Source organism: uncultured Eubacterium sp. (assembly GCF_937958975.1).
In the GTDB taxonomy this organism is placed as follows: domain Bacteria; phylum Bacillota; class Clostridia; order Lachnospirales; family Lachnospiraceae; genus Eubacterium_G.
Genome location: NZ_CALGRE010000033.1, coordinates 1 through 49397 on the forward strand (window position 1 = coordinate 1; position 49397 = coordinate 49397).

Genomic DNA, 49397 nt, shown 5'->3' on the forward strand with positions numbered 1-49397 from the left:
GCGACCACCGAGATCTACACTCTTTCCCTACACGACGCTCTTCCGATCTCATGCCTGGTCGTCCTGGCGCTGTAATCTCCAGCTGCCATCATCTGTGTTGTATGAGATAATTCAACAATCGGCTTGGTGATTTTTCTGGATAAAACATAAGATAAAAGAACAGATACTATCAACGTCCCAATCAACATCAGTTGATACTGGCTATATATAGTATCTCTGTCTTCATAAATATATTGAATATTTCTAATACTACTGACATAAAATTTCTTATTATAAACCTTTATGGTGGACATTATCTCTAAATACATTTGCCCGTCATCTTCTCTTTTTATAATAAAAGCAGTGTACTTCTTTCCTAATTCCGACAACGAAATAGAACCGTTTGCCAGCCCGTCACTGTACAATTGTTTTCCTCTAGAATTATATAATCTTATACTATATCGATTTTGTCCAAGGCTGTTTTTTACAGATTCCGTTGCATTTACTATGTTTTCCTCAATATCCTCATCCTTATCTACAGAAACACCAATAGAAGTTTTCAGCATATTCATAAACATTTTATTTTCACTGGTTTCCCTTTGAATTTCTCTATCTAAAGAATTTGTAAATGACATATAAAGTAATGCACCTCCAAAAATAAGGTACATTAACGTTACAATACTAAATATTGACAAAAATATTTTCCAGAAAAATTTCATTATTCTATCCTATCCCTTTAGCCTATAACCCACTTTATAAACTGACTCAATTTTTCGCTCCCAACCAAGTTTTTTTCGTACCCTCTGTATGTGGAGGTCAACCGTCCTGCTATCTCCCATATAATCATTTCCCCAGACATTCTCATAAATCACTTCCCGATACAATGCCACATTTTTATTTCTAACTAAAAGCACCAGCAAATTAAATTCTTTTAATGTAAGTACAATCTGCTTTCCATCCTTCTGTACCTGCATAGAACTCATATCAATCACAATATCATCTTCCACAATGATATCTTCGGTCTTTTTATACCGTCTCAGCACGCTTTCTACCCTGGCTAGAAGCTCTACGACTTCAAAAGGTTTTGCAATATAATCATCTGCGCCTAACCTCAGTCCCTTCACTTTATTATCTGTCGTTCCCATTGCAGTAATAAATATCACAGGATAATCCATCGTCTTGGCATATTCTAACAGCTCATATCCATCAATCTCCGGTAACATTATATCGAAAAGGCATAGGTCAAAACGAATCACATCCATCATCTTCGCTGCATCTTTTCCATTATATGCGCATGTACATGAATAGCCTGCCTTCATTAAATTTACTTTAATTAAATTTGCAATAATCTCATCATCTTCCGCAATTAAAATTTCAATCATTGGCGTTCCCCTGTCCTAAAATTAAATTATTTTTTACACGGATATTTTGTATCATACTTGTATCATTATTGTATCTTATCACAACGGTTCAAAAAGTGTCAAAAAAGCTGCTTAAGTTTATGCCATAAATGTATAAACTCAAACAGCTTTCAATATTACTTATTTTTCTTCTCTTTTTTTATCTTATCAATTTCCGGCTGGAACCGTTCAACCTCTTTTGCAATAACTCCGCTTAATGCGAGCATACAAATCAAATTCGGAATTGCCATAAGTGCATTCGCTATATCTGAAAAGTTCCAAACAATATCCAGAGCCGTTGTTGCTCCCACAAAGACAATCAATGAGAAAAATATTCTGTAAAGCATATTGTACTTATGTGTATTGAAAATATATTCAAATGCCTTTTCCCCATGATATTCCCATCCGAGAATCGTAGAAAATGCAAATAATGCAATACCTATTGTCACAAGATATCCTCCTATTTTTCCAAGGGCTGAAGAAAATGCGGCAATTGTCAGAGCGGCGCCTTTTACCACTTCATTATATTCATACTTGCCATTCTCAAATATATATTCATTACCGGAAGCATCATTCCATGTTCCTTCTATTGTAGAAGGTGCTTTCTGCTTATCTGCATATGACAACTCAACTGTCTGCTTTTCCTTTTGGTCATCTACATATGTTAATATCAGATTCTCCCCCTCTAATTCGTATGTATAATCTGCACTGACTTTTTTATTTTCACTATCCTGTGCCACCACTATGATGTTATTCGCTACAACATCATACGTTCCCTTTACCGCCGTATCTGTCATGCCAAGAACACCTGAGGAAGCAATACACAGTCCGGTAATTGTGCAGACAACAATTGTGTCCCAAAAAGTACCTGTCATATTAATGTAACCCTGCCGAACCGGGTCATCCGTTGTAGCAGCCGCAGCTGTGATTGCAGCGGAACCCATACCTGCCTCATTAGAAAATACTCCTCGGGCAACACCATAACGCATAGCATTCATCATAGCTGCCGTAATTGCACCGCAAAGGCCACCGCCCACTGCGTCAAAGCTGAATGCCATCTTAAAAATCATTGCCATACCTGCCGGTACATTTTGAATATTTATTACAATAACAACCAATCCGGCAATGATATAAAAAACAGCCATAAGAGGAACAACCACTGACGACACCTTTGAAATCGTCTTAATTCCACCTACAATAATTACTAATGCCAGAACCGTAAGAACAATACCCACAACTGTCGGTGAAAAACCAAACGTACTATTCAATGACTCTGAAATCGAGTTTGCCTGAGTCATATTTCCGATACCAAAAGATGCTATCACGGCAAAGACAGCAAACAGCATACCGAGAAAGGCTCCCAATTTCTTGTTTTTAAACCCTTTCTTCATTGTATACATAGGTCCGCCGGACATTTCTCCCTTTTCATTCACTTCGCGATATTTTATCGCAAGCATACATTCGCTGAACTTTGACGTGAGACCAAAGCAGGCTGAAATCCACATCCACACAAGAGCTCCCGGACCACCGGCCACCATAGCCGTAGCAACACCCACGATGTTTCCTGTACCAATGGTAGCTGCCAATGCTGTAGTCAACGCAGAAAAAGGCGATACATCTCCCGTTCCCCTGCTCGTTGTTCTTGCCTCTTTACTAAGTGTACTCTTAAGTGCATACCCAAGATTTCTCCAAGGTCTGAATTTCAGTCTTATTGTAAGAAATATTCCCGTCCCCACAAGTAAGACTAACATAACCGGTCCCCAGACAAAATCATCAATTGCCGAAATAATTTCTGCAAAACTCATATTCTTTCTCTCCCTTACCTTTATTCCATAAACGATATTCCCCTTTTTCCTATTATCAGACAAAAACAAAACATGAATTATCTGCTCACAAAAGAAAAAAGGGGTAGTTAAAAAACTACCGCCCTTGGTAACTAATATTATAATAATGAACCTGTTTTATCATGTCAAGTTTTATTCCATAATTTCTCTATTACAATACTATTTTACATTTAAATTATTAAGAAAATCCTCTATTATCATTCTTGGCTTTTTGGACTTTATCCAAACAACCGCAATTACAACAATAAGCAATGCAGCAACGATTCCACACAAAATAATATTATTCGTTTGATTTTTCCACACAGACCACACAAACCTGACAACGATTAATACAATTGCAAAAATAACAAGTGAATATAAATAAAAGCCATATGTAAATCTTCCCATAAGAGAACAGTTCCCATTATCTTCTTTAATTTTTCCTTTGAAAACAACCGGAATGGCCTCCTCTCCATTGTGAAATTTTCCGTTTTCAAGACAAATCTCAACTCTGTCCTCATCAGATTTCATTTTAAGATTTTTCTTCGCTGCCTTACTCTTCATCACATTCAGCAGAGTCGCCTTATCTCTGTTAAACTGAAACTCCATAATTTTCCCTTTCTATCACAGTGTATTATCTGCTGCATTTAAACATAAGGTCTTCCCATCTTCTATCAACCTCTTTTTGATATTTCTCAATTAAGTGTTCATTATTCGGTTGAAACAAATGTTTAAATCTTCCCTGTGTCTTGAGAAACTCTTCAATTGGCAATCTCTTCTTCGGCTCATAATTTAAAACCCATTTTCCTTCAATTACTTCATAAAGAGGCCAATAGTTAGTCTCAACTGCCAATCTACAGATTTCCATAATCTCGTCTGTCTTATATTTCCAGCCCGTCGGACATGGTGCACATACATTCAGAAATGCCGGTCCATCCGTGTAAATTGCTTTCTCCGACTTTGTATGTAAATCTTTAAAACCATTAAAAAACGTAGTCTGTGCAGCATAAGGAATATCATGTGCTGCCAAAATTGCTGCCAAATCCTTTCTATACTGCTCCTTACCATTGCACTGACTTCCAACAGGTGTTGTTGTCGTGTCTGCGTACATTGGCGTTGCTGAAGAACGCTGAGTACCTGTATTCATATACGCCCCATTATCATAGCACACATATGTATAATTTGTTCCGCGTTCCATTGCTCCCGACAATGACTGGATTCCGATATCATATGTTCCACCGTCACCACCAAAACAGATGAATTTATAGTCTTCTTTTACTTTTCCTTTTCTCTTTAACGCTTTGTACGCTCCTTCCACGCCACTCATCGTTGAGCTGGCATTTTCAAAAGCACTGTGAATATAACTGTCCTCCCATGCCACATATGGATACTGAAAAGATGATACATTTAAACATCCTGTTGCACAGCCGATAACTGCCTTATCTCCCTCATGTAAACCACGAAGCACGTTTCTGGCACAGATTGTCGCGCCACAACCTGCACACATTCTATGACCGGGAGCAAAACGTTCCGGTTTATTCATTGTTTCTTTAAAATTGTAACCCATTAGTTTTCCTCCTTATCGCGAAGTCCCATATATCTGTATGTAGGACCGGTCTCGCCTGTCTCTGCAATATTCTTTAATGTCTCATAAACATTAATCATATCTTCCACTCTGACATCTCTTCCACCAATACCATACATAATATCAATTGTAAGTGCGCTACACTTTTCTGTGTACATTGCCTGCATTGTCTCAGCGCCAAGCGGACCACCATTGGTTGAAAAAGCCTCACTCCTATCCATGATTGCCACTGCCTTGCACTTTTTCAGAGACTGAGCAATTTCCTTTCCCGGGAAAGGTCTGAAAGAACGAACCTTGATAAGCCCTACTTTGTCACCATCTGCCCTCATCTTGTCAATGGCATCCTTTGTTGTTCCCGCTGCGGAACCGATAATGACAACCGCATATTCCGCATCATCCATTCGATATTCTTCAATCAGTCCATATTTACGTCCTGAAATCTTTTCAAAATCTCTTGCGACATCCAAAATAACCTGTTTTGCATTTTCCATTGCGTGAGCCTGTGCTTTTCTTGACTCCATATAATAATCAGATACCGCATAAGGTCCCACTGCAAATGTCTCATCAGGATTGAGCAGATACTCTGAAGGTTCTCTTTCTCCCACAAACGCCTTTACAGTCTCATCATCTAATAATTCCATATTCATCATTGCATGGCTGGTAATAAAACCATCCTGGCAAATCATAATCGGCAACATTACATCCTTATGCTCTGCAATATTAAACGCCATTACCATATTATCATAAGCTTCCTGATTATCTTCTGCATACAATTGTATCCATCCGGAATCTCTCGCTCCCATCGTATCAGAATGGTCACAGTTAATATTCAATGGACCTGTAAGAGCCCTACAAACTGCTGCCAATGCTACCGGAAGACGGCTCGAAGCCGCAACACCCAAAACCTCCCACATAAAAGCCAGTCCCGCTGATGATGTGGCAGTCAGTGCTCTTGCCCCGGCAGCGGAAGCTCCCATGGCCGCACTCATAGAACTGTGCTCCGATTCTACTGTAATAAATTCTGTATCCACCAATCCATTAGATACATAATTTGAGAAATATTGCGGTATTTCTGTGGACGGTGTGATAGGAAATGCCGGAAATACATCCGGATTAATCTGTCTTAATGCAGTTGCTACAGCTTCATTTCCCGACATTAATACTCTCTTTGGCATATCTATTTCACCTCCATTTTGATTGCATGGAACGGACATGCCTTTACACATATACCACATCCCTTACAATGATCATAATCTATGTTCTGTCTCTTATAATCCTTCACAGGAATAGCACTGTCCGGACAAACCGGCACACATAAAAGACACTGTTTACACTTTTCTTCATCAATAACAGGTGCAATGTTTGTCCAGTCACCGGTTATAAATTCCTTCGTTGTTCCACAACCGACAATTGTGTTACCTCTGGTCACATCCTGCCATGCGACATCCTGACCCAGTTTTGTAATATCTGATTTTGCCATTTATCTTACCTCCCTCAAAGCCATTCTCAACGCTTCCATATTTCCCTCGATGACTTCAGGTTTCTTCGCAAACTTATGCCGGAAAGACCCTTCCATCTCATTCAAAAACGTCTCATCATCAATAACTCCCGTTATTTTGACAATAGCCGCAAGCATCGGTGTATTGGGGAAGTTTTTACCCAGCGTATCCAAAGCAATCTGTCTTGCATCAATCGTATACACTTTTCCTTGATATCCTTTGAGATGTGGAATAATTTCTTCTTTTGTCTTGGATGTATTGATTAGAATTGCTCCATCTTCCCTAAGCCCTGCAGTAACATCGACAATTTCAATCAATGTTTCATCTACTACCACAACAAACTGCGGGTCATATATATTAGAGTGAACCCTAATTGGCTCGTCGCTGATTCTGTCATAAGCAGTAATCGGAGCTCCCATTCTCTCAGGTCCATATTCCGGAAATCCCTGAGCATTTTTTCCTGTTTTAAATGCAACTTCCGCCAAAAGAAGTGCCGCTGTTTTTGCACCCTGGCCTCCGCGTCCATGCCATCTGATTTCAAGAGTGTTCTTCATCTTTTTATTCCTTCTTTATCTAAAAATTTTAAATCTCGTATATATGCCATAAAATGACACAACAAATTTAATTATATAAAAAAACGATATACTTTTCAACTAATTTACTTTTACAGACAAAATAACCCTTTTACTATTTGTAATGCTTTGCCTGTGTATTATACATATTTGCATAAAATCCGTTCTGAATTGTCATCAATTCATCATGTGTTCCATCTTCAATGATTCTTCCATTATGGAAAACAATAATTCTATCACAGAATCTGCATGAAGATAGTCGATGTGAAATATATACTGCAGTTTTTCCTCCAACTAAACTGTCAAAATGCTTATAAATTTCATATTCTGAAATTGGGTCGAGTGCCGCTGTTGGTTCGTCGAGAATTACTATTGGAGAATCCTTATAGAGAGCCCTTACAATTGCCAGCTTTTGTGCCTGTCCACCAGATGGTTCAATACCGGATTCATCAAACATCTTATACATAATTGTATCCATTTTTTTGTCCGTACTTTTTACCCATTCACTAATACCTCCCAATTCACAGAGTTTAAATAATTGCTCATCACTCACATCATTATCACCTAATGTAATATTATCTCTGATTGAAAAAGCCAGTAATCGATAATCCTGAAATACTACAGCCAAAATTTTCACATAATCCTGAAATGCAAACAAGTTAATATTTCTTCCATTAATTAAAATTTCTCCCTCTGTCACATCATAAAGTCTGCACAAAAGCTTAATAAATGTAGTTTTTCCCGCCCCATTAAATCCAACAATAGACAAGTGCTCTCCATGATGAATTGTGGTATTTACGTTTTTTAATACATATAATTCAGTTCCCGGATATCGAAAACTCACATTTCTAAATTCAATTGTGATTTGAGACAAATCGATATCAAAAGATATCGAAGAATCTATTTCATTTTCTTCATATTTGTCAATTGTCTCGATAAAGTCAATATAATATTTCAGAATAGATGCTGTATACTCAATACCAAAATAACCGGATACAATTCCTGTGATAGAATCTGTGAATTGCTTTGTCGCCTGAATTAAGCTACTAAAATCACCCAGATTAATATTTTTTTGTAACACTTTTATTCCTAAAATAATATAAATCATACTATTACAACAATTCGAAACTATCTTTTCAAATCGTTCATTGTGCCATACTTTCCTCCAATTCGTCAAGGCTGCATTATAAATTTGATACCCAAGCCCCAACTGATTTTCTAAAACCATATTCCCCGCATCATATAATCTGACATCTTTTGCATATCTGCTGTCCGCCATTTCTTCATCATAGTAGCTAAAACCGCGTTCTAAAGTTTCAACATCAGAAAAATACTTTTCCCTTTGATTATTGGTTCTCATATTGGCAAAACTACTTACAATAAAACTCAACACAATTGGTACTAATAATACAGGAGAAGCAGAAACAACAAGATAAATCACTCCGGACAATACAAAAATATTCGAAATGATTCCTATAATTCCGTTCGTAATCCCTTGAATCTGCCCGGTTTCATCCAATCCACGTTCAGCATTTTTTATTTTATCCAGCATATCTGAATTTTCAGTATATTGAAATTTCATTTTAATTGCCCGCATGCTCAGTTCAGTTTCCAGTAAAGTTCTAAAGCCGTCCCCTATCGTAAACTGTTTTTCATTTGTAATCTTCGTCAAAACTTTATAAATAAAAGCTCCCAGACAAATAAAGATAATCCAGAATGTAACCTTTTTAATATCCCGATTGCTCTCATATGCAATTTCATTAATTAAATATTTCGTTCCAATAATTGTAATAAATGGTCCGAGAGATTGAACAATAATTGAGCTTACAACATAGAAAAAATAAATGGGCTGCTTTTTCCATGCATAAGTCATAAAAAACACAATACACCTTTTAATGCTTTTTAACTGTGTAAAAAACGTTCTTATCACCTTCATTTGTTCACCCCCTCACTACAAACCGTATATTCCACCTCTCGATTATTGTACATATTTTCTGTCACTTGCTTATCATTCTTATCTCTATAATACTGCGCCTGAACATTGTACATTTCTGCATATTTTCCATTTTGTTCAATCAATTCATCATGAGTGCCAAACTCTATAATCTTACCTTTATCGAACATTGCTATTTTGTCACAAAACCGCGTACTTGATAATCTATGTGAAATAAATATTGAAGTCTTATTCTCCACCATCTTGTTAAATTCCTGATACATTTTATCCTCTGCCACCGCATCCAATGCCGCCGTTGGTTCATCAAGAACAATCACACTTCCATTTTTATATAAGGCTCTTGCCATCGCAAGTCTCTGTTTTTCTCCACCGGACAAATCAACACCATCTCTATGAAAAATTTTCAACATTTGTGTATCTATCCCTTTTTCATAATGTGACAGTTTCCTGTCAAGTCCACTTATTTTGATGCATTGTTGTACTTTATCCATATCAGTATGTGCCTCATCCCGCAGTGATACATTTTGCCATATAGGAACGGCAAAACATTCTATATTTTGAAATACCGGAGAAAAAATCTGATAATATATATTTCTATCATATCGCTTTACATCAATTCCATTTAAAAGAATCCTTCCCTCTGTAGGTTCATACAATCTCATAAGAAGTTTTGTAAAAGTGGTTTTCCCTGCACCGTTTATCCCAACAATTGCTAATTTCATTTTAGATGAGAGCGTCAAATTAACATTTTTTAATGCATATTTGTCACTGCCCGGATATTTGAACGATACATTTTCGAATACAAATTCATAAGAGTCTAACTCTATATCCATAAGAGTCCCTTCTCCCTTTTCCCTATTTACATTCGCATCCGGCCATTCTATCATTGTTCTAAAATCATTTAACTCTAACCTATTATTATTTAAAAAAGATAAGTTACTAAAAAGGTCTGTAAAATTTTTCGATAATGCATTGACCATACCTACATATAAGATAAAATTACCGATAGTCATCTCTTTGAATAGCACCATATACACAAGCCAAATATAAAGAATTGACGTTTGAATTAAAACAATTGTATTCATCTTTGCATCACAAACAATCCATCGCTTATGATGTTCTGTAAAGTTGTCAATATATGTCCTATTTAATTTATTAAAAATATTACCTATCCAATGATTCATATGAAACAGGCGAATGTCCTTGGCAAAATCAAAATTTCTGGTCAGCCTACTCATATAATTTAATTTTCTGTATGTAGGTGCCAGAACATCACTATGTTTCTTTTTATCTTCTATCATTGTATTATCAAATATTTTATATGTAAAAAATGCAAGTACACAGACAATAAGTGCAATCAACGGATTCAAAACAATAATAGCTGTACCCGAAATAATAACCATTAAAAATTGCGAAATTAAGTAATATATCCTTTGATATATTCCTCTAAATCCACTACCCCAAAAAGTACTTCGTCTTGCACGCTGCATAAAATCCAGAAATTCCGGATTTTCCATATTGGAATAGTCTGTAGTATAATTTTTGTGCAATCGCTCATTTACAATCTGAGAACACAATAACTCCCAGTCCCAATCTCGTTTATACCAGCAAAAATTCCATATTAAATCGAATATTAAAGTTACAATGCACAAAATAACAGTGACTATTACCAACTTGTTTATTGTACAATTATTACTTATCATATCAATTACTATTTTAGGAAAATAAATCACAATCAATTCATATATTGCATAGGAGATACTTCCAATTACAATAGCATACGCTAATGACTTCTTATATTTAAAAGCTGTTTGTAAAGCGTAGATTATATTTTGAATAATGGAATAATTTCTGTAATTCTCATTCTCCTCAACGCTTTCCTTTTGTTTTTTTCGTATACTTTTCATGTCTTTTCCTTTCTATACAGAATCACCAAAAGCATTAGCCGCCACATTCTGGAATTGTATGTGCCCGTTATAAGCAATTATACAAGCTAAGTGCTTTTTTCTCATGGCTTATGCAAAAAATCGATTTAAGATAACCCTAAATCGATTTTACAACCATATATATTCACACAATTTCATTGTGCATAAAATCATGTCAATACAATTTATATTCCAGCTTTACTTCGGTAATAATTTTAAAGATTAAGCAAACCTGCTCCGTCATTTATTTTATTTTCAAATTTTTAAAATTTTAAGAACTAGCAATTACATATTCTTAATTTATTTTTATTTTGCCTTGCGATTTATATGTTTTGTTTCCGATGCTTACATAAACTATATATTTATATTTTTTAGCTTTTGCTATTCTTTTTAAGCGAGCCTTTTTTATGTTAATTGATATTAACGTACTTCTTATGTATTTCTTTTTTTTATTTATTTTCTTGTCATATATAACATACCTTTTCTTATTATTTTTTATAGCAACTTTAATTTTTGATATTTTTTTTAAACTTGGATTATTTATTTTTAAGTTAAGTTTGATTATTTTTTTTGAATTTTTTACACTCGTTTTTATTCCTGCTTTTCCTAAAGTCTTAATAAATCCCCTACATTCAGCTACTGCAGAATAAATGTATTCTTCACTTACATCTATCTCTGCATACACTATATAATTGTATTTGACCTTTTGCTTTAATGTATACTTGGCATCTTCTTTAATATCAAACAAATATTCAAATTTATTATCAGTTTTATTAATTGTTTTATAATAATCCTTTACTATTTTATTATTATTTAAAATTTTTACCCCTATTTTTTTTATACATTCGCCTTTAGGATTATCGACACCCACAACCAAAACAGCTGTATTACTTTTTTCCTTTTTGTCAACAACACGGACTTTTACTGCCTGTGTTGTGAAATGATGTTTTGCTGTATACATAGATAAATTTACATTTTCTTTTGTTTCAGCCAAAATAACATAGTCATATTTTTTATTTGGTTCAAGTTTTATTTTAGTATCTTTATTAATATCAAAGGCTAACTTCATTTTCTTTGATGCAGTATTAACCATTTTTTTGTATTTGACAACTTCATTACCATTACTACTTATTGTAATCTCAAATGCTTCGATATTAACTCCTGCTACATTATTAAGTGTTGCATTCAAAATAGCATTATCATTTGTAACCACATCTTTCTCACAATTTAATGACAAATATGGTGCTGACATTGCTAAAGATTTTTCCCCCGAACTAGTTAATGATAATAATATTGACAAAAATAATATTAAACTTAATTTTTTATATTTCATATCATATTCCTTTCTAAAAAGAATAATATACTGTTATTTCAATACTTCTCTTTCAAACGATAGCTTATCTAGTTCCTTAAGATTCATTATATCATCTTTTGAATGATAGTAAAATATTTTCACTATCATATCTCCTTCGATAAATGAAAGCATATATTCTGTATCGCTTTTTTCACTTTTCTTTTTCTTTAAAATACAATTTTTTTTACCATCTTTAAATTCTACAATTTTAGACACATAAATATAACTATCATATTCATATCCTGTCTTTTGCCCCATAGAATTTAACTGCTCTTCCGATGGTATTTCCTGTTCTTCATTAAGAACCATATCATACTTCTGCTCCATATATTTTCTGATGTCCGTTGTATCTATACCTCTGTTCTCTTCATTATTTATAGGTTCTATGCAAATCCGCATTGAAGGGGTTTCAAAAACATAATTAATATAACTTCTATTTGAGTCAATAAATATACTATCTACTTCTACCTTCTGCATTGTAGGTACTAATATATATTTATATTCATTTGTATATAAGTCGATTATATCTGCAAAAGCTCCATTATTTACCTTTTTTGTTTTATCATTTTTCAACATATCAATCAATTCTTTTTTGCTTGACATATTATAATTAAAAACATCTTGACCTTTAGATTCTGTAAAACTTCTTTTTTTATTTTTTATGTTTGCTACACTTTCTACAGTTGTTTTAGTTTCTGAATTGTTATCACACCCCACCAGTAATAATAATAATATAAAAATTGTTGTAAATAATACTTTTTTCATTTTTCGCTCCTCTCTACCAATTGCTTTTTAATGATGATCCTTAAGATGTTTATTAATATCATTGTAACATCCTGTACAATATAGTTGACTCTTATCCTCTTTAGAGGCTATATTCTGCCAACCATTGCACATAATACATGTAGTTGATCTATTTGATGACGGATTGCATTTTTTGCATAAGCTACCACCTGTGCAACTACCATCTTCTCTTATTTCATGATAATGATCGGGTGCTCCCAAAAAATGGGACAATTCATGTGTTAAACAACTTTGCATCTCTACAAATTCATCTTCTGGACTATATATTTCTGAAAGACAAATCCCATTATTACTACAAAAAAAACTACGATTAGATTGTATTCCTTCTGAATCAAATAATGCATTTCCTGTCCATAAAACCGATACTTTCGTATTATTTCCTGGGTATTTTGCGATAAAATCGCTATATGTTGCCATTGGATCTGTACAAGATGGATTGTGATTTGTGCCTCCTGGACACTTTGAGTTTATTGTTGTTGAATTAATAGGTACCCCTCTTTTATATTTACAATTGTCTGATAAAGAAGTTATTCTTTGTGGTGTATTATTAGTAATTATCAGTCCAAAAGTATCTTTAAATACTTTCTTAACTTCATTATTTAATTTCTGAAGTTGAGTTACTCTGTTTCCACACGAACTATATCGTAAATCAAATGCCATATCATAATAGTTATTAACTATAGCTGTAAAACCTACAATTGCCGTAAATGACTTTGTAAAAACATTATTACTTTTATTATTTTCAGAAACATTATTGGTTGCATTCGCTGTAACTCTTACTTTATATGTACCAACTGCTGATGGTTTCCAAGCCGTAGATACCGTTGCTGACTTACCTGCTTGAATTGCCGGAGTATTTACACTTATTTTATTTACTACCATATTGCTACTGTTAATAAATTCAAAAGTTGTAGTTGTTGTTGCTGCTTTTGTATAGTTATTAGTTATTTGTGCAGCATAAGTATTATTCGCCATTGTTGTATTTGCTTTAGAAGTAATTATTCTTGATACTGCTAAGTCAGGTTTTTTATATCTATCAGCTACTTTAATAAATTTCCATTGACTCTTCGCGTTACCAGTATATGATGCAAACTTTACGTTTGCTCCTGATTTAATGCTTCCACTTACTGTATATAACGCTTTTATGTCATCTAAAACTTTAGACATTATTCTATAAGTTCCAGAACCATCATTGTTTTTAACAATCTTAAACTTAATCCAATCGTCCGAACCATCCTGCCATATATCCGCATTATTGCTCTCTATATCCTCTACATCTAAATAACCTTTTGCTCCATAATTTTTGTTGGCAATAGTATAATATCCATTTTTCTTCTTTACAACTTGCCATTGCTGTCTGTCTGAATAATCAATTAACAATTGTCTTACATTATCATTTGATGTATTAACATCAAGATAAAGCCCACTATTGTAATTTTGCAGGAAATATATATCCTCTGTAATAGTTGTATCTTCAGTATACTCAATTTTTATTGTCGGTCTTTTCGATGCTGTTCCATAATTTGCTGAACAAAAGTCTTTTCTTTTCTGAGAAGAATTTTTAGGCACTAACATTACTCCATACGCAGCTTCATATCCTCCTTCTCCAATCTGATCTGCGAGCCATTCTTTTACAGGCGATGTTATTTTAAATTCATAAAATCCTGACGAAGATATTTTTTTAGTATCCAGAGCCGAGCCATCTTTTCCTGGTCTATTTTTCCATGTTATTGAAGTACTCGACCAGATATCATCTGTATCGTACGCTTTTATTTCAGATGTATATGTTGTTCCCGAACCTTCGTATACTCTTAATGTAGCACTGGTTATCTTTTTAGGATTTATATATGTATAATTCTTAATAGCTGTTGTCTGAAAGAAACCATATCCTGTTCCATAACTTCCTCCTACGTTACCAAGCTGAATCCATGCATTAGATGCAAAATTACTAGTACTTTTACTACTATATACTGGTGCATCTTTTATTGATGAAATTGGTGAAATCGAAGGATCAACTAATACTGGATATTTTGTACTCTTACTATCTAAAAATTTTTTATCCAATACATATGTCAATTGATATTTCCCTTCACTGATTCTCCTAATCTTGTAGGAATTATCAAAGGAAATATGATCATTCCTATTTGAACCACCAACATAAGAATCCTTAACAAACAATTCCCCTAAATTAAAAACAACTTCTGTTGTTCCCTTTTTCACAAAATCGATTGTCTTACCTTCTAATGTTTTTGGCACTAATCCATTTGTCTCAACCATAAAATCAAAAGAATACTTTTGCAAATTCTTTTCGATAATAATATTTTCTTTAACGCCTGTATTCTGTGGAACATACTGTAAATGATAACCCTTTCCAAATACATCCTTATATTCTGCACATTCTTCTGCTTCTCCTAAAAATTCGACTTCTTCAACAGTAACATTAGAAACATTTTTCCCAATTGGCTTAAACTTTAAAGACAATTTATCTTTATCTTCCACCAATATACTTTCATCATTTTTCTTTGGAACATAAATTTTAACATTGTTTGAAGAATTTTCTAATTCATAAGTAACACTTTTATGTACTTGTCGGTTTGATTTTTTTAAACTATTATCAATAAACCTTACTTTATTTTCTTTCTTATCATAATACTTTACTGGCGAATCAAAAATATAAAGTGTTTTAGAATTATCCTTTTTAACAGTTGTAAATGAATACAAATCAAGACTATCAGTTTCATCTATATCCTTTATTGCTCCTAAATCAATACCCACATCTTCAACTAACTCCTGTGGAATATCGGTTTTCTTAAATCTTGTATTTAGTAAATCAATTTGTCCTGGTTTTTCAGCACTATATTTTTGAAATTTAACACCACTTAATCCGCTAAGCTTGGCTTTTGATTTTTTTGCTGATGCCATTGTCTGCAAATTAATACTTGAAAAAATCATAGTACAGACAACAATACCTGCCAACAATCTTTTTGTTATCTTTTTCATAATACATCCTCCTTATTTTTGTCATCATATTTTCTATCTACACGACATTTTTTATAATTTTTAGTAAAGTGTGATTAAGTTCACCATCATACGCACTTAATTTCCCCTTTATTATTCTCAAAATATATCTTATCAGAATAATAAATTGTTGTTTTATACCTTTAGACAACAAAAAATGGCAGAGTCTGCGTGCATTCGACCACAATCTCTCCCACTAATACTGGTTTATCATTACCACTTTCTTTGATACGTTTTTCATCCACTCATTTTCCTTACATTTTTATACTCATTGTTAAGCTATCATATAATAATTTAATTGTCAAATTTTGTATTTCTTTTACATATTATATGATTCTCAATTTTTTATCTCCCATACGTTTAAATTATACTTTGGTTCATATTATTGTCTACTACAGCACCACATATCTTACTTCTGACTATTTACCTCATTATTCTTATTAACGATTACTATGTTACTTTTCTTGTCTCATTTATATTCTAAACAAATAGAGCACAAACAGTACTCTTTTTAAGTACTATTTGCACTCTATTTTATAAGTTACATTATCTAAATACCAACCAAAGTACATATCCTTAATTGCAAATTGAATGGCTTTTTTATAGTCACTCTTTTGCAAATCATAAAAAGAAATATGGTAAATATTTTGCGAAGAATTATTTTCAAAGCTTTAAGAAAATTTCATCAATGCCCTGCAACAAGCAACTATTTACTAATTTCCTTTTCGTCTTCACACTTTTTAATTTTTCTGGCAAGATACACAAACGGTGTATCCGCTAAACTTGTCACAATAAATATTCCATAACTTGAGATTACAATACTTATCAATGTTTTCATACTATGTATTCCGAGAAACGCTCCAAAAGTAAATAATAAATTATTTAAAAACTGTGAGATTAATGTTGAACCATTATTCCGCAACCAGAGAAATTTCTCCCTACTTCCAAATTTCTTTTCTGTCCATTCCCACCATTTATGATATGCCCACACATCAAACTGCTGCACAATCGCATATACAATCATACTTGTAAGCATAAGCCTTGGTGTATTCGAAAAAATTTTCTGCATTGACGGCATTGCCAGGTCTGAACCTGCCGGTGTATAAAGTAACCACCACTGTGACAATACAATAAACATAACAGATGTTGCAATCCCTATATGAACTGCTCTTTTTGCCTCTTTTTTTCCATACAGCTCACTGATAATATCTGTCACCAAAAATGTAGATGCAAATAATACATTTCCAAGGGTCATTTCAATACCGAAAGCTTTAATCATAATTAAAACTTCGATATTCGCTGCTATCGTCGCTATAGATGTAAAACAATACAATCCATATTTACCAAATAGCTTAAAAAAAACAATTTCGCCTCCATATATAATCAATATGGATAACACTAACAATACTTCATTCGACATAATACTTATCCTCCTTTTTTTTGCTCTTTACAGTCATTGCATCAATTTCTCTGCACGACCGGTCTATGTCTTAATAATTCTGTATGGCCGGACTTCTTTAGCTATGAATTATCCGACGCCAAAATCAGTATTATTCAATAATATATCCACTCTCACATTATCCTTATAAATCGGATAAACATAATTCATAAACTCCTCTATTACCTTTTTATCCGGTTTTATTGGCATTTGATTTTCCACCATGATATTCACACATACACGTTCAAAATATTTTAGCCCTGTTTCAATATCATTTATCATTGTTTCAGCATTTTGTCCACTGATTCCCTGCAGCAAATTTATCTCATCAAAATATTTAGCTATTATTTCTGGATTCTTCTCATCAATGCCTTTCACTAAAACTGCTTCTCTCAGTCTGTCATCAAATGTTTCTAACCCCAGTTTTATGATTGGTCTTACTCCCAGCCTAGCAAAAGATTGTTTAAATGCCTCAACCTCATTCCTATGCATGTAATGACACTCAAAATGAACCTCTTTAATATCTTTCTCTAAACATATCTTTTTTATCATTTCTATTGTCTGACTATCCAAGTCAACGAAACTTCCGGAATTAATTACCTCTAATTCATGATACAGACCTGTGACATGGCTTAGAACTTGCTCGTTAATCTTAAAATTTGCCTGAATATCCTTACTGCTGTCTAAATGATAGTCACAAAATCTGCATTTACGCCATTTGCAGCCATCTCCTACTAACATAACAATTTCCCTTGGGTTTTTATCTTCTATAACCGAATATCGAATCGGTTGAAACCCTTCTACCATGACTTTCCTCCTAATATTTCACTAAAACAGACAAAAACGAGCGCACTAAGGCACCCGTTCTTGTTGTTTTATCAATTATAGCCCTTAGTTTTGTTTATAGACAGGATGGTTTCGAACTGTCTGTTATATACTTTGTAAATTATTCTTCTACTATTTCAACGGTTTCTTCAACAATCTCGATTGTCTCATCGATTGCCTCTTCCACTTCAGAAACTTCTCCGACTACTAATGTTTCATCTTCTGCACTTTCTGAAAGTTCAAGAACATCTTCATTAGACGGAACAGTCTTATTATCCGTACTTAATTTTACAGAGTTATATCTCTTCATACCTGTACCTGCAGGAATCAATTTACCTATCAGTACGTTTTCCTTAAGACCAATCAATGGGTCAACCTTTCCATTGATAGCTGCTTCTGTAAGAACTCTTGTTGTCTCCTGGAATGAAGCTGCTGAAAGGAACGAACTTGTTGCAAGAGATGCCTTTGTAATACCAAGCATAATCTGCGTACCTGTAGCCGGCTCCTTACCCTCCGCTTCTAACTTCTCATTGATTTCATTAAAATCAAGAACCTCAACTGTTGTTCCAGGTAAAAATTCTGAGTCACCGGCTGTATCTACCTTAATCTTCTTAAGCATCTGTCTAACGATAACCTCAACGTGCTTATCGTTGATATCAACACCCTGAAGACGGTAAACTCTCTGCACTTCCTTAATCATATAATCCTGAACCGCACGGAGACCTTTTATCTTTAAGAGGTCATGCGGATTAATGCTACCTTCTGTCAGCTCATCACCGGCTTCAAGAACAGTGCCATCAAGAATTTTAATTCTTGAACCATATGGAATCAGGTAAGCCTTTGACTCGCCCGTTTCCTGATTTGTCACGATAATTTCACGCTTCTTCTTTGTTTCCTTAATCTCAGCTCTTCCACCAAACTCTGCAATAATTGCAAGTCCCTTTGGCTTTCTTGCCTCAAATAATTCTTCTACTCTAGGAAGACCCTGTGTAATATCATCACCGGCAACACCACCTGTATGGAATGTTCTCATAGTAAGCTGTGTACCAGGCTCACCGATAGACTGTGCCGCAATAATACCAACTGCTTCACCTACCTGTACTCTCTGGCCTGTTGCCATGTTTGCACCATAACATTTTGCACAGACACCAACATGTGACTTACATGTGAGAATCGTTCTAATCTTAACTTTTGTCACACCTGTTGCCACAATCTTAGCAGCTCTCTTTGGTGTAATCATATGATTTGCTTTTACAATCATATTTCCATCCGCATCGTACATTGTCTCTGCGGCAGTTCTTCCTGTAATACGCTCCTCGAGACTTTCAACGACTTCGTTTCCATTCATCAAAGTCTCAATTTCCATAAACGGAATTGCCTTACCTTCACAACAATCTACGTCACGGATAATCAAATCCTGGGATACATCAACAAGTCTTCTTGTAAGATATCCCGAATCGGCTGTACGAAGAGCCGTATCGGAAAGACCCTTTCTAGCACCATGCGCTGAGATAAAGTATTCCAAAACGTCAAGACCTTCACGGAAATTCGACTTAATAGGGAGTTCGATTGTCTTACCTGTCGTATCAGCCATAAGACCACGCATACCTGCAAGCTGTTTAATCTGCTTATCAGAACCACGGGCACCTGAGTCAGCCATCATAAAGATGTTGTTATATTTATCCAAACCGCCGAGAAGTGCACTTGTAATCTGATTATCGGCATTCTGCCATGTCTCGATAACTTCTTTATATCTTTCCTCATCTGTTAAGAAACCTCTGCGGAAATGCTTTGTAATCTCATCCACTGTACTCTCTGCATCTGATAGAATCTGTTTCTTAGCTTCCGGTACAGTCATATCCGAAATAGAAACCGTCATCGCAGCTCTTGTTGAGTATTTATAACCCATAGCCTTAATGTCATCCAAAACTTCTGCTGTCTTTGTTGCGCCATGATTATTGATTACTTTCTCAAGGATTTGCTTTAATCCTTTCTTTCCAACATGGAAATCAACTTCTAACTTGAGATAATCCTCATCCTTTTCTCTCTTCACAAAACCTAAATCCTGTGGAAGAATTTCATTGAAAAGGCAACGTCCTAAAGTAGTATCTACAACACCCTCTACTTCTTCACCGTTTCCATTAAAGACTTTTCTCTTTACTCTTATTTTCTGATGGAGAGAGATATCTCCATTCTCATATGCTAAAATTGCCTGATTTACACTACTAAAATAACGACCTAAAACTTCTGCTGCCTCACTAATGACAACTCTGTCCTCTGCCTGATATCTGATAATATCGTGCACAGAAATTTTTCCATTATCTAACGCCTTTTTGATTTCACCCTCAGACTCGTAAATCTTTTTTCCAGCCTTAGCTTCTAATTCGGCATCACCTGTATAATCCACCATTCTGTCCATTGTCAGATAATAAATACCGAGAACCATATCCTGTGAAGGAACTGCTACCGGTGCACCATCTGATGGTTTGAGCAGATTATTTGGTGAAAGCAGTAAAAATCTACATTCCGCCTGAGCTTCCACTGAAAGCGGAAGGTGAACAGCCATCTGGTCACCATCAAAGTCGGCATTGAAAGCTGTACATACTAACGGATGTAACTTAATTGCCTTACCTTCTACCAAGACTGGCTCAAATGCCTGAATACCTAATCTATGAAGCGTCGGAGCACGGTTCAACATAACAGGATGCTCTTTGATAACCTCCTCAAGTACATCCCATACCTCTGTCTGAAGTCTCTCAACCATCTTCTTAGCGCTCTTGATATTGTGTGCTGTACCGTTTGCAACTAACTCTTTCATAACAAACGGCTTAAATAACTCGATAGCCATTTCTTTTGGAAGACCACACTGATAAATTTTAAGCTCTGGTCCTACTACGATAACAGAACGTCCTGAATAGTCAACACGCTTACCGAGTAAGTTCTGACGGAAACGTCCCTGCTTACCTTTGAGCATATCAGAAAGTGACTTCAATGCTCTGTTACCAGGTCCCGTAACTGCTCTTCCTCTTCTACCATTATCAATAAGAGCATCCACAGCTTCCTGCAGCATTCTCTTTTCATTTCGAACGATAATCTCAGGAGCCCCTAACTCAAGAAGTCTCTTAAGACGATTGTTTCTATTGATAATTCTTCTATATAAATCATTTAAGTCTGATGTAGCAAATCTACCACCATCCAACTGTACCATTGGTCGAATATCCGGTGGGATAACAGGAATAACATCCATTATCATCCATTCAGGTTTATTTCCTGAACTTCTAAATGCCTCATAAACCTCTAATCTCTTTACAATCTTTGCTTTCTTTTGACCTGTAGCCTCGAATAACTCAGATTTTAATGCTTCCGCTTCCTTATCCAAATCAATAGCCTGAAGCAGCTCCTTGATAGCTTCAGCGCCCATACCTACTCTGAATTTTCCCTCAAATTCATCATAAGCCTCTCTAAATTCCTTCTCTGATAATACCTGCTTATACTCCAACGTAGTTTCCATTGGGTCAAGTACAATATAAGAAGCAAAATATAAAACTTTTTCTAATACTCTAGGTGATATATCAAGGATTAATCCCATTCTTGAAGGGATACCTTTAAAATACCAGATATGTGATACAGGTGTAGCAAGTTCAACGCTGCCCATACGCTCACGACGTACGCTCGCCTTTGTTACTTCAACCCCACATCTGTCACAGACTACGCCTTTATATCTGATTTTCTTATACTTACCACAATGACATTCCCAGTCCTTGTTTGGTCCGAAAATCTTTTCGCAGAACAAACCGTCCTTTTCAGGTTTTAATGTTCTATAGTTAATTGTTTCAGGCTTTGTAACCTCGCCCCTTGACCATTCTCTGATTTTTTCAGGGGATGCGAGACCAATTTTAATTTTATCAAATGCTACCTGTTCACTAACATTAATGTCTGCCATAATCAATCTCCCTTCTCTTAATTTTCTTCCCCATCAGAAAATACTTCTCCTGAAGCATCCACTGTCTGGAGCTCTTCATCTACAAATTCCTGTGTTTGGAAACCTGCCTGAGCAAATGTCTGACTGTCCTCTTTGTTTCCATTATAATTCTTATCACTGTTCAGAATCGCATTGAAGTTTGTTTCACCATAATCAATACTTTCCTTCAATTCTACTTCATCATCGTTTTCATCCAAAACTTTTACATCCAGTGCCAATGACTGAAGTTCCTTAATGAGTACCTTGAAGGATTCAGGGATTCCCGGCTGAGGGATATTTTCACCCTTAATTATCGCTTCATATGTCTTAACACGGCCTACCACGTCATCAGACTTCACAGTTAAGATTTCCTGTAACGTATATGATGCACCGTAGGCTTCTAATGCCCACACTTCCATCTCTCCGAATCTCTGTCCACCAAACTGTGCCTTACCACCAAGTGGCTGCTGTGTTACTAATGAATAAGGACCCGTAGAACGTGCATGAATCTTATCGTCAACCAAGTGATGTAATTTCAAATAATGCATGAAACCAATTGTAACAGGGCTATCGAAATAATCACCTGTTCTACCATCACGAAGTCTCACTTTTCCATCTCTGGCAATCGGAACTCCCTTCCATTCTGCTCTATGGTCAAGATGTTCACCAAGATATTCCATAACTTCCGGTTTTAACGTATCTTTATATTTTTTCTGGAAATCTTCCCACTCTGTATTTGCATAATCGTTAGCAAGCTCTAATGTATCCATAATATCAAACTCGTCTGCACCATCAAATACAGGAGTTGCAATATTGAATCCTAATACTTTTGCAGCCAGACTTAAATGAATTTCGAGAACCTGACCGATATTCATACGGGAAGGTACACCAAGAGGATTCAATACAATATCCAAAGGTCTTCCATTTGGAAGGAATGGCATATCTTCTACAGGAAGCACTCTTGAAACGACACCCTTATTACCATGACGTCCTGCCATCTTATCACCGACAGAAATTTTTCTCTTCTGTGCGATATATATACGAACGGACTCATTTACTCCAGGTGGTAATTCATCTCCGTTTTCTCTCTTAAATACTTTTGCATCAACAATGATACCCGATTCACCGTGAGGTACTTTTAAGGAAGTATCTCTTACTTCTCTTGCCTTTTCACCAAAGATAGCTCTTAAAAGTCTTTCTTCCGGTGTCAATTCTGTTTCACCTTTTGGTGTAACCTTACCAACAAGAATATCTCCGGCACGAACCTCGGCACCAATTCTAATGATACCTCTCTCGTCCAGGTCTTTTCTCGCTTCATCACCTACGCCCGGAACATCATTTGTAATTTCTTCCGGTCCGAGTTTTGTATCTCTTGCTTCTGTTTCGTATTCTTCTATATGAATAGATGTATAAACATCATCCTGTACTAATCTTTCGCTGAGAAGTACCGCATCCTCATAGTTATAACCTTCCCATGTCATAAATCCGATTAATGGATTTTTTCCAAGGGCAATTTCACCATTTGATGTGGAAGCACCGTCGGCAATCACCTCGCCTGCCTCTACATGGTCACCCTTAAATACAATCGCTCTCTGATTGTAACAGTTACTCTGGTTACTTCTGGAGAATTTAATTAAACGATATGTCTCTTTCTCACCGTTATCATCATATCTCAATGTAATTTCTTTTGATGTAGAGCGCTCAACAACACCTGCACGCTTTGCAACAACGCAAACACCCGAATCAACAGCTGCCTTTCCTTCCATTCCTGTACCAACAACCGGTGCTTCCGTAGTCATAAGAGGTACTGCCTGACGCTGCATGTTAGAACCCATCAGGGCACGGTTTGCATCATCGTTCTGTAAGAAAGGAATCATAGATGTAGCGACAGAGAATACCATTCTCGGTGAAACGTCCATAAGATCAATTCTCTTCTTATCAAACTGAGATGTCTCTTCTCTGAAACGTCCTGAAACATTATTATTTACAAAATGCCCTTCATCGTCTAAAGGTTCATTCGCCTGTGCCACTGTATAGTTATCTTCCTCATCTGCTGTCAGATAAACAACCTCATCTGTTACCCTTGGATTTTTCGGGTCAGATTTGTCTACTACTCTGTAAGGAGCCTCAATAAACCCATACTCATTTAATCTGGCAAAAGATGCAAATGAGTTAATCAGACCGATGTTCGGTCCTTCCGGTGTCTCAATCGGACACATTCTTCCATAATGTGTATAGTGAACATCTCGAACCTCGAATCCGGCACGGTCTCTTGAAAGACCACCAGGTCCTAAGGCAAATAAACGTCTCTTATGTGTCAATTCACCAAGTGGGTTATTCTGATCCATAAACTGTGATAACTGTGAACTTCCAAAAAATTCTTTCACGGCCGCAGTTACCGGTTTTATATTAATTAATGTCTGTGGAGAAACGCCTTCAAGGTCCTGTGTCGTCATTCTTTCTCTGACAACTCTTTCCATTCTTGAAAGACCGATTCTGTACTGGTTCTGAAGTAATTCGCCTACTGCACGGATACGTCTGTTTCCTAAGTGGTCAATATCATCTGATGTACCAATACCATATTCTATATTTAATAAATAGTTGATAGATGCAAGAATATCTTCCTTTGTGATGTGTTTTGGAACCAATTCATGCGCACGTCTCTTGATGACATCCTTTAATTCTTCCTCTGAATCACATTCCTCAAGAATTTCTGCCAAAACAGGATAATAAACATCTTCAAGGATTCCTAATTCTTTACAGTCAAAATCAACATATGCGTTAATATCTACAGCTAAATTAGAAAGAACTTTTTCATTCTTCATGTCTGTCTGTATCATAACAGATGGAATTGCTGCATTCTGGATTTCTATGGCAAGTTCTTTAGAAACACTGACTCCCGCTTCTGCCAAAACTTCTCCTGTTGCCATATCAATTACATCTTCGGCTAATACATGACCGACAATTCTATTCTTAAATGCTAACTTCTTATTATATTTATAACGTCCGACTCTCGCAAGGTCATATCTCTTTGCATCGAAGAACATTCCTGTAATAATTGATTCAGCGCTATCCACACTAAGCGGCTCACCCGGACGGATTTTCTTATACAATTCAAGAAGTCCACTCTCATAATCATCACTCTGGTCTTTCTCAAATGTAGCAAGAAGTTTTTCCTCCTCACCAAATAACTCTGCAATCTCAGCATTTGTTCCAACACCAAGCGCTCTGATAAGAACTGTAACAGGAACCTTTCTCGTTCTATCTACGCGCACATAAAATACATCATTAGAATCTGTTTCATATTCTAACCATGCACCTCTGTTCGGAATAACCTGTGATGTATATAATTCTTTACCTACCTTATCATGTCCGATGACATAGTAGATACCCGGTGAACGTACCAACTGGCTTACGATAACACGCTCAGCACCATTTATTACAAATGTACCTGTTTCTGTCATAAGCGGCAAATCTCCCATGAATATCTCATGTTCTGTAAACTCACCAGTTTCCTTATTATGAAGTCTTACTTTTACTTTGAGAGGTGCAGCATATGTCGCATCCCTTTCCTTACATTCCTCGATTGTATATTTTTTGTCTTCTTCACATAATTTGAAGTCAACAAATTCGAGGCTTAAGTTCTGTCCATAGTCTTCAATAGGAGATATATCTGATAATACTTCCCTGAGACCTGCTGTCAAGAACCATTCATAGGAATCTCTTTGAACTTCAATAAGATTAGGCATTTCAAGCACTTCCTTCTGCCTGGAATAACTCATTCTAATGCCTTTTCCCGCTTTTACAGGACGAATTCTGTTCTTCTCCATCGACGTTTCACTCCTTGTCTTTATTTTGTTAAATAATTAGTTATAAAAACTTTATTTTATTAGTTTTTAAGGCTTTTTTCATCGGAAAATCGCCATTTTCACTCAAAAAAGGGCGCACTTCACCCCTGATTTGTGCATAACAAATTTTATTCTATCATTACAAACAAAAGTAGTCAAGCACTTTCTATAAGAAAAAAAATATTATAAGAAGTATTGCAAAGATAACCAAAACAATTCTCGCAGCAATTATTTCTGTTTTGTTTCTTTTTGATATATTCTGAGTATAAAACCCATTCTCACTTGCCACCTGAACAGCTTTATCCCAATCCTGCTCACTTACCAGCACACTTTTTGTGATTGCGTAGTCAGAACCCAGTTTGCGAAAATAATCTCCCGCACCTTCTGCACTGATTTTAGTTTTAATGCCCTGACTTTCTAACAAACCAACTATCATCTGCAAATCTATCTCATTGCCTGTTTCATAAATTTGTTTCATATTTTCTTTTAATCCTCTTAATTTCCAAACTTTTGATTATTCACACCGTAATCACAAAAAACAAGATACCCTTGTACAAAGCCCAAGGATATCTTGTTTTTTATAAACATCATAAAGTTTTCACATTATTATTTCAATGTTACTGTTGCTCCAACTTCTTCTAACTGTTTCTTAAGTGCTTCAGCTTCTTCCTTAGTAGCGCCTTCCTTAACAACCTTAGGAGCTCCGTCAACTACTTCTTTAGCTTCCTTAAGACCTAAACCAGTTGCATCCTTAACAGCCTTGATAACTTTAACTTTCTGAGCGCCAACTTCTGTTAACTCTACATCAAATTCAGTCTTTTCTTCAGCTGCTGCTGCTTCTCCACCTGCTGCTGCAACTACAACTCCTGCTGCTGCAGATACTCCAAATTCTTCTTCACATGCCTTTACAAGGTCATTTAATTCTAATACTGTTAATCCTTTGATTACTTCAATGATTTCTGCTGTTGTCATTGTAAATTCCTCCATTAATATTTATACTTTTTTCATTTTAAATCAAGTCTTCAGAGATATCTCTCATCTCTCCTGACTATCCGGCTTATATCCTAAGCTGCATCTTCTTCGTTCTTTTCAGCAATCTGCTTAATAACACGAGCGAAGTTTGTAATTGGTGACTGCATTGAACCAAGTAATTTTGAGAGAAGTACCTCTCTTGATGGGATAGATGCAATCTGTTTTACTCCATCTGCATCATAGTAAGTTCCATCAACAACACCGCCCTTAACTTCTAATGCTTCTGCACCTTTCTTTGCAAAGTTTACTAAAACTCTTGCTGCTGCCGTAGCATCATCTTTACAAACTGCGATAGCTGTCGGTCCTTCAAGATGCTGAGCTAAATCTGCAAACTCTGTATCTTTGATTGCAAAATTAATCATCGTATTCTTGTATACTTTGTATACAACTCCTGCTTCTCTTAACTGTCTACGAAGTTCAGTATCCTGAGCAACAGTAAGTCCACGGTAATCAACCACTACAGCTGTAGCAGCACCATTGAGTAATTCTGAAATCTCTTCTACAATAGGTTTCTTTAACTCTACTTTTGCCATGAATGTCTTACCTCCTTATTTAATTTAGGTCTTAAACCTTCATTGCTCGAATGAATATAAAAAATCTCTCTGCACAAAGACAGAGAGATATAAAGTCTTATAATTAAACTTAATCCTCGGTAGGCGACAATTTGCACTTACATCCGTTATCAGGACTCTTCCCACTTCGTGGGCCCCTCCTCATAACAAATACCTACTGTCTTCGGCAATTGGTTTTAAACCACTTGTGCATAATAGCACATTCATATTATATTGTCAACTTTTCAGTTGCCATTATGCGTTTACAATCTTTGAAACATTAACCTTTACACCAGGTCCCATTGTTGATGTAACAGTGATTGACTTAATGTAAGCGCCCTTTACTGCTGATGGCTTTGCTTTCATAATTGCATCCATAAGTGCACTAAAGTTCTGTGTTAACTGTTCTTCTGTAAATGAAGCTTTTCCAACAGGAACATGAACGATGTTCGCCTTGTCAAGTCTGTATTCAATCTTACCAGCCTTAATATCAGCAATAGCCTTTGTAACATCCATTGTTACTGTTCCGGCTTTTGGATTCGGCATTAAGCCCTTTGGTCCAAGTACACGACCCAGTCTACCAACAACACCCATCATATCAGGTGTAGCTACAACCACGTCGAAATCAAACCATCCATCATTCTGAATCTTTGGAATCAATTCTTCTGCGCCTACGAAATCAGCACCTGCTGCCTGAGCTTCATCAGCCTTTGCACCTTTTGCAAAAACCAAAACCTTTACTTCTTTACCTGTTCCGTTAGGTAAAACTACAGCACCACGAATCTGCTGGTCTGCGTGGCGTCCGTCACAACCTGTTCTGATGTGACATTCTATTGTTTCATCAAATTTTGCAACTGCAGATTTCTTTACTAATGAAATCGCTTCTTCTGTGTCATACTGTACAGCTCTGTCAATATTCTTAGCTGCCTCAATATATTTCTTTCCTCTTTTCATTTAAACCTCCTCGTGGTAATAACGGATATACCTCCCACGTTCTTCCAATTCTTTTTAATTAGTCTTCAACCTTAATTCCCATGCTTCTTGCAGTACCTGCAATCATGCTCATAGCTGCTTCAACAGTAGCTGCATTTAAATCTTTCATCTTTGTCTCTGCAATCTGCTGCAAATCTGCTTTTGAAATTGTAGCTACAGTTTCCTTTAATGAGTTGCCTGCACCCTTCTGGATTTTACAAGCCTTCTTTAATAAAACTGCTGCTGGAGGAGTCTTTGTAATAAAACTAAAACTCTTATCCTGATAAACAGTGATAACAACTGGAATAATCATTCCCGGCTGATCAGCTGTTCTTGCGTTGAAGTCCTTTGTGAACTGAACGATGTTTAATCCATGCTGTCCAAGTGCTGGACCAACTGGTGGAGCTGGTGTTGCTTTTCCAGCTTCAATCTGCAATTTAATGTAACCTTCTACTTTCTTTGCCATTTTTCGGCACCTCCTATTGTGGTATTATCGGGAATCCCTCCCACTGCTTCGTGAACACCACGAAACATTCTTCAATTTATCTTAAAACCAATTATAAATTAGTCTTAATTCATCTTTTTGACTTCAGTAAAGTCAAGTTCTACCGGAGTCTCTCTTCCAAACATGTCCACATTAATTGTGACTGTCTGTTTATTATCATCGATACGCTTGATTGTACCTGCCGTTCCAACCCAAACGCCGCCAATAACATTCACCATATCTCCCTCTGCGAAGTCAACATTTACTCTCTCATTCTTAATGCCTAAAGAGCTCATTTCTTCTGCAGTAAGAGGAACCGGCTTTGACCCTGGACCTACGAATCCTGTAACACCTCTGGTATTTCTCACCACATACCATGTGTCATCATTCATAACCATGTTAATAAGCACATATCCAGGGAAAAGTTTTTTTTCAGAAACTTTTCTTACGCCGTTCTTTAATTCGACCACTTCCTGTGTAGGAACTGATACCTCTAATATCTGATCATGCAATTTTCTATTTTCAATTGATTGCTCAATATTAGTCTTAACTTTGTTTTCATATCCTGAATAGGTATGAACAACATACCAATTTGCTTCTGACATTTAATCACCTCTTCTATTCTTTATTACCCAATAATCTTATCGAGACCGAACTGTATCAACTGATCGATCATTCCAATAAGAACTCCAAGAATAGCTGTGACTATAACTACTACAACACTCTGTCTAACGATTGATGCCTTTGTAGGCCAGATAATTTTTGAAAATTCAGCTTTTAATCCTGTCCACCAGTCTTTAAAACTGCGTTTGTTCTTAGCTTCTGCCATAATTCTACCTCCATCTACAAAACTATTTTGTTTCTTTGTGTAATGTATGCTTCTGACAGAACTTACAATACTTCTTTGTCTCTACTCTGTCCGGATGTGTTTTCTTATCCTTTGTAGTATTGTAATTACGCTGTTTACACTCTGTACATTCTAATGTAATTCTTGTTCTCATGAGTTTCACCTCCGCTTTATTCTATCTTATTCCATCCCAGAGAGTCTTCTATCACTTCTTCTTTTCTTACAGTAATAAGAGCAAAAAAAAAAGACCCCTTTCTTTGCTCTATTAATATAACATGATAAATCAATTACGTCAATATAAAATAAACAAATATTGGTGCCTTTTTTATTATTACTCACTTGTCTTTTCCAATAGCAGCACACAAAAAATATATTCTTTGCACTCCTGCCGCCCTCAAGAGCTTTGCACACCCGTCTATCGTACTTCCGGTTGTATAGATATCATCCACAAGCAGGACATTTCTACACCTCTTAATCCCTGGTACGCTAACAGCAAATGCGTTCTCCATGTTTATTCTCCTCTGTTCACTGTTCATTCCTTTTTGCGGACTTGTATTTTTTATTCTCACTAAACATTTATTATCCCTTGGAATACCTGTATATTTTGACAATTCATCGGCAAATTCTTCCGCCTGATTATAGCCACGCCTTATTTTTTTCTTACGATACATGGGAACCGGAATTATTTTATCAATCTTCCATTCATTCAATGTACTTTCATATAATTGAATCGCCATCTTTGCATAAAATTCAGAATACACTCTCTGATTTTGATATTTAAACCGATATAATGATTCCCTGATTTGCTCTTTATATTCAAAAACTGCGATTCCTTTATCAAAACAATGCGCAGTCTTTGTACAATCACTGCATATTATTTTTTCATCACTATTTAATGGTTTTCCACATTTATAACACTTAGGTTCTTTTATAACATATAGTTTTTCTAAACAATTCCCGCAGATATACATTTTGTCACAAATAATTTTCTCACATAGCGGGCATGTTTTTGGAAAAAACATGCTAATTACTTTATTTACCATCTATTCCTTTATGATTCCTCTTTATAATAACTCTCTATGTGCCATTTGAGTCCGGAAAATCTTTTATGCTGGTCTTCATTTGCAATCATTGCCCCAAACATTTCCTTTCTTCCCACTATACATACACATTTTTTTGCTCTTGTCACACCTGTATACAATAGATTCCTTGTCATTAACATTGGTACACCGGAAACTAACGGAATAATTACCGCAGGATATTCGCTTCCCTGTGATTTGTGAATTGTAATGGCATATGCCAGTTCCAACTCCTCCGCCTGCTTTGAATCATAGGTTACATATCTGTCGTCATCAAATACAACTTCTATATAATTTGTCGTATTATTTATCGTTGTAACAATTCCCATATCTCCATTAAAAATCCCACTCCCTGTATCAAATATTCTGCCCGATAAAGACCTCTGCTCCCATTCTAATTGATAATTGTTTTTTATCTGCATTACCTTATCGCCTTCCCTAAAAATTCTTCCGGCAATTTCTTTTTCTTTTTTTTCTTTGGAAGGAGGGTTCATAAATTTCTGAAGCTGCTCATTCAAAGAATTGACCCCCAGGATACCATTTCTCATTGGGGTCAAAACCTGTATATCAATCTCTTTTGCTCCTACATAATCCGGTAATTTTGACTTTAGAAGCCCAATTGTAGCATTTAATGCCATTTGTGCATTTTCTCTTTCTATATATAAGAAATCGACCATGCTGTTATCCAGTACAACCTGTTCTCCATCATTAATCTTGTGGGCATTCGTTACAATACCACTCTCGCCTGCCTGCCTGAAAACTTTTGTCAGCCTTACCACACTAAACTTCTCAGATTCAATAATATCTTTTAAAACATTTCCCGGTCCGACACTGGCTAACTGATTCACATCCCCTACAAACACAATTCTCGTGCCAATGGTTACAGCCTTTAACAGTGCATGAACCAGAAAAGTATCTACCATAGACATCTCATCCACAATAATTACATCCGTCTCCAATGGATTCTGTTCATTTCGACCAAACCTTGCAGACAGTTCATCACTCTCCACATTTTCCGAACTTCCCGATATTTCCAACATTCTGTGAATGGTACTTGCGTTATGTCCTGTCGCCTCGCTCATCCTTTTTGCAGCACGTCCGGTCGGTGCAGCAAGGCTAACCTGCATTCCGTCCGACTCAAACATCTGTATAATTGCATTAATCGTTGTCGTCTTTCCTGTACCCGGGCCACCTGTAATCACCGAAACTCCATTATTCTGTGTTTCTATTACTGCCTTTCTCTGCAACTCATCTAAATGTATACCTGTTAATTTTTCAATGGTGTCTAATTTTACTCCCATAATATATTCATCTTCCGGAGTTGCAATATTAAGTTCCAGAAGCATTCTGGCAATATTCAATTCTGTAAAATAGAATGTCGATAAAAAAACAGCTTCTCTACCCTCAATCTCTTTCAAAATCAACTTTTTTTCGAGTACCAGTTCTGTAAAGCAATTGTCTAACAAATCCATATTGTAAGTTCCGTCCGCATTGAGATACTGGTCTCTCAATCCCAAAAGATTAATGGTTTTCTGTGCCAACTGTTCTTTTGGAAGATATGTATGCCCAGACATAGAAGCATCCGATAAGGCATAACACATACCGCTTTTAATTCTAATAGAGGCGTTCACCTCCACACCTGCTCTCCTGGCAATTTCATCCGCCGTCTTAAATCCCACCCCTGCTACATCATCTGCCAGCCTATATGGATTTGTTTTTATTATGTCGTAAACTTTTATTCCATATAGCGTATATATCTTGGTACTGAGCGTCGGAGAAATACCATACCCCTGAAGAAAAATCATCACATCACGCATATCTTTTTTTTCTTCAATCTGCCCGCATATGTCCATTGCTTTTCTCAGTGTAATTCCCCTGATTTCCGCCAGTCTTTCCGGTTCTTCTTCGATGATTCTTATAGTATTTTCACCAAAACAATCTACAATACGATCCGCAAGAACAGCTCCCAATCCTTTTATGGCTCCTGAGCCTAAATATTTTCTGATTGACAGTTCATCTGTTGCAGGTACTATCTTATAAGATGAAACCTTTATCTGTTCTCCATATATATCATGAAAAACCTCTTCCCCTTCAATCTCAAGGTATTCACCCTCTCCGATATAACCAAAAACACCTGTACACTTAACTTCTTTCTTACCACTGAGCAAAGTCAGTACAGTATATCCATTTTCATCATTTCTAAATGTAATATTTTCTACATATCCACTGAGTGTTTTCATTTCACTGTTCCTTATCATTCAAGTTATAATAAGGCTGTCCCAAACAGCGGACAGCCTTATTATCATTTATTTTATTTTTTCGGTACTTTCTTCATCTATATACTCCAGATATTGACCTGTTCCTATAGCAACTGCTGTCATAGGGTCCTCTGCTGTCATCGTATTAATTCCGGTTTTAGACTCTATCAATCTGTCCAATCCGTTTAATAAACATCCTCCGCCTGTAAGTACAATTCCCCTCACAGCAATATCTGCTGCAAGTTCCGGTGGTGTCTGTTCTAATACTCTATGCACTGCATCCACAATACTCTTTGTAACTTCACGAAGCGCCTCCTCTGTCTCCTCGGATGTCACCTCAATCGTTTTAGGAAGTCCTGTAACTAAATTTCGTCCTCTCACTTCCATCTTCTGATTTTCCGATTTATCATAACAGGTACCGATTCCAATTTTTATCTCTTCCGCTGTTCTCTCACCAATAAGGAGATTATGCTTTTTCCTCATATATCTGACAATCGCCTCATCAAAATCGTCTCCGGCTACCTTAACCGATGTACTGACAACTGTACCGCCAAGAGATATCACCGCAATATCAGTTGTTCCCCCACCAATATCAACAATCATATTTCCACATGGTTTTTTAATCTCAATTCCGGCACCAATAGCTGCGGCTAACGGTTCTTCTACTACAAATACCTCTCTCGCTCCTGCCTGAAACGCGGCATCCTGCACGGCTTTGGTCTCGACCTCTGTCGCTCCGCTGGGAATACATACACAAATGCGGGGTTTTTTATATGAACGCTTTCCAACTGCCTTCTGAATAAAATATCGAATCATCTGCTCCGTAACCGAATAGTCAGAAATAACTCCCTGCTTCAATGGTCTTACCGCAACAATATTTCCGGGAGTTCGCCCAATCATAAGACGAGCTTCTTCACCTACTGCTTTTATTTTATCCGAGTCTCTGTCAATTGCCACAACAGAAGGCTCTTTTAAAACCACACCTTTTCCTTTAATATAAACTAATACACTAGCTGTTCCTAAATCTATTCCAATATCTGTATTAAACATTTGATGCTCCTTTGGTGTTTTAATCCATCTTGTTAAATCTTTATTTTAAATAATTTCTTATATATCTTAGAATATCCATACTGAAATAAAGTATAACAATTTTTTATCATTATGTATATGTCTATTTTTTAAATTTTTTTCAAATTTTTCCATTTTCTTATGTTTCTTTTCCCAATAAATATTAAATGCTTCTAATTATTCTATCATTTTTTATTATTTTTTCCTTTTTTCGTCGTTTTGCGATATTTTTTTACAGTTCGTTCATACTTTAGACATATTTACCCCTTAATATACAAGATGTACAAGTTAAGTGCTTGTACACATAGTTTGTATACGTCATACCCTATAATGACGTATTTTAAGTTTTTCATACTCAACCTAGTGGGTGAGATTCCCACTAGGTCCCCCGTAAACAACAGCCTTACTGGTTATTCCGGTTAAGGCTTTTTTTTATATTTAAAACCGCTTTTGCCGTTCCTCTATAGTAAGATTACATGTTTAAAACGTAGTTTTGTTTTTTAAATATTTTTCTCTTGTCGCCATCCCCCCTCTTATATGTCTTTCCTTTTTATTTTTTTCCAGAACACTTCTCACATCTGCGGCAAGTCCCGGATTAATCTGCACCAAACGTTCTGATACATCTTTATGTACTGTACTTTTACTAATTCCAAACTGCTTCGCACATAGTCTTACCGTTGCTTTATTTTCGATAATATAATCTGCCGCTTCTAATACTCTTTCTTCAATATATGCTTTCAAAAAAACCTCTGTATAGAATATACTTTGTACATTTTATGCAGAGGTCTTTTTTGTTATTACTTCACCTGCCTGTAATCATTCCATTACCCGACATTTATCTTTTTATTAAACCAAATTTATAATAAATATCAATAAGTTACAAATGTTTGCAGCCACTCTTTCTCTTGACTATCTAAATATGGAGATATTTTTTCATAAACCTTTTTGTGGTAATTATGAAGCAGTTTAATTTCTTCCTCACTCATCAGACTCTCATCAATCAATTCCATATCATATGGTACATATGTCAATGTTTCAAATTCAAGAAACTCCCCATATTCATTCGTTTCCTTTTCCTGACATACAATAAGATTCTCGATTCTGATACCAAACTCTCCCTCCAGGTACACTCCCGGCTCATTAGATGTAACCATACCCGGCTCAAACACTGCATTCAATTCTGAATTTTCGAGCATCCGATAGCGTAATGCGTTTGGTGCCTCGTGAACATTCAATAGATATCCGACTCCATGACCTGTGCCGTGATTATAATCCATTCCCATATCCCACAACGGTTTTCTTGCAATATAATCAAGAGATACACCTGTACACCCTTTTTTAAAGACTGCCGCCAAAAGATTCAAATGACCTTTTAATACCGCTGTGTACATCTTTTTCATTTTGTCCGTCGCATTTCCAAGACTAATTGTTCTTGTTATATCTGTAGTCCCCTCCAAATAATGTCCACCACTGTCAATAAGAACCATACTCTCATCTGTTATACGATAGTTTGTCTTTTCTGTCGCACTGTAATGTACTATTGCTCCATGCTCTCTATATCCAACAATCGGAGGAAAACTCGGCTCTAAATAGCTCTCGGCCACGCTTCGAAATTCCTCCAACTTTTTCCCAAGCAAAAGCTCATCCATATATTGTTTTCCCACATTGCTTTTGAGCCAATAAATAAATTTAGTCATAGCAATACCATCTAAAATATGTGCTTTTTTCATATTTTTTATCTCTGTTTTGTTTTTTACTGCTTTTAATTTTAATGCCGGGGAAAGTTTGTCCATTATGGTATTGCTGTTATGAATTACGTTAATTATTTTATCGTTTGCTGTCGACTTATCAAGCCAAATTTTACTATTTCTTATACTCTCTACAAAACCATAAATTTCATCGTAATCTTTAATTTCTATATCATTATGCTTTAAATACTCTAAGATAGGGTTTCCAAGAGCTTCTTTACTGCAAAAAACAATACTTTCTTTCATTGTCAACAACATAAATGACATAAAAACCGGAGAACACTTTATATCATTTCCTCTCAGGTTGAGTATCCACGCTGTCTCATCCAGTGCAGTAATCAACAATACTTCAACTCCCTCAGCTTTCATCCTCTCCCTTATTTCTGTTATTTTTTCACCTGCTGTTTTCCCTGCATACTGTTCTTCTAAAATCCATATTTTTTCACAGGAAATCCCTGGTCTGTCCTTCCATATCTTTCCAACTAAGTCCAAATCAGAATTAATTTTCACTCCAAGCGTTCTATAACCCTCTGCCTCATGCGCTGACATCATCCGCCCATCAAACCCGATATTCCCGGATTGTCTTTCTATATATTCCCGAATTGTCAAAACACCTTTCTGACCGCTTTTCATTAATCTGATTTCTGTTCCCGCTAACTGCTCCTTCGCCTGAACAAAATATCTTCCGTCAGTCCAAAGCAATGCCTCATTTTTTGTGACAACCAATGTACCGGCCGAGCCGGTAAAACCTGACATATATTTTCTTGTCTGGAAAAATTCCCCAATTTCTTCCGAACCATGAAAATCACAAGTAGGCACAATATAGATATCTATATTGTGCCTAGCCATTTCTTCTCTCAATAACCTTAGTTTGTTATTTATATTCATTTCTGTAAAACCTCATGCCCATATTATTTTTATTGAACTGTTGCAGACATTACTGATTGTATGAATCATTATAAATATCAATACATTTATAAATAATCTTTGCTGCGTCTAACGGTCCACCAAATTCATCCACTTTCGTCTCTTTTCCCTCCAAAGATTTATATATATTAAAGAAATTTTTAATTTCATCAAATATATGAGACGGAAGCTGATTAATATCTGTATAACAATTATATGTAGGGTCTCCATAAGGAATCGCTATAATCTTATCATCCATATCACCGCCATCTATCATATACATAACCCCAATCGGATAACATCTTACAAGAGACATCGTTTCAATCGGTTCAGAACAGAGAACCAAAACATCCAATGGGTCTCCGTCCTCGTCAAGAGTTCTTGGAATAAACCCATAATTCGCAGGATAATGTACTGAAGAATATAATATCCTATCTAAAATAATCAAACCTGTTTCCTTGTCCAATTCATATTTTTTCTTGCTCCCCTTACTGATTTCTATTGTAGCAATAAAATCAGACGGTGTAATTCTATCAGGATTAATGTCGTGCATAATATTCATAAAAGACCTCCGCTAAATTTTAATTTTCACTCTTTCGTATTCTTTTTTCATTATATTTCAAATCACCTGCATTTACAATATAAATTCCTGCACAAACCAATGCTAATGCACCAACAATTTGCACTCCCATCTGACTAGTCTCGTGCAAAAATGCAAACGACAGCACGACACCAAACACCGGATTCATAAATTTGTATGCAGATATTTTAGATACCTTATTATATTTTAATAAAATACTCCACAAAGTATATGCTGCTGCTGAAATGAATCCCATATATAGCAAGAGAAGCAAACTTAGCCAATTCTCAGCATAAAGTTTTCCGCCGAACAATATTCCTATAATAATCATCGAAAGTCCACCGAAAAAAAATTGATAGCCACTCAGCATTACCACATCTGCTGATTTAGAAAACTTCTTGATAAACGCTGAGGAAAAAGCAGATGATATTGTAGATGCAATAATAAATCCCTCGCCTAAAAAACTCATCCCGAAGTCCAGAGTATTTCCGGTCAGATTTACAATAATTACACCTGCGAAACCTAATATACTGCCTACAATTTTTCTTGCTGTCAATGTTTCCTGACGGAAAATCAGACATGCCACAAGTATTGTTATAAATACACCGGAACCATTTATAATAGATGATTTTACCCCGGTAGTATGTGCAAGTCCAATATAAAAAGGAACATACTGTAAAACGGTCTGAAATAAACTTAATATTACTATTTTCCCAGGATTGGATGGTTTGATTAACTTTTTTGTCATCAAACTAAAAACTACAATAACCATCACTCCGGCAATGGCAAACCTTGTTCCGGCAAACAAAATCTGTGATGCCGTTTCTCCACTACTGATATGAAATAACCGATATCCAATTTTAATACATGGAAATGCTGACCCCCATAAAAGGCAGCATATCATAGCAAGTAATATTACTACCGGCGTCTTTGTTAATTTACCTTTCATTTTGTACCAAACCTTTTATAAAAAATGTCTATTCGTGTCTTTGAATGATTTCTATATTATTGTAACGCTTTAAATATTCTATACTCAATTCTCTATATGAAATAAGATTTTCTAAACAAAAGTTTTTTCTCATAATCTTTGATTTCATATATTTATCCCCAAATAATTTTCCGGATTCAAAATCTTCTTTCATCAACTCCGGTCTTCTGTCAACAAAAATTATTTCTTCGGCAATATCAAGAAAACAATCCGGTATTGTTGTCCGTATGCCAATTCCTGAAATCTTTCGAAATAATGGGTTAATTGACTGAAATCTCTTTAAATTAGCAGAAGTATAAACATCGATTTGGTTCTCTAACAATACTTCTATAATATGATAAACAAACGTATTCTTTGTCACCTGCATTCCCATTTCGTCCATGACCACAATATCGGGGTTTTCTTTGACAATAAAATCTATATCTTCTTTCTTTTTTATGCTCACAGAACATTTTTTCAAATCCTCTTTCCAGGGCAGTTTTGACATATCCCTGTGTTTCCTATTAAAATAACCAATAAACACTTTTTTACCGGATTTTCTTTCCTCTATGGCTCTCTGTAGCATAAGATAACTCTTACCCGCTCCCGGAGTATAACTTGTAAAAATTTTCAGCATATTACCTCATTCAATTCTATTTTTACTAATAACTTCTAATCGTATCTGTTTCTTCTTCTCCGGTATTCTCAATAGACTTTACAACAACAAAATAGCTGACCGTATCATTCACTCTTACTTCGACTCTGTCACCTACTTTATGCCCCATCAGCGCTTTTCCTATGGGAGACTCATTACTGATACGGCCCTTGACAGAGTCTCCTCTCATTGTACTGACAATCTTAAATTTCTCTGTCTCATCATCTTCTTCAAAATAAACTTCAACTGTGTTATTTAGTCCAATCTCATCCTCAGCTGACAAATCAGTAATAATTGTCGCTGTCTTTAAAATTTTTTCCAAATACCTTATTCTGCTTTCATTTTTATTTTTATCCTTCTTTGCCGCATGATATTCAAAATTTTCGCTCAAATCTCCATGTGCTCTTGCCTCTTTTACAGCTTCAATCGCTTCCGGTCTAACAACTAGCTTTCTATGCTCAATCTCCTCTTTTATTTTATCGACGTCACTCTGTGTTAACTTCATGTAACATTCCTCCAATCTACCATAATAACTACACCTCTGTATATGTAAGCCACATATAAAGAGGTGTTTCATTCTAACTTTTATTTTGTTCTATTTTCAATATCTGTATATTCATAATAACCGCAATTGCTGACATATGCAGGCCGCATAATCTTATCCGCATTAACCAGTTCTTCGATTCGGTGAGCACTCCATCCCACAATTCTTGCTATTGCAAACATTGGTGTAAATAACTCTTCGGGGATATCTAACATACTGTAAACCAAACCACTGTAGAAATCCACATTAGCGCTGACCCCTTTATAAATCTGCCTTTCTTCTGCAATTACCTGAGGCGCCAGACGTTCAATCATACTATATAAGGCAAAATCTTTTTCTCTGCCCTTCTCCATTGCCAATTTTTCAACAAACGCTTTGAAAATCTCCGCTCTAGGGTCTGAGACAGAATACACTGCATGCCCCATTCCATAAATCAGTCCCTTTTTATTAAAAGCTTCTTTATTCAATATTTTTCTAAGATATTCTTTCACTTCTGTTTCGTCAGTCACATCTGAAACATTTTCCTTAATATCCTTAAACATCTCCACGACCATAATATTCGCACCACCATGTCTTGGTCCTTTCAGCGAAGACAGCGCCGCTGCCATTGTGGAATATGTATCAGAACCCGATGAAGTGACAACTCTCGTAGTAAATGTGGAATTATTTCCACCACCATGTTCCATATGTAATACAAGAGCCAAATCCAACACCTTTGCTTCCAACTCTGTATACTTCATATCCGGTCTCAACATCCTAAGAAAATTTTCACTGGTAGACAATTCTGCCTTTGGTCTGTGAATATAAAGGCTGCCCCCCTTTTTATAGTGATTGAATGCCTGATAACCATAAACGCACATCATTGGAAATACGGCTATTAACTGAATGCACTGTCGTATAACATTTTCTAAAGAAGTGTCAGAAACATTTTTATCGTAAGAAGCAAGTGTCAGCACACTCCTTGTCAATGAATTCATAATATCAGAACTTGGTGCCTTCATAATCACATCCCTGACAAAATTTGTTGGAAGCCTTCTGGATGTCGATACCATCTCCTTAAATTCTGTTAATTCCTCCTGCACCGGCAATTCTCCAAAAAGTAATAAATATGCCACCTCTTCAAAGCCAAATCTTCCGCTGCTCATAAAACCTTTCACCAAATCCTGTATCTGATATCCTCGAAAATACAGCTTTCCATCACATGGAACACTTTTACCATTGACAATCTCTGATGACTCTACTCTGGAAATATTTGTGATTCCCGTCAGAACACCTTTTCCGTTTAAATCCCGGAGTCCTCTCTTTACACCATACTCTGTAAACAACTCCCTGGCAACACTATCATTTTTTTTGCATACCTTACTATACTTCTCTGTAAATATTCTAACATCCTCTTTTTTTAATGCCATAAATCTCCTTTCTCTCTCCCGCTTCTATCAATATATAAAGTTAATTGCATCATGTACTACTTTAAAGTTCACTACCGCCCTTCCTGTCTCTTTTTCGCCATCTAATGACCAATCTATATCCGAACAATCTGTTATTCTTGCCGAATCAATTTGTTCCAAAGTTATCTTTCCTGTAAACTTCTGCAATAAAATCTGACCTGCAAGTTTTATAAATTCAATAAAATTCTTAGGAAATTCAACCAGCATAAGCTCAAAAACACCATCGTTAAATTCGACCAGGTCTTTATCTAACTTCATAATACCTCCCACTTTAGTGGCATTATTGATAGCAACAAAGATATATTTTCCCTGATAAATTTTATCTCCTAATTCTATTTTTAATTTTAAACGTCTGATTTGGAACAATTCTCTGACTCCTCGCAATATATATGCGAAATGCCCCAGCCTGTTTTTTAATTCCTGAGGTGTAGAATAAGACGTCTTCGTGAAAATACCGGCAGATGCAGTATAGGCAAAATGCCTTCCATTAAACTCTCCCATATCCAGGGGACGTGCCGTGTGAGATACAATAAACTCAGCAGCCTTTTTCGGTTCTAATTCCAGTCCGAGGCTATTTGCAAAATCATTGGTAGAACCGGCCGGTATATATCCAAGAGGAGTATTTACATTTCCCTCTATCATACCCTGAATCACTTCATTTAATGTTCCATCACCACCCATGCACACAATCAAATCCACGTCATTTCCATAGTGCATGGCGATGTTTGTTCCATCTGCTCTTTGCCTTGTATATTTGATTCCTACTTTGTAACCGGCCTTCTCAAATACATATATCGCATCATCTATAAAATGCTTGTTTTTTTTCAATCCTGCCTTCGGATTAATAATAAATAACAACTTTTCCATAATATACCTTATTATTTTACAATATTTTTTTATTTTATTCTATTAATTAACCTTTAAAATTTTGTGAACTCTGTTTTTTATTGTATATATTTGTCACATTTTATCGAATTTGTCCATCACCGTAGACTTTATACTTAAACGATTGTAACTCCGGAAGCCCTATCGGTCCTCTTGCATGTAATTTTTGAGTTGATATTCCAATTTCAGCTCCAAATCCAAACTCTCCTCCATCTGTAAACCTTGTGCTTGCATTCACATAAACGGCTGCGGAATCTATTTTATTTAAAAATTCTTCTGCCGCTGCTGCATCTCTCGTAACAATACATTCACTGTGTCCTGAACTATATTTATAAATATGCTCAATAGCCTCATGCATCGATTCAACAATCTTTACAGACATCTTATAATCCAGATACTCAGTTTCCCAGTCACTGTCTTTTGCCGCTTCAATTCCGCCGACCAGCGCTCTCGACTTTTCGTCTCCTACAAGTTCTACTGACTTTTCATCCAATCTGGCTTTTATTTTTCCTAAAGCCCGCTCTGCAATATCTTTATGTATCAATAAACATTCTGCGGCATTGCACACGGACACTCTGTCTGTTTTTGCATTAAACACAATTTCCACAGCCATATCAATATCCGCTTCCTTATCCACATAAATATGACAATTTCCAACCCCGGTCTCGATTACCGGAACTGTTGCGTTTGTGACAACCGCCTGTATCAAACCGGCTCCACCTCTCGGAATCAGAACATCTACATACCGGTTCATTCTCATCAGTTCATTGGCACTGTCTCGGGAAGTATCTTCTACTAACTGTATAATATCCTCCGGAAAACCGGTTTCCTTTACCGCTTTACGCATAATCTCTGTAATCGTTTTGTTTGAATGAATTGCCTCTTTTCCGCCTCGTAGAATCACTGTATTTCCTGATTTCAGACAAAGAGCCGCTGCATCCGATGTAACATTCGGTCTCGCCTCAAAAATAACGCCTATTACACCGAGGGGAGTAGTTACTTTCTGAATCTTAAGTCCATTTGGTCTTAATGTCTCACTTAAAACTTTTCCAACCGGGTCCGGCAGCATGGCAATATCTCTCACGCCTTTTGCCATTCCCTCAATTCTTTTTGCATCCAATTTCAATCTGTCAAGAAGAGAATTTGCCATCCCATTATTCTTTCCATTCTGAATATCAATATCATTTGCCTTTATAATCTTTTCTGTATTTTGTATTAAGGCATCTGCAATGTTCTTTAATATTCTATTCTTTTCTTCCGTACCTGTTACCATTAAAACCTTTTCGGCATTTTTCGCCTTTATTCCTAACTGTTCTAGCATAATGCAAATCCTTTCTTATCTTTCATTGTTTTTTCCTCGTAGCTGATATAAATTAAAACAGTCATGCCTAGCGTGACTGTTTTATGTCTTTTGCCACAAAGAACGTTCCAACCTGATGTCCTTCTATGATTTTATAAATATTTTCCGGTTCTCCACCATTCATCACCACAGTATCGATTCCCGCTTCTGTGGCAATCTGTGCTGCCTGAAGCTTCGTAATCATTCCACCAGTGCCAAATTTTGAACCTTTTCCACCCGCAATTTCAAACAATCCTTCCGTAATCTCCTCAACTACCGGTATAATTCTGGCATACTCGTCTTTATTCGGGTCACCATCATATAAGCCATCAATATCTGTTAAAATGAGCAATGCATCCGCATGTATTAGTTTTGCCACGATTGCCGATAAATTATCATTATCGCCATATACAATTTCTTCGACTCCCACAACATCATTTTCATTGATGATAGGTATAGAACCAAATTCAAAAGTCTTCTCAAATGCATTAATCAGATTTTCTCTGCTCTCTATATTATCTACATCCCTTTTTGTAATCAGAAATTGACCTACCGTATGACCATACTCGCCAAACATTTTATCATACATAAACATCAATTCACACTGACCCACTGTGGCTACTGCCTGTTTTCCTGCTGTTGTGACAGGTCTTTCTTTCAGACCGATTTTACCTACACCTACTGCAATAGCCCCCGATGAAACAAGTGCCACTTCAACTCCGGAATTTACTATATCAGATATCACTGTGACCAGTTTTTTTATCTGTCTTATATTCGTTTTTCCTGTACTGTGGGTTAATGAAGATGTCCCCACTTTTATTACAATTCTCTTTACGTCTTTTAAAGTTGCCATATCGTCCTCCCAAAATAAGCAATACCTTACTTATTTTAGACTAACTATCCGCTTTTGTAAATATTTATCATTTACTAATTCTTTCACAGTTCGTCATATTTCTGCTTTAAAGTGGTCTTTAAATCCTTCACCGAACACTTCTTTTGCAGATGATACAATCATAAATGCTTCTGAATCCACCTCTTTTAATAAATTTCTGACTTTTACTAATGTCTGCTTTCTCATAACACACATAATTACCTCTGTGTGTCCACTGCTATATGCTCCCATTCCTTGCAGCATTGTCACACCAACACCTAATTCCTGTAGCATTCTAACTGCAATAATTTTTCTTTTTCTACTAATGATATATACAAGAGTCGCCTCATCGCCACCATATATTGCCCGGTCCATGACAATCGAGGATACATAAATGGCAATTGCAGCAAATAATGCAACCTCAATATTATGAAATGCCATTGCCGATGCAACTAATATAACAGTATCCAGCATAAGGTATATCTGTCCCGTCTTTAAGTATGGTTTCCCCTGTTTTACAATCTTTACAATAATATCCATACCTCCGGTAGTAGTTTCCAGTCGAAACATCAATCCAATTCCCAGACCTAAAAGAGCACCTCCTATTACTGCTGCTAACATAGGCTCCCTCGTTACTGCATCTAAACGAAAAATAATAGGAATTACATCAATCATTATTGCCGATACCACAAGAGTATATAAAGTTGACAAAATAAAATTTTTACCAAACTTCCATGCACCAAGTATTAAAATGGGTATATTAATAATTAGAATTATCATACCCACTCCGGGAAGCATCGGAAATAACTCTCTTAATATTATGGCAATACCGGATACTCCTCCGGGTGCTAAATTATTTGGATTTAAAAATAACGCTATCCCTGCTGCATAAATAAAAGCCGTAAACGTAATGAATACATATCTTAAGAATACTTTAGAAATTTTTTTTGTTCCCATCTGATACCTTCTCATTCAAATTTGCAATTTCAATATTCATTATTATTCTTTCATTTTTGACGGCTCATTATTCATCTATAAGTATTCAGATTCACGTTAATTTTTTTACATTTCATCATCACCCGGTAACTCTGCTGTAGGAATACTGCATGCCGTAGGATTTATTGAACATTCTGCACACCCTCTTATTACCTCTTTTGACTTCGAACTTTCTAATTTTTCATCAACCTTTACATTGATATGCCCATCACCATTTGCAACACTTCCATCTAGCATCGCCACAATATCATCTATCATTTTTTCTTTATCATTCATTATAATACACCTCCAATATATTATTATATGTATAAATCACTTTTTCATTGATTATATCACTAAATTATGTTTTTTTAAACCAAAATAAAGAGTTCGGCTGCGGAGCATTATTATTATATAGGAAATTCGAAGGAATTTCCTATATAATAAAAGCGCTCCAGAGTCTCCCCTGAAGCGCATAATACTTTTTTCTAGTAAAGTCCTGTCCATCCGGAACTTTCATTGGCAGATTCAGATGTTCCTGCCGTAAAATTATCAATAAATCCAACATCTTCACCACTTGTAGTGATAACATCTTTTACATCAAATTTTATCAATTCAACTTCAGGACTAATATATAATTCTCTCATTATGTCCTATCCTCCCTGACTATTTTATAAATGAATCAATTACACTGATTTCAGTTGCATTAAGACCCGGATATCCAGCATTCTGAACTGCTGAAGCTACCTGGCTTACTGATCTTACTGAACCCATATCTGAATAAATTGTTGTTGATGTTCCATCTGTATATGATACTGTTACATATGCTCTTGCGATGAAACCTCTTACATAGTTCTGTTCAACGATGTTTGCAACTGCTCCACAATATGTCATTGTATCTGCATTTGCCCATCCGCTGTTTTCAATATTAAGTTTTGTATATGCACTTGTCAAATCTAATACAGAATTGTTATTTTCAAATATATCATTTGCTGTGATTAACATTCCTTCTTTGATAGCATCTGACTTAACTGCATCTGCATTGTTTGAATTTACTGTTGCCTGGAACTTAAGTCCTGCCGGTGTTGAAGTCTTAATCGCTGCTCCACCTGCCATTGTTACAGATAGCTCATTTACTGATGTTAATGTTATATCACCTGTAATTGTAAGAACTGTTCCTGCTTTATACATCTGTCCGTCAGCATAGTAGCCGTACTCAGCATCTCCAAGTGTATATGTCTGTCCTTCTTCTACTTCTGTTGTAATTCCATCAACGGTTACATTATATTTTACTACCGGTGCTGCACCTTCAACCTTCATCAAAAATGTGCCTATTGGATTTCCTACAGCTGTAATTGTGTAATATTTTGTCTCACCAATTCCTGCCTCAACCAATTCCTGATTTATGTATACACAGTCATTTCCAATAAATACTTTCTCGTTTCTCTGGTCTTTTGCATTGACATATTCTACACCATTTATAATAATGCTTGAAGGGTTTCCGTTTGCTGCAACAAATCCGAATACCGGCTGTTCCTTCATTTTATCACTAATATTCCAGTTGGTAGACTGTCCTGCCGGATAAAATCCTCTAAGAGCTCCATTTCCCATTAAGTCTGCTGCTGCCTGTGAAATATAAGCCTTAGAACCATTATCTGATGTTCCTGCAAGTTCAATCCAATCTGTAATAGTTGCCGGGTCGATTGTATCCTGCTGTGCCGGTTCTGTAGCATCAGCTCCCATTGGTGCCGAAACCTTGATAGCAAAAGTAGCCATTGTTCCATTTTTATGTACAAGGGTAATAACATTTTGTCCATCTTCTAACACATCAACTGACAATTCACAACAGTCACCCTGATTATTAAATGCCGTAGATGGATTAGCATACTTAACTCCGTTTACCCAGATACTTACCACATCACTTCTCTGGAATACAAACGCTGCTGCATCTCCTAAAATACAATTTGTTCTTTCATTATGATAAGCAGCTTCTGAATGTGGTGCATAAATTCCCCACCATACAGCCTGACTTAATCCATGTGCTGCATTAACTGCATAAGAATCTTCAACAGTACCACCTTTCACCTCAAGGGCAACCCATGATGATGTGTCAACTTTTGTAATATCATTCTCTTCCGGTTTTGTATCCGGAACGTCAGAAGCTGTTGTCTGCTCCTCAACTTCCTGATAAGCAGTTGCAGTATTATTTGTAATTTCAATCTCACTGCCATTTGCATCAATTGCCTTTACAACCAAGTTATAAGTTACACCCTGCTGAATTGCAACGTCTGTCCAATCGGTAGTAGCTGAATTTTGAGTTTTCATCAACTCATTTGTGTCTGCATTATATACTTCATACTTTGCTGCACCTTTTATTAAATCCCATTTAAGATATGCAGTATTCGTCTCGTAACGTTCCACTCTTAGATTTAAATCTGTGTTCACAACAGTTTCAGTGCTAACCACATTTGATGTACCACTGGCAACAACATTTCCATCAGCATCAAAATACTGAACAGTGATAACGAAATCTCCTCCGTCTGAAACATTTACAGAACCGTCGTTTGTTGAAACAACCGTATCCAAAGCTGTTCTTAAACCTGTCGGGTCATTGATTGTCCACACATATCCGTTTGCTGCTTTTGCATAGTGTGCTGCATCTAAAACAATGTTATCTGCTTTGTTAAGATAAAATGCTTCTGTCACAAAATCAATACTCGGGTGTGACCAACTGGCATCTATCATGCCATTATTTACTGTAGCAGTCACTGCCACTTCTTCATCTGCCTTTGCGGTTGTGTTATAAACTGTAATGGATGTGATAACCATAGCCAAAGATAATACAACTGAAAGGACTTTCTTGAAAGTCTTATTCATATTAAGCTCTCCCTCCTACATAAATTTTTATACAATTACATTATATCCAACAAAAAAAATTTATGCAATTACCTGGAAACATAAAAGAATTTTTATTTTTTTTCGTATAAGATTTACAATTTTTGAATTTTATAATGCGACATTGCCCTTTTTCTCTGGCTTTTATTCTATTACACAATAAATAAAAACTTTTTTATCATCACTAACAGAAAAAAGTCGCCTCAGATTATTTTCTGAGACGACTCATATTTACAATAAAATATTGCTTTTTAACTTATTAGTAAAGTCCTGTCCATCCTGAACTCTCGTTGGCGGATTCAGATGTTCCTGCCGTAAAATTATCGATAAATCCTACATCTTCACCGCTTGTAGTAATAACATCTTTTACATCGAATTCAACTACTTCAGCAACAGGGCTGTTATATAATTCTCTCATTATTCTTCTTCCTCCCTTAATTACTTAATAAATGAATCAATTACACTGATTTCAGTTGCATTAAGACCCTTATATCCATCATTCTTAACTGCTGAAGCTACCTGGCTTACGGTTCTTACTGAACCCATATCTGAGTAAATTGTTGTTGATGTTCCATCTGTATATGATACTGTTACATATGCTCTTGCGATGAAACCTCTTACATAGTTCTGTTCAACGATGTTTGCAACTGCTCCACAATATGTCATTGTATCTGCATTTGCCCATCCGCTGTTTTCAATATTAAGTTTTGTATATGCACTTGTCAAATCTAATACAGAATTGTTATTTTCAAATATATCATTTGCTGTGATTAACATTCCTTCTTTGATAGCATCTGACTTAACTGCATCTGCATTGTTTGAATTTACTGTTGCCTGGAACTTAAGTCCTGCCGGTGTTGAAGTCTTAATTGCTGCTCCACCTGCCATTGTTACAGCAAGCTCATTTACTGATGTTAATGTTACATCACCTGTAATTGTAAGAGCTGTTCCTGCTTTGTACATCTGTCCGTCAGCATAATATCCATACTTAGCATCTCCAAGTGTATATGTCTGTCCTTCTTCTACTTCTGCAACTTTGTTTCCATCAACTGTTACAGTATATGTCTGAGCTGGTTCTGCTGCAACTTTCTTAATTGAAACTGTTGCTGTTCCAAGTCCATGTTTAATTACAACTTCATTTACTTCCTGTGTTAATGCTGAAAGGAATACTACTGCACCTGCACCATCAATTGTTGCTACATTTTCTGTAACACCATTAACGGATACTTCGCTGATTCCTGCTGGTACATTCATGTAAATACCATTTTCTGCTGCCCAAGCTGGCTGCTGAATATTAACTACTGCATT

At 36.0% G+C, this 49397-nt stretch carries 43 protein-coding genes and 1 other annotated feature; all 43 genes read right to left on the reverse strand.

The features are described from left to right. Positions 1-707: 707 nt before the first annotated feature. A complete protein-coding gene (locus Q5O86_RS05090; RefSeq protein WP_302626064.1) occupies positions 708-1361 on the reverse strand; it encodes a response regulator transcription factor in 654 nt (217 codons plus the stop codon). Between the two features lie 155 nt (positions 1362-1516). Next, positions 1517-3184, reverse strand: coding sequence for a sodium:alanine symporter family protein (locus Q5O86_RS05095; RefSeq protein WP_302626065.1), 1668 nt, complete (start codon positions 3182-3184; stop codon positions 1517-1519). Between the two features lie 198 nt (positions 3185-3382). Further along, entirely contained in the window at positions 3383-3811 is a 429-nt protein-coding gene (locus Q5O86_RS05100) for a hypothetical protein (RefSeq protein WP_302626066.1), read from the reverse strand. Between the two features lie 25 nt (positions 3812-3836). Next, positions 3837-4769, reverse strand: coding sequence for a thiamine pyrophosphate-dependent enzyme (locus tag Q5O86_RS05105; RefSeq protein WP_302626067.1), 933 nt, complete (start codon positions 4767-4769; stop codon positions 3837-3839). Beyond that, positions 4769-5962 carry a pyruvate ferredoxin oxidoreductase gene (porA, locus tag Q5O86_RS05110; RefSeq protein ID WP_302626068.1) on the reverse strand — a complete coding sequence of 398 codons (1194 nt, stop codon included), beginning with the start codon at positions 5960-5962 and terminating at the stop codon, positions 4769-4771. The genes Q5O86_RS05105 and porA overlap by 1 nt, the downstream gene beginning before the upstream one ends. Before the next feature lie 2 nt (positions 5963-5964). After that, positions 5965-6267: a 4Fe-4S binding protein gene (locus tag Q5O86_RS05115; RefSeq protein WP_302626069.1), complete on the reverse strand. Its 303-nt coding sequence runs from the start codon at positions 6265-6267 to the stop codon at positions 5965-5967. Beyond that, the gene (locus tag Q5O86_RS05120) at positions 6268-6840 is read right to left on the reverse strand and encodes a 2-oxoacid:acceptor oxidoreductase family protein (RefSeq protein ID WP_302626070.1); all 573 of its coding nucleotides are present in this window, start codon (positions 6838-6840) and stop codon (positions 6268-6270) included. A 133-nt stretch (positions 6841-6973) separates the two neighbouring features. Continuing rightward, positions 6974-8794, reverse strand: coding sequence for an ABC transporter ATP-binding protein (locus Q5O86_RS05125; protein WP_302626071.1), 1821 nt, complete (start codon positions 8792-8794; stop codon positions 6974-6976). Continuing rightward, complete coding sequence (locus Q5O86_RS05130; RefSeq protein ID WP_302626072.1) at positions 8791-10719, reverse strand: ABC transporter ATP-binding protein; 1929 nt, start codon at positions 10717-10719, stop codon at positions 8791-8793. Before Q5O86_RS05130 ends, Q5O86_RS05125 begins: the two co-directional genes overlap by 4 nt. Positions 10720-11032: 313 nt before the next feature. Beyond that, complete coding sequence (locus Q5O86_RS05135; RefSeq protein ID WP_302626073.1) at positions 11033-12070, reverse strand: hypothetical protein; 1038 nt, start codon at positions 12068-12070, stop codon at positions 11033-11035. A gap of 33 nt (positions 12071-12103) precedes the next feature. Further along, on the reverse strand, positions 12104-12856 hold the full coding sequence (locus Q5O86_RS05140) for a hypothetical protein (RefSeq protein WP_302626074.1): 753 nt from the start codon (positions 12854-12856) through the stop codon (positions 12104-12106). Positions 12857-12883: 27 nt separating this feature from the next. Next, complete coding sequence (locus tag Q5O86_RS05145; protein WP_302626075.1) at positions 12884-15895, reverse strand: DNRLRE domain-containing protein; 3012 nt, start codon at positions 15893-15895, stop codon at positions 12884-12886. A 724-nt stretch (positions 15896-16619) separates the two neighbouring features. Then, on the reverse strand, positions 16620-17333 hold the full coding sequence (locus Q5O86_RS05150) for a queuosine precursor transporter (RefSeq protein WP_302626076.1): 714 nt from the start codon (positions 17331-17333) through the stop codon (positions 16620-16622). 108 nt (positions 17334-17441) lie between these two features. Next, positions 17442-18158, reverse strand: a complete 717-nt coding sequence (locus Q5O86_RS05155) for a radical SAM protein (protein ID WP_302626077.1) — start codon at positions 18156-18158, stop codon at positions 17442-17444. A gap of 139 nt (positions 18159-18297) precedes the next feature. Continuing rightward, positions 18298-22119: a DNA-directed RNA polymerase subunit beta' gene (gene rpoC / locus Q5O86_RS05160; RefSeq protein WP_302626078.1), complete on the reverse strand. Its 3822-nt coding sequence runs from the start codon at positions 22117-22119 to the stop codon at positions 18298-18300. 17 nt (positions 22120-22136) lie between these two features. Further along, complete coding sequence (locus Q5O86_RS05165; RefSeq protein WP_302626079.1) at positions 22137-25967, reverse strand: DNA-directed RNA polymerase subunit beta; 3831 nt, start codon at positions 25965-25967, stop codon at positions 22137-22139. A gap of 184 nt (positions 25968-26151) precedes the next feature. Beyond that, complete coding sequence (locus Q5O86_RS05170) at positions 26152-26463, reverse strand: DUF2007 domain-containing protein (RefSeq protein WP_302626080.1); 312 nt, start codon at positions 26461-26463, stop codon at positions 26152-26154. A gap of 128 nt (positions 26464-26591) precedes the next feature. Then, the gene (gene rplL / locus Q5O86_RS05175; protein ID WP_302626081.1) at positions 26592-26957 is read right to left on the reverse strand and encodes a 50S ribosomal protein L7/L12; all 366 of its coding nucleotides are present in this window, start codon (positions 26955-26957) and stop codon (positions 26592-26594) included. A 92-nt stretch (positions 26958-27049) separates the two neighbouring features. Then, positions 27050-27550, reverse strand: a complete 501-nt coding sequence (rplJ, locus tag Q5O86_RS05180) for a 50S ribosomal protein L10 (protein ID WP_302626082.1) — start codon at positions 27548-27550, stop codon at positions 27050-27052. Positions 27551-27598: 48 nt separating this feature from the next. Then, positions 27599-27774, reverse strand: a sequence feature (ribosomal protein L10 leader region). Positions 27775-27823: 49 nt separating this feature from the next. Further along, complete coding sequence (gene rplA / locus Q5O86_RS05185; RefSeq protein ID WP_302626083.1) at positions 27824-28522, reverse strand: 50S ribosomal protein L1; 699 nt, start codon at positions 28520-28522, stop codon at positions 27824-27826. A 58-nt stretch (positions 28523-28580) separates the two neighbouring features. After that, the gene (gene rplK / locus Q5O86_RS05190) at positions 28581-29006 is read right to left on the reverse strand and encodes a 50S ribosomal protein L11 (protein ID WP_302626084.1); all 426 of its coding nucleotides are present in this window, start codon (positions 29004-29006) and stop codon (positions 28581-28583) included. Positions 29007-29110: 104 nt separating this feature from the next. Beyond that, positions 29111-29629 carry a transcription termination/antitermination protein NusG gene (nusG, locus tag Q5O86_RS05195; protein ID WP_302626085.1) on the reverse strand — a complete coding sequence of 173 codons (519 nt, stop codon included), beginning with the start codon at positions 29627-29629 and terminating at the stop codon, positions 29111-29113. Between the two features lie 23 nt (positions 29630-29652). Beyond that, positions 29653-29853, reverse strand: a complete 201-nt coding sequence (secE, locus tag Q5O86_RS05200; RefSeq protein ID WP_302626086.1) for a preprotein translocase subunit SecE — start codon at positions 29851-29853, stop codon at positions 29653-29655. Between the two features lie 22 nt (positions 29854-29875). Continuing rightward, positions 29876-30025, reverse strand: a complete 150-nt coding sequence (rpmG, locus tag Q5O86_RS05205; protein WP_021952244.1) for a 50S ribosomal protein L33 — start codon at positions 30023-30025, stop codon at positions 29876-29878. Between the two features lie 181 nt (positions 30026-30206). Next, entirely contained in the window at positions 30207-30914 is a 708-nt protein-coding gene (locus Q5O86_RS05210) for a ComF family protein (protein WP_302626087.1), read from the reverse strand. 8 nt (positions 30915-30922) lie between these two features. After that, positions 30923-33190 carry an ATP-dependent RecD-like DNA helicase gene (locus Q5O86_RS05215; protein ID WP_302626088.1) on the reverse strand — a complete coding sequence of 756 codons (2268 nt, stop codon included), beginning with the start codon at positions 33188-33190 and terminating at the stop codon, positions 30923-30925. Between the two features lie 66 nt (positions 33191-33256). Further along, positions 33257-34258 carry a rod shape-determining protein gene (locus Q5O86_RS05220; RefSeq protein WP_302626089.1) on the reverse strand — a complete coding sequence of 334 codons (1002 nt, stop codon included), beginning with the start codon at positions 34256-34258 and terminating at the stop codon, positions 33257-33259. Between the two features lie 498 nt (positions 34259-34756). Then, on the reverse strand, positions 34757-35017 hold the full coding sequence (gene spoIIID, locus Q5O86_RS05225; protein ID WP_302626090.1) for a sporulation transcriptional regulator SpoIIID: 261 nt from the start codon (positions 35015-35017) through the stop codon (positions 34757-34759). Between the two features lie 128 nt (positions 35018-35145). Next, positions 35146-36912: an aminopeptidase P family protein gene (locus Q5O86_RS05230; protein ID WP_302626091.1), complete on the reverse strand. Its 1767-nt coding sequence runs from the start codon at positions 36910-36912 to the stop codon at positions 35146-35148. A 49-nt stretch (positions 36913-36961) separates the two neighbouring features. Beyond that, positions 36962-37492 (reverse strand): inorganic diphosphatase, encoded by a 531-nt coding sequence (locus Q5O86_RS05235; RefSeq protein ID WP_302626092.1) that lies wholly within the window; start codon positions 37490-37492, stop codon positions 36962-36964. A 19-nt stretch (positions 37493-37511) separates the two neighbouring features. Further along, a complete protein-coding gene (locus tag Q5O86_RS05240) occupies positions 37512-38459 on the reverse strand; it encodes a DMT family transporter (RefSeq protein ID WP_302626093.1) in 948 nt (315 codons plus the stop codon). A 28-nt stretch (positions 38460-38487) separates the two neighbouring features. Next, positions 38488-39114 (reverse strand): hypothetical protein, encoded by a 627-nt coding sequence (locus Q5O86_RS05245; protein ID WP_302626094.1) that lies wholly within the window; start codon positions 39112-39114, stop codon positions 38488-38490. Positions 39115-39139: 25 nt separating this feature from the next. After that, entirely contained in the window at positions 39140-39637 is a 498-nt protein-coding gene (gene greA, locus Q5O86_RS05250) for a transcription elongation factor GreA (RefSeq protein ID WP_302626095.1), read from the reverse strand. Between the two features lie 80 nt (positions 39638-39717). Beyond that, positions 39718-41085, reverse strand: a complete 1368-nt coding sequence (locus Q5O86_RS05255) for a citrate/2-methylcitrate synthase (RefSeq protein WP_302626096.1) — start codon at positions 41083-41085, stop codon at positions 39718-39720. A gap of 27 nt (positions 41086-41112) precedes the next feature. Then, positions 41113-41991 carry a diacylglycerol kinase family protein gene (locus tag Q5O86_RS05260; protein ID WP_302626097.1) on the reverse strand — a complete coding sequence of 293 codons (879 nt, stop codon included), beginning with the start codon at positions 41989-41991 and terminating at the stop codon, positions 41113-41115. Between the two features lie 100 nt (positions 41992-42091). Continuing rightward, complete coding sequence (locus Q5O86_RS05265) at positions 42092-43330, reverse strand: glutamate-5-semialdehyde dehydrogenase (RefSeq protein ID WP_302626098.1); 1239 nt, start codon at positions 43328-43330, stop codon at positions 42092-42094. Positions 43331-43397: 67 nt separating this feature from the next. Beyond that, the gene (gene proB / locus Q5O86_RS05270) at positions 43398-44201 is read right to left on the reverse strand and encodes a glutamate 5-kinase (protein ID WP_302626099.1); all 804 of its coding nucleotides are present in this window, start codon (positions 44199-44201) and stop codon (positions 43398-43400) included. Between the two features lie 93 nt (positions 44202-44294). Beyond that, complete coding sequence (locus Q5O86_RS05275) at positions 44295-45176, reverse strand: YitT family protein (protein WP_302626100.1); 882 nt, start codon at positions 45174-45176, stop codon at positions 44295-44297. A 105-nt stretch (positions 45177-45281) separates the two neighbouring features. Continuing rightward, positions 45282-45491: a hypothetical protein gene (locus tag Q5O86_RS05280; RefSeq protein ID WP_302626101.1), complete on the reverse strand. Its 210-nt coding sequence runs from the start codon at positions 45489-45491 to the stop codon at positions 45282-45284. A gap of 191 nt (positions 45492-45682) precedes the next feature. Beyond that, positions 45683-45841 (reverse strand): hypothetical protein, encoded by a 159-nt coding sequence (locus Q5O86_RS05285; RefSeq protein WP_302626102.1) that lies wholly within the window; start codon positions 45839-45841, stop codon positions 45683-45685. Between the two features lie 19 nt (positions 45842-45860). After that, positions 45861-48071: a hypothetical protein gene (locus tag Q5O86_RS05290; protein WP_302626103.1), complete on the reverse strand. Its 2211-nt coding sequence runs from the start codon at positions 48069-48071 to the stop codon at positions 45861-45863. A 277-nt stretch (positions 48072-48348) separates the two neighbouring features. Beyond that, positions 48349-48507, reverse strand: coding sequence for a hypothetical protein (locus Q5O86_RS05295; RefSeq protein WP_302626104.1), 159 nt, complete (start codon positions 48505-48507; stop codon positions 48349-48351). A gap of 20 nt (positions 48508-48527) precedes the next feature. Beyond that, positions 48528-49397, reverse strand: an 870-nt coding sequence (locus Q5O86_RS05300) for a hypothetical protein (protein WP_302626105.1), incomplete at its 5' end; no start/stop codon positions are given.

Coding starts and splice junctions, on each gene's coding strand:
- Q5O86_RS05150 (WP_302626076.1), bottom strand. CDS start 17,333: ATGTCGAATGAAGTATTGTTAGTGTTATCCATATTGATTATATATGGA.
- Q5O86_RS05105 (WP_302626067.1), bottom strand. CDS start 4,769: ATGGGTTACAATTTTAAAGAAACAATGAATAAACCGGAACGTTTTGCT.
- secE (WP_302626086.1), bottom strand. CDS start 29,853: ATGGCAGAAGCTAAGAACAAACGCAGTTTTAAAGACTGGTGGACAGGA.
- Q5O86_RS05155 (WP_302626077.1), bottom strand. CDS start 18,158: ATGGTAGAAGGGTTTCAACCGATTCGATATTCGGTTATAGAAGATAAA.
- rpoC (WP_302626078.1), bottom strand. CDS start 22,119: ATGGCAGACATTAATGTTAGTGAACAGGTAGCATTTGATAAAATTAAA.
- Q5O86_RS05125 (WP_302626071.1), bottom strand. CDS start 8,794: ATGAAGGTGATAAGAACGTTTTTTACACAGTTAAAAAGCATTAAAAGG.
- Q5O86_RS05130 (WP_302626072.1), bottom strand. CDS start 10,719: ATGAAAAGTATACGAAAAAAACAAAAGGAAAGCGTTGAGGAGAATGAG.
- Q5O86_RS05145 (WP_302626075.1), bottom strand. CDS start 15,895: ATGAAAAAGATAACAAAAAGATTGTTGGCAGGTATTGTTGTCTGTACT.
- greA (WP_302626095.1), bottom strand. CDS start 39,637: ATGAAGTTAACACAGAGTGACGTCGATAAAATAAAAGAGGAGATTGAG.
- Q5O86_RS05235 (WP_302626092.1), bottom strand. CDS start 37,492: ATGAATATTATGCACGACATTAATCCTGATAGAATTACACCGTCTGAT.
- Q5O86_RS05265 (WP_302626098.1), bottom strand. CDS start 43,330: ATGCTAGAACAGTTAGGAATAAAGGCGAAAAATGCCGAAAAGGTTTTA.
- nusG (WP_302626085.1), bottom strand. CDS start 29,629: ATGTCAGAAGCAAATTGGTATGTTGTTCATACCTATTCAGGATATGAA.
- rpmG (WP_021952244.1), bottom strand. CDS start 30,025: ATGAGAACAAGAATTACATTAGAATGTACAGAGTGTAAACAGCGTAAT.
- Q5O86_RS05140 (WP_302626074.1), bottom strand. CDS start 12,856: ATGAAAAAAGTATTATTTACAACAATTTTTATATTATTATTATTACTG.
- Q5O86_RS05240 (WP_302626093.1), bottom strand. CDS start 38,459: ATGAAAGGTAAATTAACAAAGACGCCGGTAGTAATATTACTTGCTATG.
- Q5O86_RS05245 (WP_302626094.1), bottom strand. CDS start 39,114: ATGCTGAAAATTTTTACAAGTTATACTCCGGGAGCGGGTAAGAGTTAT.
- Q5O86_RS05215 (WP_302626088.1), bottom strand. CDS start 33,190: ATGAAAACACTCAGTGGATATGTAGAAAATATTACATTTAGAAATGAT.
- rplJ (WP_302626082.1), bottom strand. CDS start 27,550: ATGGCAAAAGTAGAGTTAAAGAAACCTATTGTAGAAGAGATTTCAGAA.
- proB (WP_302626099.1), bottom strand. CDS start 44,201: ATGGCAACTTTAAAAGACGTAAAGAGAATTGTAATAAAAGTGGGGACA.
- Q5O86_RS05275 (WP_302626100.1), bottom strand. CDS start 45,176: ATGGGAACAAAAAAAATTTCTAAAGTATTCTTAAGATATGTATTCATT.
- Q5O86_RS05280 (WP_302626101.1), bottom strand. CDS start 45,491: ATGAATGATAAAGAAAAAATGATAGATGATATTGTGGCGATGCTAGAT.
- Q5O86_RS05135 (WP_302626073.1), bottom strand. CDS start 12,070: ATGAAATATAAAAAATTAAGTTTAATATTATTTTTGTCAATATTATTA.
- rplL (WP_302626081.1), bottom strand. CDS start 26,957: ATGACAACAGCAGAAATCATTGAAGTAATCAAAGGATTAACAGTATTA.
- Q5O86_RS05100 (WP_302626066.1), bottom strand. CDS start 3,811: ATGGAGTTTCAGTTTAACAGAGATAAGGCGACTCTGCTGAATGTGATG.
- Q5O86_RS05115 (WP_302626069.1), bottom strand. CDS start 6,267: ATGGCAAAATCAGATATTACAAAACTGGGTCAGGATGTCGCATGGCAG.
- Q5O86_RS05165 (WP_302626079.1), bottom strand. CDS start 25,967: ATGGAGAAGAACAGAATTCGTCCTGTAAAAGCGGGAAAAGGCATTAGA.
- porA (WP_302626068.1), bottom strand. CDS start 5,962: ATGCCAAAGAGAGTATTAATGTCGGGAAATGAAGCTGTAGCAACTGCA.
- Q5O86_RS05260 (WP_302626097.1), bottom strand. CDS start 41,991: ATGGAAAAGTTGTTATTTATTATTAATCCGAAGGCAGGATTGAAAAAA.
- Q5O86_RS05120 (WP_302626070.1), bottom strand. CDS start 6,840: ATGAAGAACACTCTTGAAATCAGATGGCATGGACGCGGAGGCCAGGGT.
- Q5O86_RS05220 (WP_302626089.1), bottom strand. CDS start 34,258: ATGTTTAATACAGATATTGGAATAGATTTAGGAACAGCTAGTGTATTA.
- Q5O86_RS05170 (WP_302626080.1), bottom strand. CDS start 26,463: ATGAAACAAATTTATGAAACAGGCAATGAGATAGATTTGCAGATGATA.
- Q5O86_RS05295 (WP_302626104.1), bottom strand. CDS start 48,507: ATGAGAGAATTATATAACAGCCCTGTTGCTGAAGTAGTTGAATTCGAT.
- Q5O86_RS05290 (WP_302626103.1), bottom strand. CDS start 48,071: ATGAATAAGACTTTCAAGAAAGTCCTTTCAGTTGTATTATCTTTGGCT.
- Q5O86_RS05285 (WP_302626102.1), bottom strand. CDS start 45,841: ATGAGAGAATTATATATTAGTCCTGAAGTTGAATTGATAAAATTTGAT.
- rplK (WP_302626084.1), bottom strand. CDS start 29,006: ATGGCAAAGAAAGTAGAAGGTTACATTAAATTGCAGATTGAAGCTGGA.
- Q5O86_RS05090 (WP_302626064.1), bottom strand. CDS start 1,361: ATGATTGAAATTTTAATTGCGGAAGATGATGAGATTATTGCAAATTTA.
- Q5O86_RS05255 (WP_302626096.1), bottom strand. CDS start 41,085: ATGGCATTAAAAAAAGAGGATGTTAGAATATTTACAGAGAAGTATAGT.
- Q5O86_RS05095 (WP_302626065.1), bottom strand. CDS start 3,184: ATGAGTTTTGCAGAAATTATTTCGGCAATTGATGATTTTGTCTGGGGA.
- Q5O86_RS05210 (WP_302626087.1), bottom strand. CDS start 30,914: ATGGTAAATAAAGTAATTAGCATGTTTTTTCCAAAAACATGCCCGCTA.
- Q5O86_RS05230 (WP_302626091.1), bottom strand. CDS start 36,912: ATGAATATAAATAACAAACTAAGGTTATTGAGAGAAGAAATGGCTAGG.
- rplA (WP_302626083.1), bottom strand. CDS start 28,522: ATGAAAAGAGGAAAGAAATATATTGAGGCAGCTAAGAATATTGACAGA.